52 protein-coding genes (1 of these 52 running past the window's edge) are annotated in these 56,746 nt (G+C 61.4%); 22 read left to right on the top strand and 30 right to left on the bottom strand.

Going from position 1 to position 56,746, the window contains the following annotated elements; translation table 11 throughout:
- The 3 genes from ACYU70_RS09070 to ACYU70_RS09080 form a co-directional block, all read right to left on the bottom strand.
- Nucleotides 1-77 carry the start of a T9SS type A sorting domain-containing protein gene (locus ACYU70_RS09070; RefSeq protein ID WP_342298652.1) on the bottom strand. The gene continues 3,415 nt to the left of window position 1, outside the view, so the window shows 77 of its 3,492 coding nt (coding positions 1-77); it begins with the start codon at nt 75-77; its stop codon lies beyond the left edge, outside the window.
- Nucleotides 78-631: 554 nt separating this feature from the next.
- Nucleotides 632-2,725, bottom strand: a complete 2,094-nt coding sequence (locus ACYU70_RS09075) for a helix-hairpin-helix domain-containing protein (protein ID WP_342298651.1) — start codon at nt 2,723-2,725, stop codon at nt 632-634.
- A 71-nt stretch (nt 2,726-2,796) separates the two neighbouring features.
- A complete protein-coding gene (locus ACYU70_RS09080) occupies nt 2,797-3,747 on the bottom strand; it encodes a PorV/PorQ family protein (protein ID WP_342298649.1) in 951 nt (316 codons plus the stop codon).
- Nucleotides 3,748-3,853: 106 nt separating this feature from the next.
- Here ACYU70_RS09080 and ACYU70_RS09085 point away from each other — a divergent pair, with 106 nt between their 5' ends.
- From ACYU70_RS09085 to ACYU70_RS09095, 3 genes are read left to right on the top strand one after another with little or no spacing between them, the layout of a single operon-like run.
- Nucleotides 3,854-4,588, top strand: coding sequence for a M48 family metallopeptidase (locus ACYU70_RS09085; RefSeq protein ID WP_342298648.1), 735 nt, complete (start codon nt 3,854-3,856; stop codon nt 4,586-4,588).
- A 20-nt stretch (nt 4,589-4,608) separates the two neighbouring features.
- Complete coding sequence (gene yidD / locus ACYU70_RS09090; protein WP_198066967.1) at nt 4,609-4,833, top strand: membrane protein insertion efficiency factor YidD; 225 nt, start codon at nt 4,609-4,611, stop codon at nt 4,831-4,833.
- Between the two features lie 44 nt (nt 4,834-4,877).
- The gene (locus ACYU70_RS09095) at nt 4,878-5,783 is read left to right on the top strand and encodes a hypothetical protein (RefSeq protein WP_342298645.1); all 906 of its coding nucleotides are present in this window, start codon (nt 4,878-4,880) and stop codon (nt 5,781-5,783) included.
- A gap of 101 nt (nt 5,784-5,884) precedes the next feature.
- On the opposite strand, the gene lgt is transcribed toward ACYU70_RS09095, so the two are convergent.
- The 7 genes from lgt to ACYU70_RS09130 form a co-directional block, all read right to left on the bottom strand.
- Nucleotides 5,885-6,895, bottom strand: a complete 1,011-nt coding sequence (gene lgt, locus ACYU70_RS09100) for a prolipoprotein diacylglyceryl transferase (protein WP_342298644.1) — start codon at nt 6,893-6,895, stop codon at nt 5,885-5,887.
- A 98-nt stretch (nt 6,896-6,993) separates the two neighbouring features.
- Nucleotides 6,994-7,275 carry a hypothetical protein gene (locus tag ACYU70_RS09105; RefSeq protein WP_342298641.1) on the bottom strand — a complete coding sequence of 94 codons (282 nt, stop codon included), beginning with the start codon at nt 7,273-7,275 and terminating at the stop codon, nt 6,994-6,996.
- Entirely contained in the window at nt 7,268-7,909 is a 642-nt protein-coding gene (locus ACYU70_RS09110) for an RNA polymerase sigma factor (RefSeq protein ID WP_342298639.1), read from the bottom strand. Before ACYU70_RS09110 ends, ACYU70_RS09105 begins: the two co-directional genes overlap by 8 nt.
- Before the next feature lie 212 nt (nt 7,910-8,121).
- Entirely contained in the window at nt 8,122-10,038 is a 1,917-nt protein-coding gene (gene nadE / locus ACYU70_RS09115; RefSeq protein ID WP_342298637.1) for an NAD(+) synthase, read from the bottom strand.
- 214 nt (nt 10,039-10,252) lie between these two features.
- Nucleotides 10,253-10,978: a ribonuclease III gene (gene rnc, locus ACYU70_RS09120; protein ID WP_342298634.1), complete on the bottom strand. Its 726-nt coding sequence runs from the start codon at nt 10,976-10,978 to the stop codon at nt 10,253-10,255.
- Nucleotides 10,979-11,155: 177 nt separating this feature from the next.
- Nucleotides 11,156-12,406 (bottom strand): beta-ketoacyl-ACP synthase II, encoded by a 1,251-nt coding sequence (gene fabF / locus ACYU70_RS09125; RefSeq protein ID WP_342298632.1) that lies wholly within the window; start codon nt 12,404-12,406, stop codon nt 11,156-11,158.
- A gap of 168 nt (nt 12,407-12,574) precedes the next feature.
- Complete coding sequence (locus ACYU70_RS09130; protein ID WP_019948606.1) at nt 12,575-12,811, bottom strand: acyl carrier protein; 237 nt, start codon at nt 12,809-12,811, stop codon at nt 12,575-12,577.
- Between the two features lie 162 nt (nt 12,812-12,973).
- Here ACYU70_RS09130 and ACYU70_RS09135 point away from each other — a divergent pair, with 162 nt between their 5' ends.
- Nucleotides 12,974-13,402: an IPExxxVDY family protein gene (locus tag ACYU70_RS09135; protein ID WP_342298616.1), complete on the top strand. Its 429-nt coding sequence runs from the start codon at nt 12,974-12,976 to the stop codon at nt 13,400-13,402.
- A gap of 268 nt (nt 13,403-13,670) precedes the next feature.
- Complete coding sequence (pyk, locus tag ACYU70_RS09140) at nt 13,671-15,110, top strand: pyruvate kinase (RefSeq protein ID WP_342298614.1); 1,440 nt, start codon at nt 13,671-13,673, stop codon at nt 15,108-15,110.
- A gap of 82 nt (nt 15,111-15,192) precedes the next feature.
- Here pyk and ACYU70_RS09145 read toward each other — a convergent pair whose 3' ends face one another.
- Both ACYU70_RS09145 and rpsT read right to left on the bottom strand, forming a co-directional pair.
- Complete coding sequence (locus tag ACYU70_RS09145; RefSeq protein ID WP_342298613.1) at nt 15,193-16,728, bottom strand: hypothetical protein; 1,536 nt, start codon at nt 16,726-16,728, stop codon at nt 15,193-15,195.
- Between the two features lie 201 nt (nt 16,729-16,929).
- Nucleotides 16,930-17,181 carry a 30S ribosomal protein S20 gene (rpsT, locus tag ACYU70_RS09150; protein WP_168674786.1) on the bottom strand — a complete coding sequence of 84 codons (252 nt, stop codon included), beginning with the start codon at nt 17,179-17,181 and terminating at the stop codon, nt 16,930-16,932.
- Between the two features lie 286 nt (nt 17,182-17,467).
- On the opposite strand from rpsT, the gene ACYU70_RS09155 reads away from it, so the two are divergent.
- Together ACYU70_RS09155 and ACYU70_RS09160 are read left to right on the top strand one after the other, a co-directional pair.
- Nucleotides 17,468-18,448 (top strand): YheT family hydrolase, encoded by a 981-nt coding sequence (locus tag ACYU70_RS09155; RefSeq protein ID WP_342298610.1) that lies wholly within the window; start codon nt 17,468-17,470, stop codon nt 18,446-18,448.
- A gap of 145 nt (nt 18,449-18,593) precedes the next feature.
- Nucleotides 18,594-20,351: a hypothetical protein gene (locus ACYU70_RS09160; RefSeq protein ID WP_342298607.1), complete on the top strand. Its 1,758-nt coding sequence runs from the start codon at nt 18,594-18,596 to the stop codon at nt 20,349-20,351.
- Nucleotides 20,352-20,363: 12 nt separating this feature from the next.
- Here ACYU70_RS09160 and rsmG read toward each other — a convergent pair whose 3' ends face one another.
- The 3 genes from rsmG to ACYU70_RS09175 all read right to left on the bottom strand — a co-directional run bounded on the left by rsmG (nt 20,364) and on the right by ACYU70_RS09175 (nt 22,967).
- The gene (rsmG, locus tag ACYU70_RS09165; protein WP_342298606.1) at nt 20,364-20,981 is read right to left on the bottom strand and encodes a 16S rRNA (guanine(527)-N(7))-methyltransferase RsmG; all 618 of its coding nucleotides are present in this window, start codon (nt 20,979-20,981) and stop codon (nt 20,364-20,366) included.
- A gap of 223 nt (nt 20,982-21,204) precedes the next feature.
- Entirely contained in the window at nt 21,205-21,828 is a 624-nt protein-coding gene (locus ACYU70_RS09170; RefSeq protein ID WP_070728736.1) for an RNA polymerase sigma factor, read from the bottom strand.
- A complete protein-coding gene (locus ACYU70_RS09175; protein WP_460615967.1) occupies nt 21,819-22,967 on the bottom strand; it encodes a glycosyltransferase in 1,149 nt (382 codons plus the stop codon). The genes ACYU70_RS09170 and ACYU70_RS09175 overlap by 10 nt, the downstream gene beginning before the upstream one ends.
- Nucleotides 22,968-23,219: 252 nt before the next feature.
- Here ACYU70_RS09175 and tgt point away from each other — a divergent pair, with 252 nt between their 5' ends.
- The 3 genes from tgt (at nt 23,220) to ACYU70_RS09190 (ending at nt 26,606) form a co-directional block, all read left to right on the top strand.
- Nucleotides 23,220-24,350, top strand: coding sequence for a tRNA guanosine(34) transglycosylase Tgt (gene tgt, locus ACYU70_RS09180; RefSeq protein ID WP_460615968.1), 1,131 nt, complete (start codon nt 23,220-23,222; stop codon nt 24,348-24,350).
- A gap of 95 nt (nt 24,351-24,445) precedes the next feature.
- Nucleotides 24,446-25,525 carry an LptF/LptG family permease gene (locus tag ACYU70_RS09185; protein ID WP_460615969.1) on the top strand — a complete coding sequence of 360 codons (1,080 nt, stop codon included), beginning with the start codon at nt 24,446-24,448 and terminating at the stop codon, nt 25,523-25,525.
- A 133-nt stretch (nt 25,526-25,658) separates the two neighbouring features.
- A complete protein-coding gene (locus tag ACYU70_RS09190; protein ID WP_460615970.1) occupies nt 25,659-26,606 on the top strand; it encodes a DMT family transporter in 948 nt (315 codons plus the stop codon).
- Nucleotides 26,607-26,710: 104 nt separating this feature from the next.
- On the opposite strand, the gene ispE is transcribed toward ACYU70_RS09190, so the two are convergent.
- A complete protein-coding gene (ispE, locus tag ACYU70_RS09195) occupies nt 26,711-27,532 on the bottom strand; it encodes a 4-(cytidine 5'-diphospho)-2-C-methyl-D-erythritol kinase (protein WP_342301063.1) in 822 nt (273 codons plus the stop codon).
- Nucleotides 27,533-27,589: 57 nt separating this feature from the next.
- Here ispE and ACYU70_RS09200 point away from each other — a divergent pair, with 57 nt between their 5' ends.
- From ACYU70_RS09200 to ACYU70_RS09210, 3 genes are all read left to right on the top strand, one after another.
- On the top strand, nt 27,590-28,231 hold the full coding sequence (locus tag ACYU70_RS09200; protein WP_342301065.1) for a sugar transferase: 642 nt from the start codon (nt 27,590-27,592) through the stop codon (nt 28,229-28,231).
- Nucleotides 28,232-28,240: 9 nt separating this feature from the next.
- Nucleotides 28,241-28,918: an acetyltransferase gene (locus ACYU70_RS09205; protein ID WP_342301067.1), complete on the top strand. Its 678-nt coding sequence runs from the start codon at nt 28,241-28,243 to the stop codon at nt 28,916-28,918.
- A 70-nt stretch (nt 28,919-28,988) separates the two neighbouring features.
- On the top strand, nt 28,989-30,149 hold the full coding sequence (locus tag ACYU70_RS09210) for a DegT/DnrJ/EryC1/StrS family aminotransferase (RefSeq protein ID WP_342301070.1): 1,161 nt from the start codon (nt 28,989-28,991) through the stop codon (nt 30,147-30,149).
- A gap of 173 nt (nt 30,150-30,322) precedes the next feature.
- Here the strand turns inward: ACYU70_RS09210 and ACYU70_RS09215 are convergent, their stop codons facing one another.
- The 3 genes from ACYU70_RS09215 to ACYU70_RS09225 form a co-directional block, all read right to left on the bottom strand.
- Entirely contained in the window at nt 30,323-32,284 is a 1,962-nt protein-coding gene (locus ACYU70_RS09215; protein WP_342301071.1) for a sensor histidine kinase, read from the bottom strand.
- Nucleotides 32,285-32,535: 251 nt separating this feature from the next.
- Nucleotides 32,536-32,940, bottom strand: coding sequence for a hypothetical protein (locus ACYU70_RS09220; protein ID WP_342301073.1), 405 nt, complete (start codon nt 32,938-32,940; stop codon nt 32,536-32,538).
- 121 nt (nt 32,941-33,061) lie between these two features.
- On the bottom strand, nt 33,062-33,496 hold the full coding sequence (locus tag ACYU70_RS09225) for a nuclear transport factor 2 family protein (protein WP_342301075.1): 435 nt from the start codon (nt 33,494-33,496) through the stop codon (nt 33,062-33,064).
- A 276-nt stretch (nt 33,497-33,772) separates the two neighbouring features.
- On the opposite strand from ACYU70_RS09225, the gene ACYU70_RS09230 reads away from it, so the two are divergent.
- Complete coding sequence (locus ACYU70_RS09230) at nt 33,773-34,192, top strand: hypothetical protein (protein ID WP_342301077.1); 420 nt, start codon at nt 33,773-33,775, stop codon at nt 34,190-34,192.
- A 78-nt stretch (nt 34,193-34,270) separates the two neighbouring features.
- Here ACYU70_RS09230 and ACYU70_RS09235 read toward each other — a convergent pair whose 3' ends face one another.
- Together ACYU70_RS09235 and ACYU70_RS09240 are read right to left on the bottom strand one after the other, a co-directional pair.
- A complete protein-coding gene (locus tag ACYU70_RS09235) occupies nt 34,271-35,020 on the bottom strand; it encodes a LytR/AlgR family response regulator transcription factor (protein ID WP_342301078.1) in 750 nt (249 codons plus the stop codon).
- Entirely contained in the window at nt 35,017-36,036 is a 1,020-nt protein-coding gene (locus ACYU70_RS09240) for a sensor histidine kinase (protein WP_342301079.1), read from the bottom strand. Before ACYU70_RS09240 ends, ACYU70_RS09235 begins: the two co-directional genes overlap by 4 nt.
- Before the next feature lie 225 nt (nt 36,037-36,261).
- On the opposite strand from ACYU70_RS09240, the gene ACYU70_RS09245 reads away from it, so the two are divergent.
- The 3 genes from ACYU70_RS09245 to ACYU70_RS09255 all read left to right on the top strand — a co-directional run bounded on the left by ACYU70_RS09245 (nt 36,262) and on the right by ACYU70_RS09255 (nt 38,354).
- Nucleotides 36,262-37,224, top strand: coding sequence for a radical SAM protein (locus ACYU70_RS09245; RefSeq protein WP_342301081.1), 963 nt, complete (start codon nt 36,262-36,264; stop codon nt 37,222-37,224).
- Between the two features lie 5 nt (nt 37,225-37,229).
- On the top strand, nt 37,230-37,961 hold the full coding sequence (locus ACYU70_RS09250; RefSeq protein WP_342301083.1) for a dolichyl-phosphate beta-glucosyltransferase: 732 nt from the start codon (nt 37,230-37,232) through the stop codon (nt 37,959-37,961).
- 69 nt (nt 37,962-38,030) lie between these two features.
- Nucleotides 38,031-38,354 (top strand): hypothetical protein, encoded by a 324-nt coding sequence (locus ACYU70_RS09255; protein ID WP_342301085.1) that lies wholly within the window; start codon nt 38,031-38,033, stop codon nt 38,352-38,354.
- A gap of 433 nt (nt 38,355-38,787) precedes the next feature.
- Here the strand turns inward: ACYU70_RS09255 and ACYU70_RS09260 are convergent, their stop codons facing one another.
- Nucleotides 38,788-39,120, bottom strand: coding sequence for a hypothetical protein (locus ACYU70_RS09260; RefSeq protein WP_342301087.1), 333 nt, complete (start codon nt 39,118-39,120; stop codon nt 38,788-38,790).
- Nucleotides 39,121-39,123: 3 nt separating this feature from the next.
- On the opposite strand from ACYU70_RS09260, the gene ACYU70_RS09265 reads away from it, so the two are divergent.
- The gene (locus ACYU70_RS09265) at nt 39,124-39,588 is read left to right on the top strand and encodes a hypothetical protein (protein ID WP_342301089.1); all 465 of its coding nucleotides are present in this window, start codon (nt 39,124-39,126) and stop codon (nt 39,586-39,588) included.
- 569 nt (nt 39,589-40,157) lie between these two features.
- Nucleotides 40,158-40,784, top strand: coding sequence for a hypothetical protein (locus tag ACYU70_RS09270; RefSeq protein ID WP_342301092.1), 627 nt, complete (start codon nt 40,158-40,160; stop codon nt 40,782-40,784).
- Between the two features lie 255 nt (nt 40,785-41,039).
- On the opposite strand, the gene ACYU70_RS09275 is transcribed toward ACYU70_RS09270, so the two are convergent.
- Complete coding sequence (locus ACYU70_RS09275; RefSeq protein WP_342301095.1) at nt 41,040-43,727, bottom strand: T9SS type A sorting domain-containing protein; 2,688 nt, start codon at nt 43,725-43,727, stop codon at nt 41,040-41,042.
- Between the two features lie 554 nt (nt 43,728-44,281).
- Here ACYU70_RS09275 and ACYU70_RS09280 point away from each other — a divergent pair.
- Nucleotides 44,282-44,764, top strand: a complete 483-nt coding sequence (locus tag ACYU70_RS09280; RefSeq protein WP_342301097.1) for a hypothetical protein — start codon at nt 44,282-44,284, stop codon at nt 44,762-44,764.
- Between the two features lie 286 nt (nt 44,765-45,050).
- Here ACYU70_RS09280 and ACYU70_RS09285 read toward each other — a convergent pair whose 3' ends face one another.
- Entirely contained in the window at nt 45,051-45,746 is a 696-nt protein-coding gene (locus ACYU70_RS09285) for a hypothetical protein (RefSeq protein WP_342300536.1), read from the bottom strand.
- Between the two features lie 168 nt (nt 45,747-45,914).
- Between ACYU70_RS09285 and ACYU70_RS09290 the strand changes: the two genes are divergently transcribed.
- Nucleotides 45,915-46,526, top strand: coding sequence for a hypothetical protein (locus ACYU70_RS09290; protein ID WP_342300534.1), 612 nt, complete (start codon nt 45,915-45,917; stop codon nt 46,524-46,526).
- A 192-nt stretch (nt 46,527-46,718) separates the two neighbouring features.
- A complete protein-coding gene (locus ACYU70_RS09295; protein WP_342300532.1) occupies nt 46,719-48,506 on the top strand; it encodes a glycoside hydrolase family 15 protein in 1,788 nt (595 codons plus the stop codon).
- Nucleotides 48,507-48,715: 209 nt separating this feature from the next.
- Here the strand turns inward: ACYU70_RS09295 and ACYU70_RS09300 are convergent, their stop codons facing one another.
- The 6 genes from ACYU70_RS09300 to atpD form a co-directional block, all read right to left on the bottom strand.
- Nucleotides 48,716-50,893 carry a bifunctional alpha,alpha-trehalose-phosphate synthase (UDP-forming)/trehalose-phosphatase gene (locus tag ACYU70_RS09300; RefSeq protein WP_342300530.1) on the bottom strand — a complete coding sequence of 726 codons (2,178 nt, stop codon included), beginning with the start codon at nt 50,891-50,893 and terminating at the stop codon, nt 48,716-48,718.
- Nucleotides 50,894-51,044: 151 nt separating this feature from the next.
- Nucleotides 51,045-52,226: an MFS transporter gene (locus ACYU70_RS09305; RefSeq protein WP_342300529.1), complete on the bottom strand. Its 1,182-nt coding sequence runs from the start codon at nt 52,224-52,226 to the stop codon at nt 51,045-51,047.
- A gap of 58 nt (nt 52,227-52,284) precedes the next feature.
- On the bottom strand, nt 52,285-53,415 hold the full coding sequence (locus ACYU70_RS09310; protein ID WP_342300527.1) for a trans-sulfuration enzyme family protein: 1,131 nt from the start codon (nt 53,413-53,415) through the stop codon (nt 52,285-52,287).
- Nucleotides 53,416-53,469: 54 nt separating this feature from the next.
- The gene (locus tag ACYU70_RS09315; protein WP_342300525.1) at nt 53,470-54,525 is read right to left on the bottom strand and encodes an AI-2E family transporter; all 1,056 of its coding nucleotides are present in this window, start codon (nt 54,523-54,525) and stop codon (nt 53,470-53,472) included.
- Nucleotides 54,526-54,664: 139 nt separating this feature from the next.
- Complete coding sequence (gene atpC, locus ACYU70_RS09320) at nt 54,665-54,913, bottom strand: ATP synthase F1 subunit epsilon (RefSeq protein ID WP_201979212.1); 249 nt, start codon at nt 54,911-54,913, stop codon at nt 54,665-54,667.
- Between the two features lie 139 nt (nt 54,914-55,052).
- Entirely contained in the window at nt 55,053-56,558 is a 1,506-nt protein-coding gene (gene atpD, locus ACYU70_RS09325) for a F0F1 ATP synthase subunit beta (RefSeq protein ID WP_342300523.1), read from the bottom strand.
- Nucleotides 56,559-56,746 lie beyond the last annotated feature (188 nt).

The raw sequence follows: 56,746 nt of genomic DNA on the forward strand, positions 1-56,746 counted from the left end.
AATAAGATTAGGGAGCTGATGCGCAGTATGTGTCCGAAATGTCTCCTGCCAGTTCCTCCCGACAGTACTTGGCACAATGGTAATCTTTTCTGCATATAAGTTTGCTGTTTGTAGAGCTCAATCAGTCGTTGGCGTTATTTTTTGGGCTTTCGTAAGCACAAGAAAAGTCGCTCTACAAATCGTGACTTTCCTCGTTTATCACCTTAATGATGGGGAGGAAAAGCCCTTGAATTTGCAAGCGACTTTCAGCAAAAAACATCAACTTACCTATGAATTAGTCAATACAAAACTAGCCTCACTGACTGCTGGGTCAGCTGCTTATTCGACCAAACCCTATTATCGGAGGTTGAAACGTCATTTTCGCGCCATGTAACTATTTACGACCATTAGCTGGACGCTATTCACCTATAATTACCTGATAATACGATACATAATGCAAAATAAATAGAATACATATTGCTTTTATCAGTTTTTTATTAAACCATGGCATGTATCATTGATTAATTCAAAGACAACAACTATTAATTGGAATAAATCAAATGACTATTTGCTACAACATGCCGTACTTGTGCCACCACCCGCCGGGCAATGCCAGACGGGCGATGACTAAGTACGGGCCGGAATTTTCGCGCTAAAATTTCACCCGCAGCTGCGCTTTCACCTCGCCACGCAGTGAGCCCTGGATGGATTCCAGGCCCGTGCCCACCACGTCCTGGTGGCGGTAGCGGGTTTCGGCGTAGCGCAGCCAGAGCGTCAGGGCGCGGTTGACGCGGATTTCGGCGATGCCGTACACCCGCGTGCCCTGGCCATAGAGGGCCGGCACCGACACGGCCAATAGCACATCCTGCTCATACACGTACTGGCGCGAGTCGTAGTCATCGGCATCGAAGATGGAGTAGCGGGCCGTGAGCTTGAGGGTGCGGTTGAAATGGTAGGCCACGTCCTGGGCCAGCACGTAGCCGCTGCGCCAGGCCAGGCCGTCGTCGTCGCGCAGGCGCAGGGCCTGCATGCGGGTGCGCAACTCCAGCTGCGGCGAGATGACGGTATTGTAGTACACCAGAATGCTCTGGCGCAACTGCTCGCCGGGCAGCGGCAGGGCGCGGTTGGGGTCGAGGTTGAGGAGGTCGGTGCTGGCTAGGTCGCGGGGCTTGAGGCGCTGGCGCAGCTGCACGTAGAGCAGGCTGGTTTTGGTCGGCGAGTAGGCCACGCGCACGAGGGCATCGTGGCCGTCGGTGGGGGCGCTGGCGCGGTAGCGCAGCCACGGGAAGCGGAACTGGTCGTAGTAGGCCGAGATTTCCCAGCGGGCCACGGGCCGCACTTTCAGGCCGATGTAAACACCGGTTTCGTTGATGTTGCGGGTGTTTTCGCTAAAGGCGTTGCCGTAGAGGGTGTGAAAATTGGAATCGTAGTGCCGCACCAGCAGGGCCGCGTCCACGCTGGAGCCGAGGCTGGCCAGCAAGCCGTTCACGGTGCCCAGGCCGCCGCCGGTGCTACGCGCCGTTTCGCCAAAGAGCAGGAAGTTGCGGTAGACGTAGCTGTAATTCAGGCTCAGGGCCAGGTTTTCGCGGCCGCTGAACTCGAAGTAATTATAAGGTTCGGGCCGTTTGAGAATGGGCGTGCCGTAGTGCGTGAACACGCCGGTAGCTCCGATGGCTAGGTTGCCGTCGCGGCTGGTGTAGGTGGCATTGCCGCCCCCGATGGTTTCGGCCAGCCGGTGCCGGTTGGCAATTTCCGAGGCCGTGCGGTGGAAGCCGGTGTAGAGCAGGCCCGAGGTAAACTCGTCGTACTGCGCCAACGAATCCTGGCTTTGCTGCAGGTTGGCATCCACGTTCTTGTGCGACACGAAGCCCGTGGCCTGCACCGTAGGCGCCACCTGATACGTAGCCGCGCCGCCCCGAAAAAACGAGTTTTCGAGCAGCGATGAATACGCCCGCACGCCCACCGACGAGCGCCGCAGGGTCGTAATCGTCTCCGCGCCCTTGCCCACGCCCAGGCCCGACGATAGCAGCAAGCCCTGCCCAAATTGCAGCTGATAATCACCCAGCGCCAGGGATTTCAGCTTGCCCCGCTCCTGAATGAGCAGGTGCGCCGACACATAATCGGCCCCAAACTGCCCATTCTTAGGGTTCCACACAATGGGCTCGCCGGCATCCTTTTCCATCGAAAAGCCCACGCTGAAATCCTTGGTGTGGCTCACCCGGTAGCGAATCAGCATCTTATCGGCCGAGCCGAGGTAGCGCGTGGTAGGCTGGCCCTGGTAGAGCGTGGGCGGCGTGTAGCCCTGGCGCTGCTGCAGCACCCGCTCGTAGCGCAGGTAAAGCGCATTATTATCCTCGCGAGCAATGCGCTGCCAGAGCGAGCCGCGGGCCGAGTTCCGGCCGCTGCTCTGCACCCCGATGAAGGGCAGAATGCGGTTTATCGTGCGCAGGTCGTAGCCCTCAATGCTTTGCAGCTCATACACGCTCAGCAGGTCGCCGTTGGCCTGGCGGTGGTTGAGCAGCGTGGTTATCTGGTTTTCATTGAGCAGCAGCAGCGAGCGCAGCTCTTCGCGGGTGGCGGTATTAAGGTTGATGGGTGTCTGATAATACTGGAGCAGCGTCTCGTAGAGGTCCTCATAAGGCACTTCGTCCGACTGAATTTCGGCAAACAATTCCTGCGTCAGGCGGTCCAAATCCGGGGCGCGGCGCACGTAGTCCTGGGCATTTGCGGTTTGCCCGATTAGCAAGGCCCCGCAAACTATGAGCCCGGCCAACCCATTCCGCAGGCTGAAACCAGGGCGTAAGCGTAGATTTTTCCTCATTGCTTCCCGCCCCACGATTTACTCACGCTCAAATGCTGGCTGAAACCCAGCGCCTGCTGAAACGCCGCCGCGTAGTCAATCTGAAACGCGCCGGCCAGCACGCCAATGCCCGCGCTGGCCTGCTCGGTGAGCGAGGCCAGACCCAGGCGGGCGGCCAGTACCGGCACCGGCCGGTATTCCAGGCCCACCTTGAAATTGGCGGCGCGCTCCACGTCCTTTTCGGTTTCCACCAACAGCAGCACCTGGCTGCCGGGACGGTAGGCGAGGCCGGCTTTGAGGATAGTGGGCACCCGCTCGTCCTGGTAGCTGGCCAGCTTGGTCTGGCCAAGGTTGTAGAGCGAAGCCCCGAAGCTGAGCCGGCGGGGCACTATTTCAATCTGGCCGCCCAGCGTGCCCAGCACCACGCGCCGGCTGCCCAGCCCCTCGATACTCACTTGCAGCATATCGGCCCGCGCCCCCAGACTGATTTGGCCGAAGCGGTAGGCGTAGCCCGCGCCCACGCGGGTTTCATTGTATAGCACCCCACCGAAGCGCTGGACTTCCAAGGCCACCACACCATTGCGCGCCCAGGTGGGCGCAACTGCGGGGCTCAGCGACGGCGCGGCGCCCTCGGCCCCTTGCATCACGCCGCCCGCGTCGGGAGCGGTGGTGCGGCCCAGGGGCAGGGCCACCGTGAGCGCGCCCACGTTCAGGGCCGAGCTGAAATAGCGGTTTTCAGCGTAGAAGCCCACGCTGGGCCGTTGGATTTCGCTGATGCCGGCCACGTTGTTGCCCATGCTCCATACCTCGCCGGAAAGGGCCACCGAGGCGTTGCTGAGCGCGGCGGCGCGGGCCCCGCGCACGCCTGGGCCGTTGCCCTGCGCCCGCACCGAAGCCACCGGCCACAGAGCCGAGACAACAACAAGAAAACAGAAAGTAGAAATATATTTAGGTAAACCGTGTTTCATAACGGTAAGGTAGCAACTTGGCTGCGATTGGCTCAATTCGACCCGAAATTATTTTGCCGGCCCAAGCGGTTAAGCATTCCGGCACCGCTGCCGAACTTGCCGTCCCATGCCCCGCTCCTTCTCTGCCGCGCCCCGCCGCGAAACCATTGCTTACCGAAATCAATCCCTCAGCTACACGCTTGTGTTCCGGTCGCGGCGCACCATCGGCTTCGCCGTGCGGCCCGATGGCAGCGTGCACATCAGCGCCCCGGCCGGCACTTCGCCCGAATGGGTGGCCCAGCAGGTGCTGAAAAAAGCCGACTGGATTATCAAGCACCAGGAAGCGTTTGCCAACCGGCCCGCGCCCGCTCCCACCCGGCATTTTGAGGCCGGCAGCCCGCATTATTACCAAGGCCAGCCCTATCAATTGCGCTTCGCCGAAGCCCGCCGGGCGACTGTGACGGTGGAAGGCGATGAGTTAATAATCGCCACGCCCGCGCCCCTAACGTCGGCCCAAACCGAAGCCCTGCTCCACACCTGGTACGCCCGCCAGGCCGGGCCGCTTTTCGCCGAAGCACTGGTGCGGGTGTGGCCGCGCTTCACCGAATTCAATCTCATGCGCCCTACCCTATCCGTGCGCCAGATGCAGACGCGCTGGGGCAGCTGCACGCCGCGCTCGGCCCGCATCCGCCTCTCGCCGGAGCTGGTGCGCGCCCGCCCCGAGTGCCTCGACTACGTGCTGCTACACGAGTGCTGCCACCTGCTAGTAGGCGACCACTCCAAGGCCTTTTATGACCTGCAAACCCGGCTGCTGCCCGACTGGGAACGGTGGAAGCAGGAGCTGAATGCGCTGCCGAAGTAGCTGCTGTTTTCATATTCGCTATGCTGTCCCGCTTCTTCCGCGCCCTTTTTCTCGGCCTCGTCTGGTTCTACCAGCGCTTCATTTCGCCGCTCACCGCGCCGAGCTGCCGCTATGCGCCCACATGCTCGGTATATGCGGTGCAGGCCATCAACAAGTATGGGCCGTGGCGGGGCGGGTGGCTGGCGTTGCGGCGCATTGCCAGCTGCCACCCCTGGGGCGGCCACGGCTACGACCCCGTACCCTAAACCGCGGCCTGCGTATAGGTAAGCTCACCAGTTGCTTTACGTTAATGCGCTTTATTCCCCTTGTGCCGGCCGCGTTGGTCCTGATGCTCACCGCAGCCTGCTCGCAGGCTCAACCCGATAAAACCACCGATTCGCCGACATCCGCGGGGGTTGATATGCCTAAAGGCGGCGACCGCCGCAAGGATAAAAACGCGGCGGCTGAAATCGCAGGCCTCAGCAAAGTCGGCTCACTCAAGGGCAAAGTGCCCGAAAGCTCGGGCCTGGCCCCCGCCCCGGAAAGCGGCAACTATTTCAGCTTCGGCGACGACGGCAACTCGCCCACGCTCTACGAAATCAGCGGCTCGGGCCAGCTCATCCGCACCATCGACGTGCCGGCCACCAATACCGACTGGGAAAGCCTGAGCCGCGACGGCAGCGGCAACTACTACATCGGCGACTGCGGCAACAACGAAAGCACGCGCCGCAACCTCAAAATCTTCAAGTTCCGGCCCGACAGCCCCAAATCCGTCGGCACCATCGCCTTCACATATTCCGACCAGCGCGAGTTTCCGCCCAAGAAAAAGCAGCGCAACTTCGACTGCGAAGCCAGCCTCTGGCACGATGGCCAGGTATACCTCTTCACCAAAGACCGGGGCCAGGACCGCGCCAGCAACGTGTACACCGTGCCCGACCAACCCGGCACCTACACCGCCAAGAAGGTAACATCGCTAGCCATTCCGGGTCAAGTGACCGATGCCGCCCTCCGTGCCGACGGCCACCGCCTGGTGTTGCTGGGCCGCGGCGAGCTGTTCATTCTCGATGGAAATTCCTGGGCTGAAATCCTGAAAGCCACGCCCCGCCAGATTTCTCTCGCCGGGGCCGGCCAGACGGAAGGCGCGGTTTTCAAGGACGACAGTACGTTGCTAATCAGCACTGAGAAAGGCGATTTATACGAGTACAAGCTGCCGTAAGCACACACGGAGCTTCACGAAATAAAGAGAGGTTTCGCAAGGACGGGCAATGTGCTAGTCCCTGCGAAACCTCTCTTTACTTTGTCAGAATCTAACCCGAGCTACGCGCGCGGCTGGTCCAGGCCGGACGTGGGCTGCGAGTCGCCCTCCTTGCCCAGGTCACGCGGAGCGTAGCCGTAGGGGTTTTCCGGGTCCTTGCCGGCACGCCACAGCACCCAGATACCGATAAAAATCAGCGGAATGCTCAGCAGCTGGCCTTGGTTGAACAGGTGACCGTTTTCAAACGCCACTTGGTTTTCCTTCAGATATTCGCCCAGAAAGCGCTGCGTAAACAGCAGCACCACGAATAGCCCAAATAGCTGCCCGCGCGGCGTGCGCTCCTTCGTGCGGTTCCACATCGAGTAGAGCAGGGCCAGCAGGAAAATGCAGAACAGTGCCTCGTAAATCTGGGTGGGGTGGCGCGGCACGGCCATAGGCGCCTCGGGAGCGACGGCCGTGCCTTCGGGCAGCAGGCGGTAGCTGGTAGTGCCGTCCTGGAAGCGCACGGGCTCGGCGGCTACCTGCACGGCCCCGGCGGGCAGCGGGCGCGTCACGGGCAGCAGATGGTCCACGTCGCGCGGGAAGGTGAAGGCCCACGGCGCGCTGCTGGGCTTGCCCACGATTTCGGAGTTCATCAGATTGCCGGTGCGGATGCACGCCCCGCCCAGCGCCACCACAATCACAATCCGGTCGAGCACCCACAGGTAATCGAACTTGTTGTTGCGGGCAAACAGCCAGCAGGCGAACAGGATGCCAATGGTCGCACCGTGGCTGGCCAAGCCGCCCTGCCAGATTTTAAACACGACCATCGGGTCGGCTTTCAGAGCATCGAAATCATAAAAAAGCATGTGCCCTAGCCGCGCCCCCACGATGGTGCCGATGAGCATGTAAATCGTAATCACATCGACCCACTGCGGCGACACCCGCTCCGAGCGGTAGATGTGCGTGAGAATGAACGTGCCCACCACGAAGGGCAGCATGAAAAACAACCCGTACCAGCGCAGCGTGACCGGCCCGAGGTGAGCAATAATGGGGTTGACGTTCCAAAGAATGGCGTCGAGAGAAGGAAACATGCGGGCGAAAATGAAATAGAAGGTCAAAGGTACTCAGCCCCCGGCTTGGCACCGGGCAGCAAAAAACGGAAGTCGATGCAATGGCCGCGGCAGCGTAATCAGCGCGGGGCGGGTGCGCTGGCCGCCACCGTCGCGCCCCCCGCCGACGCGATAGCCGCGTCGTCGCCGCCCAGAAGCAGCACCAGGGCCCCGAGCAGCAGGGCATAGGCGGGCCGGCGTATCCAGCCCGGCCGCCAGGCTGGGGGGGGTGCGGTAGCCAGCCGGGCCTGCACGCGGGTGTAGAAAAAGGGCCGGTGCTGCGCCAGTGGCTGGGTGCGCAGCTGCGCCATCAGGTCTTCCCATTCTTGGTCAGTACCGGGGCGGGCATCGGAATTAGACATGGCGAAAAGACGGTTGAATGTGTTTGCGAAGGGTTTGCCGGGCGCGGAACAACAGCGATTCGACGGCGGCCACGGTGGTACCGAGCACGGCCGCAATCTCCTCGTAGCTCAGCTCCTGCTCGTGGCGTAGTGTGAAGGCCACCTGTTGCTGGTCGGGCAGCCGGGCGATGTGGGCCATCAGCAACTGGAGCTGTTGCCGGCCTTCGAGCAGCGTGAGCGGGTGGGCGTGGTCGGGTGGCTCGTGTAGCACCTCATTGCCGAAGCCCAGCAGGCTGGTGAAAAAGGCGAAGCGCTTTTTGGCCTGCGCCCGGCGGCGGTTTTTCAGGGCCCGGGACGTAGCCAGGCGATAGAGCCAAGTGCTCAGCGCCGCCTCGCCCCGAAACCGTCCGATGGTTTGATACACCTCCACAAAAACCTCCTGGGCCACGTCCTCCGCTTCTTCCGCGTTGCGCAGCAGCGAAAGCGCGGTGCGGTAAACGCGGTTCTGATAACGGTCGACTAGGGTCCGAAAGGCAACTTCGCTTCCACTTTGCAACTGCTCGATAAGTTCGGCATCCGCATCAATTACCGGCGCAACCACTTCGGCGCAAGCCGATGATTCAGGAGTCGAAAACAGTGGAATAGCACAAGTCACAGGCTCCGGCACTAAATGTTGGCAAGATGTCTTCGCAGCTTCCGCAGCGGCTAAGTGCCGCGCTTGAAGAAGTTACACAGCGTTAGGACCACTCAACGCGGAAAACTTGCGCCATTCACGACACATTTCAGCCAATTTACTGACCATCAATATATAATACACAGTCATTTACATTCTGCGGCTTTCTCCGCTGGCCAACATATGAGCACGCGCTACAGCGCCGCCAGCTCCTCACTGAACCCGCCACTGAGAATCGGAAACCGCAGCCAGGAGCGTGGGTCCACGTTATAATCATCGAGGTGAAACGAGGGCGCGTACCGCTCCCGCTTCCACTGGTTGCGACTCCAGAGGCTGTAGAAGCGGCGCACGAAGGCTTTCAACTGCTCGTGGTCGAAGCCGGTGGCCTCGCCATCCAGCGCGGCCAACACCTGGCGCGGGCTGAGGCGGTCGTAGAAGGCCAGCCGTTCGATGCGGTTTAGCAGGACGTAGGGCATGAGGTCGCGCTCGTCGGTCTGCTTATCGGCTAGGGGGCGCAGCTCGGCGGTGGGCTGCAGGGCGTTGACGTGGCGCAGGGCCGGGTAGCCCAACTCAGTTTCGGCCCAGCGCAGCCACTTTTTTACAAAGTCCTTGTCTACGCCCGCGATAGGCGAGATGCTGCCGGCCGTATCGCCGTCCATAGTACAGTATCCCACGCTGGCCTCCGAGCGGTTGGAAGTGGTGATGAGCAGACAGTTTTGCACGTTGGCCAGCAGCCAGATGCCGGGAGCCCGCACCCGCGCCTGAATGTTTTGTAAGGCTAAATCATCGGTTTGCCAGGTTAAATCGCGGCCAAGCGCCCCTTGAATTTTGCCCACGTAGCCAGCTACTTCCTCATCAATTTCCCAGTTAAAAAACCGCGCCCCGATGCTATCGGCCAAATCCTTAGCCGAGTTGAAGGTGTCATCAGAAGAATTTACGGTGCCTTGGTAAGCGCACGTCAGCAGTTGCCGCACCAGCTGCTGATTGGTGCTTAAGTTACTTTGAGCTTCCGGCGTTTCCACAACCTGAGCCGCGCTGCCGCCCGCTCCGGCCTGTTGCACCACCGTTTCGCTCGCCGCCGGGAAGCAGCCGCTGCGCCGCTTGAACTCATCCAGACCCAACTCTTCCACACCCAGGCGCACCATTTCGGCCACGCCCACGGCGCAAAAGCACGAGTCCGCCCCGCCGCTCAAGCTCAGCACGAAGCCCCGGCTGCGCGCCTTGCGCAGGTAGTCGAACAGTGCCAGGCTCATGGCCTGGTTCAGCTCCTTATACTCATCAGGCGCAGGCAGCGGCACGATTTCGGCCGCCGGCTCCGGCTTGGTCGTGAAGTCCACGTCCACCCATTCCAAATCCACTTCTTTGAAGCTCAGCAGCTGGTTGCGCTTCAATAAATGCCCATTGCGGGCCACCAGAATTTCACCGTCGAAGATGATGCGGCCGGCCTCATTCCCCAGCAAATTGGCGTACAGATACGTGCAATCAAACGTGCGCGAGGCCTTCATCACCAGCTGGTAGCGCACATCGGTCTTGCTCATCGCAAAGTGGCTGGCCGACGGATTCACAATCAAATCCACCTTGCCCATCAGCCGGCACGCTGGCCGCACATTATCCGCCCGCCAGGCATCTTCGCAAATCTCGAAGCCAAAGCGCACGCCCTGGTGCTCAAAAACGAGGTCGCCCAACGGCCACGTCTCCCCTTCCCAGCTCACGGTGCCGGTTTCGCCCGCCACCCACGGCGCAAAAAACCGCGTTTCGTAATGCACGCCATCATTGGCCAGAAACTGCTTGGCCGCGAAGCCCAGAATATGGCCGTCGCGCAGCACCGCCGCCGTGTTGTAGGTGCGGCCCGGCAGGCGCACCGGTAGGCCTACCACCACGCAAATTCCGTGCGTCCATTCGCGCACCTTTTGTAGGTGGGCCAGCGCCGCCTCGGGCATCCAGTCGCTCAGAAACAGGTCCTCGCAGCCGTAGCCAGTCAGGCACAGCTCGGGCAGGCACAGCAGCTCCACGCCCGCGCTTTTGGCCTGCTCAATGGCTGTTTGGATATTCCGCAGGTTGTTATTCCAGTCAATAGGAATCTGGTTGAGGGCAGCTCCGGCGATACGCATGGGGTTCCGATTTAAGTGCGTGGATACAATGTAAAAGCCGCAGAGCGGCGACATGTTGGTAGAAATCGACGAATATCAAACGGAAAAAGCCCCAGCGGGGCGACACTCGTTGTGCGAGTGTCGCCCCGCTGGGGCTTTTTTGATTTCAGGAGAGCAATTAACTACCAATATGCCGCCCCGCTGGGGCTAGTCAACGAGTGAAACGATTGAAGCGTTAAGCCACGCCCAACTCCGTCAGCGCCCGCTCAGCCGCCAGCTGCTCCGCCTGCTTCTTGCTCAGGCCCATGCCGGTGGCGATGATTTCCTCATCCAGCAGCACGTTAGCCGTGAACTCCATCATACCGCCCGGCCGGGCCTCGCCCGTGATGTCGTACCGCAGGACCTTGCCCTGGCGCTGCGCCCATTCCACCAGCTTGCTCTTGAAGTTGGCAGTGGTGGTAGTGAGCGTGTGCACGTCCACAAAGCCCTTCACGAGGCGCGTGAGGATGAATTTCCGGGCCGCTTTATAGCCCAAATCCAGGTACACCGCCCCCACCAGCGCCTCCAGCGCGTTGCCGTTCACGGAGCGCGAGCGGGCGGCGCGGCCCTGCGCGGCATCCAGCTGCACCAGTCCGTCGAGGCCCAGTTTGAGGGCGATGCCGTTCAGGCTTTCGCGGTTCACGATGCGCGAGCGCACCTCCGTCAGGAAGCCCTCCTGCTCGTAGGGGTACTTTTTGAACAGGTATTCGGCCACCACCGTGCCCAGCACGGCATCGCCGAGAAACTCTAGCCGCTCATTGGTCTGGTGCTTGCCAATAGCGGGCTGCTGCCGCACCGCCGATGAGTGCGTGAACGCCAGTCGGTAGAGCCGGGCATTCTTGGGCGTCTGGCCCGTCACGGTGGCTACCGCCTGCCGAAACGCTTTATCAGAAGCAAAAAAACGGGAAACGAAACCGAGCAAAGGGAAGGATTTTAAAGATTCGGCAGAAAAGAAAGCCCAAAAAAGAACGTCATGCTGAGCGTAGCCGAAGCATCTCTACCGCAATACTAAATCAAACAGCATGATTAGTTGCAAGGTAAAGATGCTTCGACTGCGCTCAGCATGACGTTCGGAAAACTGTTCGCTGACAACGTCAACCTACAGCTTGCGGAAAATCACCGACGTATTGTGACCGCCGAAGCCAAACGTGTTGCTCATAGCCACGCGCACCTCGCGGGGCTGCGCCACGTTCGGTGTGAAGTTCAGCGCCTGGTTAATTTCCGGGTCGGGCGTGTGCAGGTTGATGGTGGGGGGCACCAGGCTGTTTTGCATGGCTAGCAGGCAGGCCACGGCCTCGATGCCGCCGGCACCGCCCAGCAGGTGGCCGGTCATGCTTTTGGTCGAGGAAATGTTCAGCTTCTCGGCGTGCTCGCCAAAAACCTGCTCAATGGCCTTGATTTCAGCGCCATCGCCCAAGGGCGTGCTGGTGCCGTGGGTGTTGATGTAGTCCACGTCGGTGGTGGTGATGCCGGCATCGCGCAGGGCATTTTTCATCACCAGCACCACGCCACTGCCGCTGGGGTCGGGCGCGGTGATGTGGTAGGCGTCCGACGACATACCGCCACCAATCAGCTCGGCGTACATTTTGGCACCGCGCGCTTTGGCGTGCTCGTACTCTTCGAGCACCAGCGCGCCGGCCCCTTCGCCTAGCACAAAGCCGTCGCGGTCCTTATCGTAAGGCCGCGAGGCCGAAGCCGGGTCGTCGTTACGCTCGCTCATGGCCTTGAGGGCGTTGAAGCCGCCCACGCCCGATTCGGTGATGGCCGCTTCGGAACCGCCAGTAATCACGGCATCGGCGAGGCCGAGGCGGATGTTGTTGAAGGCCGCAATGATGGCGTCGTTCGACGAGGCGCAGGCCGACGTGGTCACGAAATTCGGCCCACGGAAGCCGTTTTTGATGCTGATGTTGCCCGACGAGGAGTCGGCAATCATGCGCGGGATGAAGAAGGGCGAGTAACGGGGCGTCCCGTCGCCGCGCTCAAACTGGAAGCATTCTTCCTGCAATGATTTCAGGCCGCCGATGCCGGAGCCCCAAATCACGCCCACGCGGTCCTTGTCAACGCCGCTTTCCAGCAGGCCCGAGTCAGCGATGGCCTCATCGGCCGCCACCACGGCGAACTGCGTGAACAGGTCCATTTTGCGGTGCTCCTTGCGGTCGAAGAAATTGTCGGCTTCGTAGCCTTTCACTTCGCAGGCGAAGCGGGTTTTGAACTTGGTGGGGTCGAAGCGCGTGATGGTGGCCGCGCCGCTGGCGCCCGTGCGCAGGCCTTCCCAGTAAGCCGGGGCAGTATTGCCCAGCGGTGTGATGGCTCCAAGGCCGGTAACGACAACCCGTCGGATGGACGACATAAGTCAGGCGCCAGAGGCGCGAAAGGTGAAGCGGGATTAAACAGCAAAACCGGCCGGCGGCTAGCCGGCCGGTATGCGCAGAACTTAGGTATTCATTCCAGGCAAAACGCGGAAATCGGGTAAAGATTATTTACGCAAATTGCTCGTATTGCTCAGAATGAGGGAAAACTACTTAGCGTGCTCTTCGAGGTAGCTGATGGCCTGGCCCACGGTACCGATGTTCTCGGCCTGGTCGTCGGGGATGCTCACGTTGAATTCCTTTTCGAACTCCATAATCAGCTCGACGGTATCCAGCGAGTCGGCACCCAGGTCGTTGGTGAAGCTTGCCTCGGGGGTAACCTCGGAGGCTTCAACGCCCAGTTTATCAATAATAATGGCCTTTACTTTTTCTGCGATTTCAGACATTTCCGTGGGGGTTTAGGGAAAACTACGGCACAAAGTAACGAGAGATTTTCCAACTAACCCACGGCCGCGCTTCTGAAATGCGGGTACAACATTATGGCGACGGCCCGTTGTGGGCCGTAGCTTTGCCGCTTCCCGCCCGCGGGTGCCCCTTTTGTGGCCGCTATGAAAACTTTCACCCTGGATGTTGACTACGAGTGCGACTTCGCCCTGTTCGGGCTGGTGAGCAGCACCCGCGACTATACCCTGGCCTGGACGCTGAACCGCGCCCTGCGCCTGCGCCTCGTCAAACAGCCCGAATTGCTGCTGAATCTCTTCAGCCAAGGCCGGCTGTTATTTACGAACTATTTATACACCACCGAGAGCCTCACGCTGCGGCTGCTGCGCAACCGCTCCATCGCCCCGTCCAGCCTCAAAAAGCCCTACCTGGCCCCCGATATCAAGGAATACGACTACCTGCTGGCCGTGACCAACGGCAGCGGCCACCTCGCCGACGATGAGCTGCTCCAGCGCCTCACCGCGCTCGATGCCGTGCAGTACGCCTGCCAGTTCGACCCGAATTCGCTCAAGTATAAGGAGAACTTGATAATGTGATTGCCGGGCTGGCGCAGCGCGGCGCTTTGCATTACCGGAATAAACCAAAGCGCCAGCACGCTCAACAAGGCGACAAACAAACGTTTGCCCCGAAAAACTCCTGCTAAGTACGGCGGCGAACGGTAGGGTTTTCGGTTAAATTAAACGACTTTTGCGGTGACGGGTGCCGTCGCCAGCCCCGCCAAAGGCCCAAGCTTGCGCGCCGCGCCAGCGTCCCCTTCTGCTTTAAGGAGGGGAGTTTTTTTGTTCCGACATTTCATCCCAACGCATGGAAACCCCCAATTCATTTAACAAAACCAAAATCGTGGCCACCGTCGGCCCCGCTTCCAATACGTATGAGCGCCTCGGCATTCTCATGCGCGAAGGCGTGGACGTGTTCCGGCTCAACTTCTCGCACGGCGCTTACGAGGAGCACCTGTCGGTTATCAACACGGTGCGGCGGCTGAACAAGGACATGCGGACGTCGGTGGGCTTGTTGCAGGATTTGCAGGGACCGAAAATTCGCTTGGGTGAGGTAGAAGGCGGCGGCGTGGAAATCAAGGCCGGGGATAAAATCAAGCTGGTGTGCGGCGAGAAGGAAATCAGCACCGCCACACGCCTGAGCACTATTTACCTGGGCCTGGCCCGCGACGTGAAAGCGGGCGACCAGATTCTGATTGACGACGGCAAAATCGAACTGAAAGTGCTGGCCACCGACCGCGACAAGGAAGTGGACGTGGAAGTGGTTTACGGCGGCTTGGTGAAGCCCCGCAAAGGCATCAACCTGCCCGACTCGGAAGTTTCGGCCCCGTCGATGACGGAAAAGGACATCGAAGACCTGAAATTCGGCCTGGAGCACGACGTGGACTGGGTGGCGCTGAGCTTTGCCCGCAAAGCCGACGACATTCGCTTCATCAAAAAGCTGATTGCCGACGCCGGCAAAACCACGCGCGTGGTAGCCAAGATTGAAACGCCCGACGGCCTGCGCAACATCGACGAAATCATCGCCATCACCGATGCCGTGATGGTGGCCCGCGGCGACCTCGGCGTGGAAGTGAAGATGGAAGAGGTGCCGATGGCCCAGAAGATGATTATTGCCAAGTGCAATGCGGCCGGCAAGCCCGTCATCGTAGCTACTCAGATGATGGAGTCGATGATTACGGCTCCCCGCCCCACCCGCGCCGAAACCAGCGACGTGGCCAACGCCGTGCTCGACGGGGCCGATGCCGTGATGCTCTCGGCCGAAACCGCCGTGGGCGCCTACCCCGCCGAGGTCATTCGCTCGATGGTGGGCACCATCCTGAGCGTGGAAAGCCGCAGCCCGCAGCTGTTCCACAAGTGGTGGCCCGTCGACCCCAAAGGCACCAACTTCATGGCCGATAGTATCCTGTCGGCCTCGTGCCACTTGGCCAAAAACACCGGGGCCAAAGCCATTACCGGCATGACGCACCGCGGCTACACGGCCTTCCAACTGGCCAAGTACCGCCCCAAAGCCAACATCTTCATCTTCACCGACAACCGCCCCCTGCTCACGGCCCTGAGCCTGGTGTGGGGCGTGCGCGGCTTCTACTACGACCGCCTCGTGAGCACCGACAGCACCGTGGCCGACATCCGCTACGTCCTCACCACCACCGGCCACCTGGAGGCCGGCGACGTGTACATCACCACCGGCTCGATGCCCATCCAGGACAAAGGCAAAGCCAATATGGTGAAGGTGAGCATCGCCTAAATCATACCGCCGGCCAGTTGGCCGGATACGAAAAGAGCCCGCTGCGAAAGTAGCGGGCTCTTTTTTTGTGGTGATAATCGGGCTATTCGTGGGTCAGCTTCCAGGTGGCACTAGCGCCATCGGGGCCGGTGAGGTGCAGCAGGTAGAGGCCGGCGGGCTGCCCGGCCAGCGGCACGGCCACGGCCGTTTGGCCAACGGGTACGGGCGCGCGCCATACGGCGCGGCCCAGCGCGTCGGTGAGGCGCAACGTGGTGCCGGGGCGGGCCGGCATGGCCAGCGTGAGCGTGGCGGCTTCGGTAGCAGGGTTGGGGTGCAGCGTGGCGATGGCGGCGGCCTGGGCGGCGCGGGTGGGCAGCAGGTTTACGAAGCTGGAAGGGCTGCCGCAGGTGGTGGTAGTGCCGTTCCGGGTGCGGCGATAGTAGGTGATTGCAGTACTTCTGCTTCTTATAGCCCCCAAACCAAGGTCTGGTGAAAAACATACCAAGGGGTCAATGTCGGGAAGCCGCCCAAAGGTATTGTCATTAGCTCCATACGTAAAAAGCTGGTCGTACACTATCTGTTGGCTTCCGGTGCACCCGCTTCCCCCGGGCTGTATCTGAACAATTCCACGGCTCAGGAAAACACCACCACTGCTCATGCGGTACTCTCCTGTCAGCATGGGAGTGTCTGTAAACTGCCTTGATTTACCCGTACTCAGCGAAAAGGCCCAGCGGTAGGTTGCGATGCCACTGTAATAAGTACCTGGAGTGGCAGAGCAACCGGGAGCTCCAACACTAAGATTTTCCGTTCGGGTTTGCTCCTGAAACGTGTAAATGAGCGAATCACCCACTTGGCTGCGTGCCGAAAACCGGCGCAGGCTACGTACTTGTGAGCATTCGAAGGGTGTGATGATAATAGGAAAAGCCTGATAGCCTATTTCGTCGCCCGGCTGCAAATCAAACAAGCGCAGAGGGCTGTAGGGCGATTGCGCCACCGTAGCGGGCAGCTGCGTCGCCACCCATTGTCGCGGGCTGCCGTTGAGAGTCAACCATTGCGGTCCTTCTATCAGCCCGTAATTCTGGCTTAGCCGTATCACCGGCCCCGTACTCAGGGTTATGGTGGCCACCATATCAGATTGGCCATTGACCGTTTGCAAGCCCCGGCTGGTCAGCGTAGCAGTAATATTTGATGCCGCATTGGCCACCCAAGTGCTGGCCACGGCAGCCTGCGGGCGCAATAGCAGCGACGTAGCCGATTGCGCAGTTCCTTCCGTCACGGTTTCCAGGGTGTATTCCGTGGAGCCCGGCTGCCAGCGCAGGCGCTGACCAAACAAGTTGTTGCGACTCTTGCGGAATCGGCCGTAAAGTCCTTCTGCGGGTACCTGGCCCGTCGTTTCGCGCAGCACCCGGTTGAATGCCCAAGCCGAGTCGCCCGTAGCTGTTACATAAGCAGAGTCGAGCCGCAAGGTGTAAATACCAACCGTAGTATAGGGGCCGGTGCTGGTACTGCCCGGCACTTCATACGTGTAAATCAGTCCCGGCCGAAACGGCCGCCATGCCTGCTGCGCACTGGTACCTAAGGCAATAAACGAGAACAGCGCGGCCAGTAAAGGCCGCGCCCAGGGGTAGGCGTGTTTCATGGTGCGGGGGGGGTAGTTGATGTGGAATACTGCCCGTAAGGTAAGCATTCGGTACTTACTCCCGAATAAAACTATGTTACTCCACCAAAAAACCTGTTTACACGCAAAAAGCCCTGCTCAAGATTGAGCAGGGCTTTTTGTAAGGAGCGCGAGACCAGACCTTGGGGCGGCGCAGTCTGGCCTCGCTAGGCTCGTCTCGCACTAAAGCGCGTTGACGAGCTTTGTCAGCTTGCTTTTGTTGTTAGCAGCTTTGTTCTTGTGGATGATGTTCTTCTTGGCCAGACGGTCCAGCATAGAAGTCACCTTCTTCAGCAGCTCCTGAGCGGCCGTTTTGTCGGTCGTCGTACGGAGCTTTTTGATAGCCGTGCGGGTGGATTTGTGCTGGTAACGGTTCAACACGCGCTTGGCTTCGTTGCTGCGGATGCGTTTGAGGGCCGACTTATGGTTTGCCATGAGCAGGAAATATATAAGAGCGTTATGCTTGAGTTCTGTGTTTGGGAGGGCAAAGGTACGAATCCGCCCGACAAATTCAAACCCTGCCGCCAAAAATCTTGAGGCAAAGCTTATTCTATTCCATTTCTATTCCATAGCACTGCGCAAAATCACCACTAAATCCGTCTATGCTCATTCCAAATTCACTTTAGAGCATCTAAATTAGTATGCATGCCGATTAGGTGAGAACTTTACCAGCCCCTTCTCCCACTCAGCGCGCCCTGCCACTTCCTAGCCCCTACGTGCCATGCCGCTCGTCGCAGAATCCCACTATCAGGCGCCGTTTTACCTGTTCAACGGCCATTTGCAGACCATTGTGCCCAGCCTCTGGCGCACCGTGCCCGACGTGGCCTACCAGCGCGAGCGCCTGGAGCTGCCCGACGGCGACTTCCTGAACCTGGACTGGAGCCGCCTGCCCGAAAACCGGCCTACCAACGGCCTCGCCATCGTATCGCACGGCCTCGAAGGCGATGCTTCACGGCCCTACGTGCGGGGCATGGTGCGCGCCCTCAACCGCGCCGGCCTCGACGCGCTGGCGTGGAACTACCGCAGCTGCGGCGGCGAGATGAACCGCCTGCTCCGCTCCTACCACCTCGGCGACACGGAGGACTTGGACCTGGTGCTGCGTCATGCGCTGGCTTCCGGCCGCTACCAGCGGGCCTACCTGCTGGGCTTCTCGGCGGGTGGAAACGTGACGTTGAAGTACCTGGGCGAGGACGCGGACCGCGTACCGGCCGAAGTGCAGCGGGCGGCGGTGTTCTCGGTGCCAACGGATTTAAAAGCCAGCTCGGTACACATCGGCCGGCTGCAGAACCAGGTTTATATGCGCCGCTTTTTGAAGACGCTGCGCCAGAAAATTCGTGACAAAGCCGCTCTCATGCCTGGCCAGGTCGATTTGGAAGGCCTGGAGGAACTGAGCAACTTCCCGCAGTTTGATGACAAATACACCGCGCCCATGCACGGGTTTGATTCGGCTGAAGCCTACTACCAATATGCCAGCTCCGGCCGCTACCTCAGCGGCATTCGGGTGCCCACGCTGCTGGTGAATGCCCAGAACGACCCGTTTCTACCGGCTTCCTGCTACCCGTGGGAGACGGCGGCTGATTCGCCCTTTGTGTTCCTCGAAACACCGCCGGAGGGTGGGCACGTCGGCTTTGCGGAGAGTAGCGGGGACTATTATTCGGAACGCCGGGCGGTGGAATTTCTGACAGCGGAAGTGCCCGGCTAGCGAAACATTAAGAGCATAAGTGAGGTGAGAAATACCTGAAAGCAGGTATTGCAAGCGCTGACAGGCAAATCTAGTTTTGTTGGTCATGGCTTGATGCAGCTGCTAAGAAGCAAGCTGCATTCGCCGCCGCATTATTCATCCGCTTATGCCTAAACTATTCCGCCTCCTTGTATTACTGCTGCCCGCTTTTTTCCTGACAATTTCGGGCTGCAAAAAGGAAGAAGAAAAACCGGGTGCCGACCAAACCCAGACCATTACGCTTAATAAAAGCTCGGTGACTCCCGGCGAGGCGGTGATTCTTGAAGCTGCTGCTGATTTAGACGGCAGCGACTGGCAGATAAAAGTGGGCGGCGAAACGGTGCGGCTGACGAAGATTGACGCCCGACAGGCTGTTTTCCTGGTGCCCGTGCTGCCCTCCGGGCCACTCCCGCTCGACCTTTCGGCGCTACATGCGAAATCGTCGCCGACGCTGACGATGGGCAATTACATGCCCATCAAGGATGCCGACCAGGCCTTGACCGATTTCAATACCCAACTAACCAACGCCATCAACCACCTAGCCGAGCTAAGCCGTGACAGCATAGCCCCGGTAGAGGCGCAGGATGTGGCTTCTATGCGCAGCCTGCAACAAACGTTTGGCACCATGCGAAGCAGCCTTTCGGCCAGCGACAAACTGGCGGCGGCTTATGTGCTGCGCAACCTGCCCATGGATTTGGTAAATTTCCGGACCGTGCCGCGCCGGCCGGCTGGCGGCACCGCTACTACCGCCACCGCCGACCCCGGCGCAGATTTTGAGGCCATCGGCTTAGCCTTCGTCAGTAGTGCCATCAAGACGACGGCCTGTGTTGGCACATTTGCGCTATTGGTTGGTACGCCCGACCCCACATTCGTAACCAAGATTTTGGCGGTGGGCGCGGCGACGGCGGGCATTCTGCAGCTCACGCAGTCGCTGAAGCTGCTCAAGCAGCTGGGCGAAAATTACTCGTTGGTGCACAGCTTTGAATTGAACAATGCCCAAGGCTTTTCGTGGACGGCGGGCAATACTTTTACCTGTGATGCCGTGACCGTGGGCCGGGCCCTGATGACGAGCGACGCCTCGGGCTCGGCGTTTATGCAGGGCGTTTTCTCGGCGCAGTCGAAGCTACAAAATGTTCAGAATCGGTTTATTAATGGCTTTAACCTAGTGCGGGCGTGGTTTGGGAACGCGCAGCCGGTGAGTGCGTTCGTGAGCCCCATCAAGCAGGCGCTGGACCGGAAATACAAGTCGATGTCGACCCGAATTTTGAAGATTCGCAACATTTCAAACTCGGCGATAAACCTGGCCGTGTCGGCAGTGGGCGAGAAGCTGGCGCTCGTAGCCAGCAGTACCACTCTCACCGGGCCCACATCCTTCAATTTCGACGCAGTGTATGAAAATGCAACGCTGGGAATCACCACGAAGCAGAACGTAACCGTGCGCTGCGACTTTACGCCGGTCGATTCGATGAGCATTTACAAAACCGCACTGCTGGGCTCCTGGACAGCACGTAGCGTGGTGCCGTACATCCGCAGCGGCACCACGGTGCTGGATAGTACTATCATCAATTACATCATCACGATAAACCCGCCCCGTGCCACCGACGGCCCCGAGGTGGCAGCGACCTACTACATGACCAACGACAACGGCCAGCCGCCCACGCTGGGCTTCGTTCCGTGCTACATCCGCAAGTTTCCCTCGGGCTACAAGCTGTCGCTACCGGCGGGTATTTCTTTTGCCAACATCTCCGGTGGTCTCATCGGTCGCATCGAAGCCACCGCCGATAATGCAACTCACCAGCGCCTGAAACTGCCTTTGCGTAGCTACACCGTGCGGGTACCTACCACCGACGGCCGCACGGCCCGGTTTGTCATGACAAAGCAATAAGCAGTGAACCAACTATTTCGCGGGCACGAAAACCACCTTCTTCGTCTCGTAGAATTCTTCGTTGTAGAAGTCGCTCAAATCCGTGACTTTGGTTTTGAGACCGGACTCGGCAATTTCCTCAGTTAAGTCGCCGCCTTTGAGGTAGTAAAGGCCGGAGCCGGGTGCCCCCTGGGGCTTGAAACGGTGGGCAATCCAGGGGTGGAAGGTGGCGAGGCGGGCCACGGCGCGGCTCACCACGAAGTCATATTTGGCGCGTACCTGCTCGGCGCGGGTTTGCTCGGCGGTCACGTTGTTCAGGCCCAGCGCGGCGGCCATGAACTGCACGGCCCGGATTTTCTTGCCAATGCTATCCACGAGGTGGAAGTGCACTTCGGGGAACATGATGGCGAGGGGCAGGCCGGGCAGGCCGCCGCCGGTGCCCACGTCGAGCACGGCGCTGCCTTTGGGGAACTGGATGACTTTGGCGATGCCCAGCGAGTGCAGCACGTGGCGCTCCGTGAAATTCTCCATGTCGGGGCGCGACACGAGGTTGATGGCTTCGTTGGTGGCGCGGAACTCGGTTTCGAGCTGCTGGAAAAGCTGGAGCTGCTGCGGAGTAAGTTCGGGGAAGTAGTGCTGCAAGAGGTTCATGGGTGCAAAGGTGCACGGTTTGGGCCGTTTCGCTCATTTCGAAGAACAAAACCAGAACGTCATGCTGAGCGCAGTCGAAGCATCTCTACCGCTTCGTTGTGGCGGAATTGATTACTACTGCGGTAGAGATGCTTCGACTGCGCTCAGCATGACCGTTCTTTTTTTATTACTCAAGCCCAAATGCACAAAAAAAGCCCCGACTTGCGCCGGGGCTTTTTTGCGATTAAATAATCTGCTTGGTGTGCTTCACCATGTCATAGAGCAACTCGCGGGCGCGGTGCAGCTGGGCTTTCACGGTGCCGAGGGGAGCTTTGAGCTCAGTGGCAATTTCTTCGTAGCTGAGCTCGTCGAAATAGCGCAGCGACACGAGGCGCTGATACTTATCGGGCAGGCGCGACACGACGTGGCGCATGATTTCGATTTTCTGGTTGCGCACGGCGTGCTCGGCCGGGTTCAGGTCGTTGTCGCGGAAATCGATGGTGATTTCGTCGCCGTTATCGACCTTGATGGCCGAGTCAATCGACATGGTTTTGATTTTATTCTTGCGGATAAAATCGATGCAGTTGTTGGTGGCAATGCGGAACAGCCAGGTGCTGAACGCATACTCGGGGTTGAACTTGTGCAGGTTGCGGAAAGCCTTGGCAAAAGCCTCGATGGTGAGGTCTTCGGCGTCGTCCTGGTTGCGCACCATCTTGAGCACCACGTGATAGACGGGCTTTTTGTAGATGTGCATCAGCTCGGCGTAGGCCTTCTCGTCGCCGTGGTCCACAGCGGCGCGAATCAGCTTAAAGTCGTGCTTGGCTTTGGCTGAAAACTGCTTTTGAATGTCTTGGTTGTTTACTTCCATCGAAGGGTGCGGTTAAGGAACAGCGAGATTCCCAGAGCCAGGTATTGAATAAAATAAACCACGTCGAGCACCGGCAGGAGCCCGACGATTACGGGCTGGGCGAGCCGCTGGCTCAGACGTGCATACACGGCGCTCACGAACAACGTTCGGAGAACCCATACCACTGCCAAAGGTACCCAATTGTTTGGCGAAAAAACTAACACAACGGTAGCCAGATAGAACAACATATTAGCCATCACGAAGGTGCCCACCCGCAAACGGTCGGCCAGGCGGTAGGCGCGACCGGCGGAGAGGTGCCGGCGCTTCTGCCGCCACCAAGCGGACCAGGTTTCGGCGGGCTCGCTCAGGGTGTGGGCCGAGGGGTCGGCCACCACGGCCACGCGCTGGTGCTGGCGAACGGCATCCTGCACCAGCAGGTCGTCATCGCCGGAAAGCTGGCGGATGTGCGAGGCAAAGCCCTTGGTGGCCGTGAAACAGGCACGGGTGTAAGCCAGGTTGCGGCCCACGCCCATGTAAGGCCAGCCGCGCCAGGCGAAACTGAGGTACTGCGCGGCAGTGAGCAGCGTTTCGTAGCGGATGAGTTTGTTAAGAAAGCCGGGGGCCTCAGTGTAGCCGGAAAAGCCGAGGACAAGGTCGGCCCCGTCTTTTTGGGCAAAACCGCGCTGCATGAGGCGCAGCCACTGATTGGTAGCCGGAATGCAGTCAGCATCGATGAAGAGCAGGCGGGCGTAGCGGGTGGCTTTGATGCCGAGGGTCAGGGCGTATTTTTTGGGTGCGAAGCCGTCGGGGGTGCGGTCGATGGTGACGAGGCGCACGGTGGTGGGGTAATATTGGGCCAGTTGCTGGGCGTATAAATAGGTGTCGTCGTGGCTGCGGTCGTCGATGAGGACGATTTCGAAGGCGGCGGGGTAGTCCTGCTTGAGCAGCAGCGGCAGCAGGCGGCGCAGGTTGTCGAGCTCGTTGCGGGCGCAGACGACGATGGACACGGGCTCCGTGTCGGGGCCGGGCGCATCGGCCGGGGCCTCGGGGGCGCGGCGGGCGAAGGGCCAGAAGAAATACGCGGCGTAGAAGAGCTGCACCAGCACGCACGCCAACAAAAGCCAGAAAAACGGGGACGCGGGTACGGGTGGAACCAACAAAGCAGCGGAATACGAATGAGCCTGCAAAAGTACGGGGCGCGAAACGGGCGGGTTACCTTTGTGGGAAGCAAGGGCCATAGCCCGTCATGCTCATCTGGCGTCCGCGCAGCCGAAGCATCTCGCTCGGGTTAGTAACTCAATCGTGAAGACAGTTATAATTACTGCTCACACGCGAGATGTTTCGGCTGCGCGGACGCCAGATGAGCATGACGTTCATTTTGTGCTCTGCTGCGACATTGCCTCCCCTCCCGCATGACCTTCGACCTTCTCGCTCAAGACCCCGCCACCAAGGCCCGCGCCGGCCGCCTCGAAACGGCCCACGGCACCATCGAAACGCCCATTTTTATGCCCGTGGGCACGGCTGGCACTGTGAAAGCCGTGAGCCAGGCCACGCTGAAAGACGACGTGCAGGCCCAGATTATCCTCGGCAATACTTACCACCTCTACCTGCGGCCGGGCCTGGATGTGCTCAAGGCCGCCGGCGGCCTGCACAAGTTCAACGGCTGGGACCGACCGATTCTGACTGACTCGGGCGGGTACCAGGTGTACTCGCTCAGCAACACGCGGAAGATTAAGGAAGAGGGCGTGAAGTTCCGCTCGCATATTGATGGTAGCCAGCATTTATTCTCGCCGGAGGGTGTGATGGATATTCAGCGCGTGATTGGGGCCGATATTATCATGGCTTTTGATGAGTGCACGCCCTGGCCCTGCGAGTATGACTACGCCGCCCGCTCGCTCGATATGACGCACCGCTGGCTGAAGCGCTGCATCCAGCGTTTCGATAGCACCGAAGGGCTTTACGGCTATCAGCAGGCACTTTTTCCGATTGTGCAGGGCAGCACGTTTAAGGATTTGCGCGTGCGTTCGGCGGAGTTTATTGCTGAGCAGGGCCGCGAGGGCAACGCCATTGGCGGGCTGAGCGTGGGCGAGCCGGCCGAGCTGATGTACGAGATGACCGAGCTGGTGTGCGACATCCTGCCCAAGGACAAGCCGCGCTACCTGATGGGCGTGGGCACGCCGGCCAACATCCTCGAAAACATTGCCTTGGGCGTAGATATGTTCGACTGCGTGATGCCGACCCGCAATGCCCGTAACGGTATGCTGTTCACCACGCAGGGCATTATGAACGTGACGAATTTGAAGTTTGCCACCGATTTCACGCCCATCGACCCGGTGCTGGAGGGCGCGGCCAGCAACTTCTACACCCGCGCTTATGTGCGCCACCTCTTCCAGTGCCAAGAGATGCTGGGGCCGCAGATTGCCTCGGCCCACAACCTGACGTTTTACCTGTGGCTGGTGAAAGAGGCCCGCAAGGAAATCATCGCCGGCACGTTTGGCCCCTGGAAAGAGCGCATGGTGAAGCAGCTGATGACCAGATTGTAATTATGAATTATGAGTTATGAATTATGAGTTGATGTTTCGATAACAGCGCCGCTCACCCATTCATAATTCATAATTTATAACTCATAATTCCAACTATGAATATCCTCGACAAATACATCATTAAGAAATTTCTCGCCGCGTTTTTCTTCTCGGTGGTAATTCTCGTGACGGTGATTTGCGTGATTGATTTCACGGAGAAAAACGACGACTTTATTCAGCATAATTTGTCGATGTCGAAAATTATTTTCGGCTATTACATTTATCTGTTTCCGTATTTCGCCAATCTGCTTTCGCCAATTACCATTTTTATCGCCGTGGTATTTGTGACGGCGCAATTGGCGGCTCGCACTGAAATCGTGGCTATTCTGGCCAGTGGGGTGAGTTTTCGGCGGCTGATGCTGCCGTATGCCATCGGGGGCAGCGTAGTGGGGCTGATGATATTCGGGCTGATTGGCTGGGTGCTGCCGATTGGAAATAAGTCGCGGGTGGCGTTTGAGCGGGCGTATATCAAATTGCCCTACCGGTTTCAGGGGCGCAACGTGCACATCAAAATCGGACCGCGCAGCTACGTGTACATGGAGAGCTATGATAACACGAGCAATATCGGCTTCCATTTCGCCCTCGAAACCGTGGACAGCACCGTACTGCGCCGCCGCCTCACGGCCGATGCTATCAACTGGGATTCGACCAAGCACGTCTGGCATTTGTCGCCGCAATTGATTCGCACCTTCAAAGGTCCACAGGACGAGACGCTGAAATCTGTGCCCGCCCGTGATACCACGCTGAACCTGTTTCCCAAGGACTTCGCCAGCACTTACAAGCTGGCCGAAACCCTCACTCTGCCGGAGCTGAATGCCTATATCCGCACCAAAATTGAGCGCGGGGCCGACGACACCCAGCTTTACCTGAGCGAGAAATACGAGCGGTACGCCTACCCATTTTCCATCGTCATTCTCACGCTGATTGGCGTTATTCTCAGCGCCCGAAAGTCGCGGGCCGGCGTGGGCGGGCAGATTGCGCTGGGCTTCGTGCTGGCGTTCGTGTTCATCATTTTCGTGATGCTGAGCCGCAATTTGGCGCAGGTAGGCAGCCTGTCGCCCCTGGTGGCCGCGTGGATACCCAGCACCATTTTTTCGGTGATTGGGCTAGCGCTGTACCGGTTTGTGCCGAAGTAGGCAGCGCAAACTCTGTATCTAAAAACGTCATGCTGAGTGCAGTTGAAGCATCTATACCGCGCAAGTATTCATTTACTATTGCGGTAGAGATGCTTCGGCTGCGCTCAGCATGACGGCTATTCTGTTTTCCCATATGCTCCGCGACTACCTCAAGCTCCATTTCATTGTGCTCCTGTGGGGCTTCACGGCCATATTGGGCAAGGTGCTGACGGTGCCGCCGGTGGAGCTGGTGTTCTGGCGCACGCTGCTGGCGGCCACGGGGCTGGCGGTGCTGCTGGCGGGGCGGCGGATGCCCTGGCGCGTGTCGGCGGGGCAGGCGGCGCGGCTGCTGGCGGTGGGTGCGCTGGTAGCGGCGCATTGGATTACCTTCTTTCTGGCGGCGCGGCTGTCGTCGGTGAGCGTGTGTTTGGCGGGGCTGGCCACGCTGGCGCTGTGGACCTCGCTGCTGGAGCCGCTGCTGCTGTGGCGGCGGGTGCGCGGCTACGAGGTGGGCCTGGGTTTGATTACGATGGTGGGCCTCTACCTGGTGAGCCAGGCCGAGCTGGACCAGCTGCTGGGGCTGGGCGTGGCGGTGCTCTCGGCCGGGCTGTCGGCGCTGTTCAGCGTGCTGAATTCGAAGTTAATTAAGACGCACCCACCGCTGCGGCTCACGTTTTACGAGATGCTGGGCGCATGTCTTAGCATCGTGTTGTTCTTCCCGATTTATAGCCATTATTTTACGCAGGGGCAGGGTTTGCAGCTGGCGTGGCACGGCTACGACTGGCTCTGGCTGCTGCTGCTGGCGGGCGTGTGCACGGTGTACGCCTTCTCCACGTCGGTGGAGTTGATGAAGCGGATTTCGCCCTTTGCCGTGAACCTGACCATTAATCTGGAGCCGGTGTATGGCATTTCGATGGCGGCGGCCATCTACTGGCTGCACACCAAAGGGCTGCTGCACGCGCCCCAATTCAACGGCGAGCGCATGAGCACGGGCTTCTACATTGGGACGCTGCTCATCGTGCTCAGCGTGCTCATTCACCCGCTGGTGGCGCGGCTGATGAAGGATAAGGAGCCGGATTTGGAGCCGGCGATGCCGGTTTAGCACCCGGGCCTTGTCATTCCGACGAAGGAGGAATCTGGGTGAACTCGTTCATCGTTTTATCTCAGATTCCTCCTTCGTCGGAATGACAAGCCGACCATGCCTACTCAAAGCATTCCCTGCCACACCGTGTATTCCGTCGGCCACGTCATTGCCACCGGCTCCCCGTTTTCCCACAGGCCGTACACGGCCGAGCCAGAACCCGACAAGCTTGCATAAGTAGCGCCAGCATCATAAAGCTTCTGCTTGATTTCGGCCAGCACCGGGTGGCTGGGCGTGAGGGCCGTTTCGAAATCGTTGCTCAAGGTGTCGCGCCAGGTGCTCATGGGCTGGGCCAGGGCTTCGCGCAGCGGGTGTTTCGGCGGCTGCGGGGTGATGCGGGCGTAGGCCTCGGCGGTGCTGATGTGCAGGTTGGGGTACACGACCATGCAGGACACGCTTTTCAGATTCAGGTTGATTTCCTCGAATACGTCACCTTTTTCCACAGCTAGCACGGGCTTGTTCTGGATGAAGAAGGCGCAGTCGGAGCCGAGGCGGCGGGCGTATCTTTCCAGCTTTTCAATGGGGAGATTTAAGCTGAACAGGTCGTTGGCGGCTTTGAGGGCGAAGGCGGCATCGGCGGAGCCGCCGCCCAAGCCGGCCCCGATAGGTACTATTTTGTGCAGGTAAATCTGTACGGGCGGCAGCTCGGGGAAGTCGGCTTGCAGCAGCTCGTAGGCTTTCAGGCAGAGGTTGGTGGCGGGGTCGCCGGGGATGGGACGGCCGGTGAGCGTGAGGCTGGTGGCGGCCCCGGCGGGCGCGGGCAGCATCTCCAACGCATCGGTCCAGGGCAGGGGCACAAACACTGATTCGAGGGTGTGGAAGCCATCGGGGCGGCGCTGGGTGACGTAGAGGCCGAGGTTGAGCTTGGCGTTGGGGAAGGTGAGCATGGGGCGGGCACAGACAGGGCCGCAGCGAAGCGGCAGCCGCAAAGGTACTTTTGCGTCGTGTCCGCTCCCGCTTCCTTTTACACCCGCCACGGTAAGCGCCTGCTCGACCTCGCGCTGGCCGGGCCGCTGCTGCTGCTCACGCTGCCGCTGCTGGCGGGCGCGGCGGCATTGGCAGCCGTCCAGAACCGGGGGCGCTGGCTGTTTCGGCAGGCGCGGCCGGGGTGGCACGGGCGGCTGTTCACGCTGTACAAGCTGCAAACCATGACCGATGCCCGCGACGCCACCGGCCAGCCCCTGCCCGATGCCCAGCGCCTGCCGCCGCTGGGCCGCTGGCTGCGCGCCACCTCGCTCGATGAATTGCCCCAGCTCTGGAACATCGTGCGCGGCGATTTGAGCCTGGTGGGGCCGCGCCCGTTGCTGCCCGCCTATCTGCCGCTGTATTCGCCCGCGCAGGCCCGCCGCCACGACGTGCGCCCCGGCCTCACGGGCTGGGCGCAGGTGAATGGCCGCAACGCCATCAGTTGGGAGGAAAAATTCGCATTTGACGTGTGGTACGTCGACCACCTTTCGCTGGGGCTCGACCTGCTGATATTGTGGCGCACCGCCGGGCGGGTGCTGGGCGCGCGCGGCATCAATATGCCCGGTGAGGCCACCACGGCAGCATTTAGAGGCAGTCCACCGCTGCCGCCTTCTTCGTAATGTATTTCTATGACGCAACTCTTCTTTTCTGATTACGACGTGACCGAAGCCCTGCCGGCACTCGTCATCTTCGGGGCGGGCGGCCTGGGGCGCGAGGTGCTGGTGTTGCTCCAGCAGCTCAACGAGGCCCAGCCGACGTGGCTGCTGCGCGGCTTCTACGACGACCACGCGCCGGCCACGCCCACCGTGGGCGGCCTCCCCTACCTCGGCACTGCTGCCGACCTTAATGCCACCACCGAACCGCTGGCCGTGGCCGTGGCCGTGGGCAGCTCGGCAAGCCGGGCGGCCGTGGTGGCACGGCTCACCTCGGCGCAGCTTAGCTTTCCCAGCATCGTGCATCCGGCGGTGGCGCTGGGGCCGGGGCAGCGCGTGGCGCTGGGCATGGGCTGCATCATTCAGCGGGGCTGCATTCTTACCTGTGATATTTCGCTGGGCCGCTTTGTGCTGCTCAATCTGGGCTGCACCGTGGGCCACGATGCCGTGCTGGGCGATTTCTGCTCCCTGATGCCGCACGCCAACGTGAGCGGCGCGGCCCGGCTGGATAGCGGCGTGTACCTTGGGACGAATGCTACCGTTATCCAGGGCGTGCACATCGGGGAGAACACCATTCTCGGGGCCGGCGCGGTGGCCGTGCGCGATTTGCCCGCGAATGTGACGGCGGTAGGCGTACCGGCTAGAGCTATTTAATAATGAGAATTTCTTTGAACGTCATGCAGAGCGCCGCGAAGCATGACGTTCTTCTACTATAACACAACCCATGCGCAGCCAGGATTACGACCGTCTCTACCTCTCCCCTCCCCACCTCGGCCGGCACGAGCTGAACTATGTGCACAAGGCCATTGAGGACAACTGGGTGGCTCCGGCCGGCCCCAACATCACGGGCTTCGAGGCCGACATCTGTGCGGCGGTGGGGGTGCCGTATGCGGTGGCGCTCACGTCGGGCACGGCTGCTATTCATCTGGGGTTGATTTTGCTGGGCGTGGGGCCGGGCGATGAGGTGCTGTGCCCCTCGTTCACGTTCGTGGCTACGGCTAACCCGATTGTGTACCTCGGGGCTACGCCGGTGTTTGTGGATAGCGAGCCCGAAACCTGGAACATCTGCCCCGAGCGCCTGCGGGAGGCCATCGTGGACCGCATTGCGAAGGGCCGCAAGCCCAAAGCCCTCATCTTGGTGCACCTCTACGGGATGCCAGCCAAGCTACCCGAAATCCTGGCTTTGGCGAAGGAGTTCGACATTCCGATTCTGGAAGATGCGGCCGAGGCGCTGGGCTCGGAGTGGCAGCAGCAGCCGCTGGGCGGCTTCGGGCGGGTGGGCGTGTTTTCCTTCAATGGCAACAAGATTCTGACCACCAGCGGCGGCGGTGCACTCGTGACTTATGACAAAGCATTAGCCGAGAAAGCCCGCTTCCTGGCCACCCAAGCTAAGGACGATGCCCCCTACTACCAGCACTCCGAAACCGGCTACAACTACCGCCTGAGCAATATCCTGGCCGGCATCGGGCGTGGCCAGATGGAGCTGCTGCCCGAGCGCGTGAAGCGCCGCCGCCAGATTTTTGACTGGTACCGCGAGCACCTCGCCGCCGTGCCCGGCCTCACGGTAGCCCTAGCCCCGGAGCCGGCCGGCAGCCGCTCCAACCGCTGGCTCACCACCGTCCTCCTGTCCTCGCCCGACCCTGAGAATGGCGCGCCCGCCCCCACGCCCGAAGCTCTGCGCCTGCACCTCGAAACCCGCAACATCGAGAGCCGGCCGCTGTGGAAGCCGCTGCACCTGCAGCCGCTGTTTGCCGCCGCGCCTATGTACGGCGGCGCGGTGTGCGAAGACCTGTTTGCCCGGGGCCTGTGCCTGCCCAGCGGCTCGGCCATGGGCGATACGGAGCTGCGCCGCGTGAAAGAGGCCGTGCGCGAGGCGCTGGGCTAAGCCGCCCGGCACATTATGGCCGGGTGATGATTGGGTTACGGTTGCCCATCGCGCATTGGCGCGGCTGAATGTTATGTTTTTCGGCGCGGCCAGTGGGGGCCGGGCCGAATGGTGGCCGTAAGCCGGCGTCAGGGTCATACATAGGGCCGGGCCGGGCGTGGCCTTACCGCAGCTCAGGCCCGGCCCAGCCGGATGCGGAAGGTGGCCCCGGCTCCCGGCTGGCTGTCTACCGCAATGCTGCCGCCGTGGGCCTGCACAATGCGGTTGACGAGGTAGAGGCCCACGCCTGAGCCGGGCGTGTGGGTGTGCAGCCGTCGGAAGAGCTGAAATAGCTCCGTGCCGTGCTTTTCCGCGTCGAAGCCGAGGCCGTTGTCTTCGACCACCAGCACGGGCTGCCCTTCCTCGACCCACACCGACACGTGGATGCGGGCGGGCCGCGCCGGGTCGGCGTATTTGAGGGAATTACTGAGCAGATTGAGCAGAACGGTGCGTAGGTTGGCCCGGGCGAAGGCCACGGCGGGGCGGGCCGCGAAGTCCACCGTGATGCGGGCGCGGGCGGCCCGGGCCTGGGGTTCGAGCGTGTTCACCACTTCTTCCAGCAGGTCGGCCAGCGGGACTTCTTCCGATAGCGCGGCTTCGCTGGTTTGCTGCGCCTGGCCGAGCGCGGCCAGGTCGTCGATGGTGTGGCCCAGCTGCTGTAGCGCGTCCTGAATGAGGGGCATGAGCAGCTGCTCTTCGGTCAGGTCGGCGAAGGAAATGCTGCGGCGCAGCTCCTCAAACAAGCCCCCCAGGTTGTTGACGGGCTGCTTGAGGTCGTGACTGGCGGCGTACACGAAGTTGTCCAGGTCCTGATTGGTGCGGGTGAGGCGCTCGTTGGTTTGCTTGAGCTCGGTGATGTCGATGGCCGAGCCCACGTAGCCGTATAGGTCGCCGTTGGGGTAGAAGCTGGGCGCGCCCTGGGCCAGCAGCCAGCGGTACTGCCCGTCGTGGCGGCGCATGCGGTGCTCCAGCGTGTACAGGTTGCGGGTTTCAATGGCCTCGGCCAGCGTGTTTCGGGCCAGGTCCAGCTCCTCGGGGTGCAGGTAGGCGGCCCAGCCCGTGGCCACGTACTGCTCCAGGCTCACCCCGACAAAGTTGAGGAAGGCCTGGTTGGCGTAGCGAATGGTGCCGTCCGGGTTCACGGCCCACACTTGGTTGGGCGCGGCATCGGCCATGATGCGGAAGCGGGCTTCGGTTTCCTGCAGCGCGGCGGTGCGCTCCTGCACGCGGGTTTCCAACTCCTGGTTGAGCTGCTGCAACTCCTGGCTGACGCGCACGTCATGGGTGACGTCGAAAGCGTAGACCAGCACCCCGCGGGGCCGGCTCTCGGCATCGAAGTCGGCCTGAAAGATGTAGTTAAAGTAATAGTCCTCCAGCGGGCCGCCAGGGGTGCGGGCCAGCGGGATATGCACGCCCTGGTCGACGTGGGTTTCGCCGCTGTGGTACACGCGCTGCAGCGTGGCCCACACGGCATGCCCCCGCAGCTCGGGCAGGGCCGTGAGCAGGGGCAAGCCGAGCAGCGGCCGGCCGGGAAACAGCTGCTGGTAGACGGGGTTGACCAGGGCATACACCAGGTCGGGGCCATCGAGGCGGCACAGGGCCGCCGGGGCTTGCATGAACAGGCCTTCGAGCTGCGCCCGTTGCTGCTCGGTGCGGGCCTGGGCCTCGCGCAGGGCCACTTCCACGGGCGTGCGGGGCTGGTCGGAGGTGTCGGTGAAGCTCACGAGCAGGCCATCGCCGGTGCGGCGGGCGGCCAGGCGGTAGTAATTGTCGTAGCCGTCGGCCTGGTAGTTGATGTTGTACTCGCGGGGCTCCCCGGTTTCGAAGGCCTCGACGTGAAAGGCGAACGTGCCGTGGGCCTTGCTATGGGGCCACTGCTGGTTGTGGGTCACGGCGGGCACTTCCGGCATGTGCATCATGCGCTGGGCGGCCGGGTTGAGGTATTCGAAGGTGAAATCCACGATGGTGCCCGTGCCGGCCGCGTCGTAGATGGGCGTGTAGTAGATGACCCCGGTGATGGACACGGCCAGCAGGTCGCTCAGCACCGATTCGGCGGCAAGGGCCCGGAGCGGAAGCGGGAGCGGCGGGGAAGGCATACGGGGAAGCAGGCGGGAGAAATCAGGAGGTGCGCCGGGCCTTGCTTTTGGGGCAGCGGGCAATGGGGCGGTGGTTTATTGCTCTGCTCAAAAGTAACCCGTGGAGAAAAATATCCGGCCCCTGCCTCAGCAGGAAGCGCAGCGGAGGAAAGGAGCTGTTTAGATAAAAGAGGGTAAGTCGTTTAATTGATTCGGCCGGGTGTAGATGCCGCACAGCAGCTTATAAATTTCAGATGATTAGTGCAAACGGCTTACCGGGTATAGTGGTCTTCCACCTCCTGATAAGGGGTGTTTGGCTTTTTGTAAGGGTCAACAAAGCGGAGCGTGAGCGCATGTTCCGTTAATTCGGTGATGGTTCCATGTGCAGTGCCATATCGAATTTCGTTGCCCTGGCGGGTGTATTTGGCTTTGCCCCAATCGCTGCCATTCAGGAGCTCACGGTACGAAAGCGAATCCTGGGTAATGACCATGTAGTAGTCTTTCGTTACCTGCATCACCTGACTTTCAAGCTTTCCCGAGGCAGAATAGTTAAAGCCCTCCGTGCTTTCGGCGTTCCAGCGACCTAACAAGTCGGGCTCTGGCTTTGGCGTATCCTTGCCACAAGCGACCATCAGTAGACTGGTACAAAGCAATAGGGCTGGTCGAAGCTGTTTCATTGGTTAGAGGGCAGTTGTAGGGGTACGAAACTAGGCATTACTAATATTAAGGGATAGAGAATGGCCAGTTCAGCTAAACGGCGGGTTTTATTCTCATCTTCCCCACCTAGCGCCCCCTCGCTCACTGCTTATGCAAATGAATGGACTGCCCCACCAGCTTCCACTGGCCATCGATTTTCTCCAGCAGCCGGAGTTCCGTCGAGTAGCTCTTTTGCCCGTTGCGGGCCGTCGATTCTTCGTCGTGGCTCACCCAGGCGGTGGGGCCGGTGATGCTGATGTGGTAGTTGGTATTGACGGCGGTGCCGCCCTGGCCCATCGAGGGCGAGGGGGCCAGCATGCGGGCGGGCGGCACGTCCAAAAACTGGCCGTCGGCCGTGGAAACCAGGATGCGGCTGTAGGGCGTGACGTGCCAGCAGGCGGCATGGCCCGCCACGTCGCCTGCCCGCCAGGTGGCCGATTCCTGCTCTAGCAGGTGCTTGATGGCGGCGGTATCGTCTACGGGCCGGCTACAGCTGCCCACGGTGAGGCTGCCAAGAAGAAGGAGCGGTAATTTCATGCGGAGCGTGCCCATGGAAGTAGCGGAAAGGGTGCAGATTGCCAATAGAATGGCAAGATAGCAGCAGAGATTTCCCGGTTGGCGGGGCGGCGGCGATACGGGCCAACTGGCTTTTCGAGTTTACGAAACGCATCCCTTCGAGGCATTTCGCAAACCCGAACCCTCCCGCAGCAGGCACGTAGCCGTCTGGTGTCGGTTCCCGGAAAGGAGGGTTTGATTACTCCCTGCGGCCCCGGGCCGTTTATTCCATACTTACCTCCCACGCAAAGCCTGTTCATGACGTTTCGCCTGCTGCTTCCCGTAGTTGCCCTTCTCGGGGCTTGCTCCTCGGAGCCCCCTCCTTCCGCGCAGGCCAGCCGCGACACGTTGCGGCCACCAACCCCAACGGCCGACACAAGCACTTACGCGCGGTTGCAGGGCACGTGGCAGAGCACGGAAGACCCGAAAAGCGTCATCGAGCTGCGCGGCCACCGCTACATCAGCTATTATGAGGGCGTGCCGCTCGACACGGCGGCCTTTATTCTGGACCAGGCGTGCCCCGCCGAACCGGGAGCCGGGCAACCCAGCAACAGCGGGCGCTACCTGGTAGAGCCCAGTGAGGATATGTGCTGGGAAGTGGTCGGCGTCGATGCCCAGGGGCTCGAACTCAGCTATACCGCCCGGGGCAACACGCTGAACTACCGCAAAATGAAATAAGACCCCGCGCAGCGCAATGCGCCTGGCACCGGGAGGCGTTCGGCGAAAGGGTCCGAATCGCAAGAAGCTACCAGGAGCTTAGTGGTCCAGCCAGTGCTTGAAGGCTGGCGCGCGGCCGGCGCTGACGACCAGGTCCTCCCCCACTACCGGGGGCGCTACCTGCAGCACCAGGCGGCCCTTGAAATACGGCCGGATTTCCTGTACCGCGCCGATGCTCAGGATGAACTGGCGGTTGATGCGAAAGAAATTCTGGGCATCTAACTGGCCTTCTAATTGGTCGAGCGTGTCGGGGATGATGAACCGCTTGCCGGCGTGGGTGACGAGGAACACCACGCCCTCTTCGGCCAGAAAATACGCCACATCATCTATCGGCACGGCTTTCAGAGCCGTGCCGGACTTCACCAGGAAGCGCGAGCGGGGCGTGCCATGCACCAGGCGCTGCACGTTCTCGGCGGCGGCGGGCAGTGTGGCGGGGTGCAGGGTTTCATACTTCAGCAGGGCGCGTTCCACTTCCGGGGCTTGCAGGGGCTTGAGCAGGTAGTCCACGCTGTTCACCTGGAATGCCTGGATGGCGTAGGCGTCGTAGGCGGTGGTGAAGATGACGGGCGCGCCCACCGCCACCTGCCGGAAGATGTCGAAGCTGTTGCCATCTGATAGGTGGATGTCGCAGAAGAGCAGGTCGGGGGCCGGGTGCTCGCGCAGCCATTCCACCGCTTCTTCCACCGAGCCCAGCGCCGCCAGAATGCGGGCGGCGGGCCGGTGGCGGGTGAGCACGGCGGCCAGCGCCTGGGCGGCCAGGGGCTCGTCTTCGATAATCAGGACGTTCATGCGGCGGGGGCGGTGAGGAGCGGGAGGCGGACGACGAAGGACGCGGCCGTGGGCACGATTTCCACGGGGCGGTCGGTGAGGTGCTGGTAGCGGCGCTGGATGTTGGGCAGGCCCGTGTGGGTCGAGGCCACCGCGTCGGTGCGGGGCTGCCGGTTGTTTTCGACCACCAGCAGGCCGTCGGCGGCCGATACCTTTATGAGCAGCGGCTTGCGGGTGGTGGAGCCGTTGTGCTTGATGGCATTTTCGAGCAGCATCTGCACGGCGGTGGGGGGCACCAAGGCCTGCTCCCAGGCCGGGGCCACGTCCCATTCCACGCGCAGCGCCGCGCCGAAGCGGGTTTCCATCAGGCTGGCGTAGGCGCGCACCAGCGCCATTTCGCGGTGCAGCGGCACCAGCGGTTGCGCCCCGGTATCGAGCAGGGCGCGGTATACTTCCGCCAGCTGGCCGAGGAACTGCACGGCCCGGTCGGCATCGAGGTGAATGAGCGAGCCGAGCACGTTGAGGCTATTGAACAGGAAGTGCGGGTCAACCTGCTTTTGCAGGGCTTCGAGCTGCGCCTGAAAAGTTTCCTTTTGCAGCTGCGCCGCCCGAATGACTTCCTGCTCCAGGTTTTTGCGCATGTGCTCGCGCTCCACGAAGTAGTAGAAGAACAGGGACAGCACCGCGCTCACGGCCAGCGACAGCCGCAGGGCTTTGGGCGTCACTTCGGCGGTGGGCACCAGGTAGTGCTGCGGAATGGTGAAGAACATCACCCAGAACACCAGGCTGACCAGCACCACGCTCAGCCCTTCCAGCAGGGCTTTGACCGGGGCGGGCGGTTTGGTCAGGCGGTCGGCCCCGAAGAGGCGGGCAATGGGCGCATGCACCAGGAACGTGGCCAGCAGAAAGGCAAACACCAGCAGCAGCTCCTGGTAGCTGGCCAGCGCGCCCACCCACAGGGTGCCATACTCGATGAACACCGCCACGTGGAACACCGCCGTGGCAGCCAGGGCCGCCAACGCAATTTTACGAATCATGGGACTGGGGTGAAGCGACGCCTTGCGCCAAACCAAAATTACCAGCCCGCCGGCCGAAAAGCGGCATGTGGCCCGCCAATTCACCCATCTCATCTCCCGATTCAGGGCATCGAAATCCGCCTTCGCCGGAAAACGCTTCCGAGCGGGCGAATAGTACCGCAGGTTTGTGCTGTCCGGTGAGCAGCCGGGTGCCGCAGTCTCCTCATCCTTATTCCCCCGTTCCGCATGAAACTCCCCTCTTTCGACAAACCGATGCGCATTTCCCGGGCCCGGGTGATGTGGAAAATGGCGAAGGCCGCCCTCGATAAGGACCGGCCGGTGCTGGTCCAAATCGTGGTGACGCGCCGCTGCAACCTGGCCTGCGGCTATTGCTACGAGTACGACAAAGTATCCAAGCCCGTGCCGCTGCAAGAACTGAAGGCGCGGGTGGACAAGCTGCGCAAGCTGAAGGCCGTGTTTGTGACCCTCAACGGCGGCGAGCCGCTGCTGCATCCGCACATCGCCGAGCTGGTCCGCTACATCGCCGAAGCCGGCATGGTGCCGATGATAAACACCAACGGCCACGTGCTCAAGGCTCCGCTCATCAAGAGCCTGAACGAGGCCGGCCTGTTTGGGATGCAGCTCAGCTGCGATAGTCTGGAAGACAACGAGGTGACCGAAAAGAGCATGCGCCGGCTGCGGCCCAAGCTGGAGCTGCTGCGCCAGCACGCCCAGTTCATGGTGCGCGTGAATGGGGTGCTGGGGTCCGGCAACCCGGCCGAGATGGAGGAAGTGGCCAAAGCGGTGGTCGGCTTCGGCTTCGGGTTTCAGTGCTCGCTGATGCGCGACAGCAGCGGGCAGGCCCTGCCGCTGAGCGATGAAGCCCTGCAAGCCTACCTGCGCATTCGGGCCATGAAGGGCCGCTTGCCGCAGGTGCTCAACGACAACTTCCAGCTGCCCCTGGCCCGGGGCGAAAGCAAGCCCTGGAAATGCCGGGCGGGGGCCCGCCACTTCGAGGTGGACGGGGCGGGCTTGGTGCACCTGTGCCAGCCCAAAACCGGCACGCCGGCCAAGCCCCTGGCCGAGTATTCGGTGGAAGACATTCGGCAGCAGTTCGACTGCGGCAAGTCGTGCTCGGCCCGCTGCCCCATTGCCTATGCCCACCTGGGCAGCCGGCTCGACGGCTTCCGCAGCCAGCAAAACGCCTAAGCCCGATGGAACTCAGCCTGATTATCCCGGCCTTCAACGAAGCGCAGCGCATCGAGCCCACCCTGCGGCGCTTCCATCGGTTTCTGGCCGCGCGCCCGGCCCGCTTTGAGATTATCGTGGTCGACGATGGCTCGACGGACGGTACGGTGGCGCTGGTTTCGGCCCTGGCCGGCGAGCTGCCGGGCCTGCGCGTGCTGTGCTCGCCGGCCAACCGGGGCAAAGGCCACGCGGTGCGCCTGGGCATGCTGGCGGCCACGGGCCAGGTCCGCCTGTTTTCCGATGCCGACGGCTCTACGCCCATCACCGAGCTGGACCCGCTGCTGCGGGCGCTGGCGGCGGGGGCCGACATTGCCATCGGCTCCCGGTACCTGGCCGGCTCCCGCGTCACGCGGCCCCAGCCCTGGTTTCGCCGGGTCTGGAGCCGGCTCGTGAACCGGGTGGTGCAGCGCGTGCTGCTGCCCGGCGTGATGGACACGCACTGCGGCTTCAAGGCCTTCACGGCCGCAGCGGCGGCGCACACCTTCGCCGCCTGCACCGTCGATGGCTGGTCGTTCGACCTGGAAGTGCTGGCCCGCGCCCGCGCCCACGGCTTCCGCATCCGGGAAGTGCCCGTGCGCTGGGAAAACGATGAGCGCAGCAAAGCCCGCATCGGGCAGCTCCCCCGGGAGTTTCGGCAGGTGTACCGCCTGCGGCAGCAGCTGCGGCAGGTAGCCAGGCCGGCCGGCGGCCGGGCTTAGCGCGGAGGGCTGGCTCCGTGCCTCTGCCAGCGAAAGCAAATTCTATTCACCAAAAAAACCGTTTATCACATGGAACAAAAGCAGTCTTCGGCCGACTACGTGTCGCCGCTGGTCCTCAATGGCCTGTTTATCGCCAACATTGTTTTGGCCCTGGCCCTGGCAAGTGCCCACCAACAGGACGGCTACCTAGGCGGCTTGGGCTATGTCCTCTACGCGGCGCTCTCCGTCATCGTGAGTGCGGGCGTCAACATCCTCGCCCTAGTCACGGCCCCTCCCACGCGCAGCACCAACGCCAACGTCATTTACGTAATGGCCGCGCTGGCTTTTTCGGCGATAAGTCTTTGGGTCTTCTATGGCTTCGCGCACATGGGGAGCCTGAAGCCGGGCGGATGAGGGGCATGTTGCAGTGGCTTACGGGCACTTGGTAGCGGGCCGCTGCCAGTGATTCCCCGGCCCCCTGTTTTATCCCTACGAAAATCACTTTTACAACGCCCAATACAGGGTTACTTTCAAGCTATGTTGTTGACCTTACTGCTCTCGCCTATTTTAACTGGTGACTTATTTGGGACTCCCCTGCTGCTTGTCATGCTGCTGGCCTTCGTGGTAGGGGTCTGTCTGTTGCGGTGGGCACGCCGCCTATGCCGGGAGGGCCAACGGGCGAATGGTATCTTGATGCTGCTATTGAGCTTAATGGGGTTGACGTTCCCCTTCGTGGTCTTTATCCTGATAGGACGCTCACTCTAAGAGGGGACAGAAATGGAGTGACGGGAACAGTGGCTTTCGATACCACGAACAACGAATACGAGCCTAAGAATGACTTCATGCTCTATACCACGAACCATCCCCCTTCGAGGTCAGTGTAATAGACGTTGTCTTTGCCTTCATGTATCGGCAGGCTGATGCGTTCGCTACAGTCTCGAAAAGCAAGCAGGATGCGGCCTGGCTCACTGACCACTTGTTCCACCAGGCGAGCAATGAAGCGGCACAGCCCATTCTTGTACTGCTCGTGCTCGTAGGCCATCCACTCATTGGGCAGGGTTTCGACCAGGGGCGTGGTATACGTGGTGAGCTTGTAGCCATCAAATTCCAATTGCAGGTAGTCCTGCACAAAGCACACGGCACTCAACTGCTCGCCGACTAAGCATTGTAATTCCTTCATGGGGTGAAAACGGATGTCGTCGAAGGTAGCGCCAAGACGCAACCCACGTTCAGCGAAACGGTGGGTTTTATTTCCATCACCAACATCCGCCCCCGCTGGCGCGCGTCGGCGACGCGCGCCAGCGGGAGAGAAGCATATCCTGGCAGCCAATCAATTTCCCGCAGCCATCAAAAACTTCCTCATATGATGGATTCAACTGATTCAGCGGCTGTACGGCCGGCTATGACCGTCCGCACGCTGGTGGTGCTCAACGGCTGGCTCGTGGCACTCACCGGCCTGCTGATGGTGTGCCTAGGGGGCCTTGCCGGGTTGGTCCTGACGGCTCAGCTGTTCGTTTACGCCAATGGCTTTTTAGGCTTCAAGGCCCTCTGGCGTCGGGCGTATTCACTGGCACTCCTCTATTTTCTCGTGGCGGGCATTGTGGCGGCGTTGTATTATGCGCTGGGTCGGCAAATTGGCCATCGATGACCCGTGTGGCACCAAAGGGGACGAAGGACTGGGCCTCGCCTTCCACTGCTTGCGCGCCAGCAGATAGCGGGCCGCTGCTACTGGCTCACTAAAAGGAGCGTTACTTTACAGACGGTGAATCGCGTTCTATTTAAGCCCAAAATATGCTCGTCTGGGGCCTTCTCTTTCTACTGGTTTGGTTAGGGCTCCTAGCAGTAGCGCTGTATACGATTCGACGGTTTACGACTGATGCGCCGGTGTGGCGGGCTGGCCTCACGGTCTGGCTGCTGGCCGGTGCCGCCGCTTGGTTGGGGATGCAGTTTGAGCATTCCTCGCTGCCGAACTGGTTAACATGGTTGCCCCACCGGGGCGATTCCGGCTTGGCGGCGGTGTTGGCAGCCCCGCTGGGCTTGCTCGCCGCATTGCTGGCGAGGTTTCGCTACCACTACCCTGAATAAGCCGAGCCGCCTTTTCCGCCACGCTATGCAATATTGCGCCCCTCCGGTTGGCGCGCGTCTGCGACGCGGGCCGACTGGGGGCCAAGCCTATCTTTGGCAGCGCCCTTGCGCCGCCCGGCTCCCGTGATAAAAATGCTGCTCGTTTCCGTGCTTTTGCTGGCCAGTGGCCGGGCATCGGCACAATATCTTTCGCTGCGAAAGTTGCTGCGGGTGGCCGAAGCAGCTCAGGGCAATTTTATGGGGGAAAGCCCGCAACCCTCCGAGGTGGAAAAAATACTGCGGGAAGGAGGTTTCGCGCATGTGCGGTGGCGGGAAGACGACCCCGACCTTGAATACAACCCCGCGTCCTATAAGGTCTATTCGAGAATCACGGATGCTTTCCTCATCTTCCAGGCCGATGCCCACGGCCGGTTGCTGGAAAATCTGGTGTACCGCTTCCGCAGCCCCGCGTGCGTGGCTTCCCTGCAAAAGCAGCTGGTGGCGGCCGGTTTTACCCGGCTCGCCGCAAGCCCGCCGCCCGCCTCCGACGACCCGAACGTCCCCGCCCCCCTGTTCTCTGCCTACGACGGCTACTTCTACAACGCCCAATACAGCGTTGATATAGACGGCGAAGTGGATGCCGAGGGCAAAGACCTGCACCGCTACACGGTATCCATCGGATGCGATGCCGCCATGAAGCAGATGCAGGAAGCAATGGAGGAAGTGAGCCGGCAAGCGCAGCAGGAATACGAAGCCACGCACCGGAAAAAGAAGCGCTAGCGGCTAGCGGATGCAGCAGGCCGGGCGGGCCAGTCCTTTTCCCAACACCCGAAACCTGCCCCACCGGGGTGTCCGGTCATGCTAAAGTCCCTCCCACCGAGGGGGGACCGGATTGCCGATAGTCACAACCCGCTGGCGCGCGGCGGCAACGCGGACCGACCGGTTTTCCGGGTTCACGAAACGTTCTGCTACCTGCCTGAACTCGTCAACCTAAGAGGACTGCCCCTGTACCTGAAACATGAAGCCGAATCTAAGCTATTCCACTACCAGACGCTGAGAATAATTGCCGCAGCGCACCACGTATACCCCGGCAGGCAGCCCGCGCAGGTCCAGCACAGCGTCGGGGCCGGTAAAGGTTGGGGCACGTTGCACGGACCGGCCTTGCGCGTCGGTCAGCGTCAGGGGCAGGTGGGGGGCGCCGGGAGGCAGGCGCAGCGTGGCCGTGCCGTGGGCCGGGTTGGGGAAGAGGGCCACCGGGGAAACCCGGCTTGCAGTAGCGGTAGCCAGCAGCGCATTGGGGTCATAAACACCAAAATGTATCATCGGCTTTGCGCCGTCGCCGGTCGTTATAAATCCTCCCCCGACATATAGCTTCCCGGCAGGCCCTATTGCCAACGCACTAACAGGAAAATAAAGAGCCGGGTCAATCCTCACCCCGGTGCCCAGTGGGCTCCAGGCCGTGCCGTCCCACTTGGCGATGTTGTTGGCCGAAATCCCGCCGGCTGTGGTGAAGCGTCCCCCGACGTAGACATCCCCATTGGCCGCCACCGCCACGGACGCGGCGGAACTCGCGCTTACCCCACCGCCCATGTTGCTCCAGGCCGTGCCGTTCCACTTGGCCACGTTGCTGGCCGGCATCCCGCCGGCCGCGTTAAACTGCCCCCCTACATACACGTCCCCGCCAGCAACGACCACGAGGGAACTGATGGTGCCAGGAGTGGAGCCCAGTGCGGTTACACCCGTGCCCAGCGGGCTCCAGGCCGTGCCGTTCCATTTGGCAATGCAGTTGCTCGGCACTCCCCCGGCATGGGTAAAGCTGCCGCCAGCGTATACCTCTCCATTGGCGGCCATGGCCAGCGTACTGACGGATGCATTCACGGGGATATTGGGTATATCCATGCCCGTGCCCATCGCGCTCCAGCTGCTGCCGTTCCACCTGGCTACGTTGTTGGCCGCAACCCCGCCGGCCTGCGTGAAGGCACCACCCGCGTACACGTCGCCATTAGCGGCCACTGCCAACGCCGCGACGGTTGTCCCCGTGAAGGCGGGCCCGGTGATGCCGGTGCCCAAACCACTCCAAGCGGTGCCGTTCCACTTGGCCACGTTACTGACGGGCACCCCGCCGGCGGTGGTGAAGCCGCCCCCAACGTAGACATCGCCGTTGGGAGCCACCGCCAGCGCACCAACATACCCTATATTTACGCCATTGCGGCTGAGGTTTACGCCGTTGGTCGCCCCGCTCCCCAGCAGGCTCCAGGCCGAGCCGTTCCATTTGGCCACGTTGTTGGCCGGCACTCCACCGGCATGGGTGAAGGAGCCCCCAACGTAGACATCCCCGTTAGGAGCCACCGCCAGCGCGTAAACGAGCCCGTCTATGCCATTGCCCGTGCCCAGCGTGCTCCAGGTTGCACCACGCCACCTGGCCACGTTGTTGGCTAGCACCCCATCGACCTGCGTGAAGTAGCCGCCCACATTTAAATCGCCATTGGGGGCCACCGCGAAGGCCCTAACGCTATTAAAGGCGGCGGTCATGCCGCTTCCCAGCGGGCTCCAGGCCGCGCCGTTCCACTTGGCCACGTTGTTGGCCGCAGCCCCGCCGGCCTGCGTGAAGACGCCGCCCGCGTACACGTCGCCATTCGTGCCGATAGCCAGCGCATAAACGGTGACGTCAGTGGCGGCGGTCATGCCGCTTCCCAGCGGGTTCCAGGCCGCGCCGTTCCACTTGGCCACGTTGTTGGCCGCAGCCCCGCCGGCCTGCGTGAAGCTGCCGCCCGCGTACACGTCGCCATTCGTGCCGATAGCCAGTGCAAAAACAGCATTGCTTGGACCCGGCGAAAGCGTGATGCCGTTGCCGGAACCCGTACCCAGGCTGCTCCAGGCCGTGCCGTTCCACCTGGCCACGTTGTTGGCCGAGGCCCCGCCGGCCTGCGTGAAGCTGCCGCCCGCGTATACGTCGCCATTGGCCGCTACCGCCAGCGCTCTAACCGGACCGTTTGTCCCATTGGCCGCACCCGTGCTCAGGCTGCTCCAGGCTGAGCCGTTCCACCTGGCCACGCCGTTGGCGGGCACTCCGTCCACTTCCGTGAAGCCGCCGCCGAGGTATAAGTCCCCGTTAGGGGCCAGCGCTAGTGCGCTCACGGGAACACCAAGGATATTTTGTCCATTCACGCCGCTTCCCAGCGGGCTCCAGGCCGTGCCGTTCCACTTGGCCACATAATTGGCCGGCGCCCCCCCGGCCCGGAAGAAACTGCCGCCGGCGTACACGTCCCCGTTAGCGGCAACGGCCAGGGCCCGGACGGTGCTGTTCACCCCCGTGCCCAGGGCCGTCCAGGCCGAGCCGTTCCACTTCGCCACGTTGTTGGCCGCTACCTGAGTGACCGTTGTGAAGCCCCCCCCAATGTATACGTCGTTGCCCACGCTTACCACCACCAGCACCGACCCATCGGTGCCATTCATTCCGAACCCGTCCTGCCACCGCTCATCGCCCGCCCCGGCCGTCCCCGCCGGGCGAAACACGGGCCGCCCGTCCGGGGCCGTGCGCAGGCGGAAGGCGCGCGCGTCGAACGAACCGCTGGTGCCGGCCCGGAGCGTGCCATCGGGGTTGAGGGCTTCGGCCAGGGGCTGGCCCTCGGCCGTGGCCGGTGGCGCCGCCGCCGATGCCTGGCCGCACAGGCCGAGCAGGAACAGGAGGGGCAGCAGAAACTGAGTCAGGATTGTTTTCATGGGGCAGAAGCCGTAAAGTGTTAATCGGAAGCAAAGTACTCCACAAACCCCAGCGCACTGCGCCGTGGCTTCGCCGCCTGCCGGGCGGGTGCGTTCACCAAGCCTTGCAGCAGTTACTTTGCGCTCATGGCATGGCCAACCCAGCAAAGGCGGCTTGTTCTGTGGATGCCCCTTGCCAGCGGGTACTTTATGAGCAGCATACCAGTCGGGGCACGATAACCTGTGCAAGAAAACGGTGGGTTTCATTTCCCCTGTTGGCGCGCCAGCAGAAGGGCAAGTTATACGAAGAACCAAGAGGCCGTTCAGGCAGCAAACGAGTACTCGCTATCCGCTTCCGGAGTGGCAAAAGCCGCCGACGGGTACTCGCCGGTCATTGCCGAGTTCACGAAACGCATCCCTTCGGGGCATTTCGTAAACGTTGATTCGTAGCCGGGTTTCTTAAACTCGCCACGTGCGGCAGTGGCTTGCGTGCCCCTGGTAGCGGGCCGCTGCTAATGATTTGCCGAAAGGAGCGTTACTTTATCATAACGCTTGCTTCTGCCTTCCACTTGCCCATGCCTTTATTCCGCCCCGTGCGCATTGCCCTGTTCTTGGCCACTGGGGCATTCGGAACCGTTGGGTGCGAACGCCCATCGGCCGCCTCCACCCAACTGGCCTTGCTGACCGCGCCCAAGTGGCGCTTGAGCGACTACGTCTTCTGTACAGAGGCGCGCGCGGTGCCCGGTGCGTATAACCCTGGCATGGCGGGCCAAGAGCCGTGCTTCCGCGACGACATCACGGTATTTGGAGTGGATGGCACCTACGTGGAGGATGAGGGACCCCTCAAGTGCCGCCCGGACGTGCCGCAAGCCCGGCGCTTCAAGTGGCGCTTCCTGTCGGAAGGGCGCGAACTTGCCCAGTGGTACGCCCCTCCAGGCGTCCGACAGGAAATCGAGTATCGCTATAAAATCCTCACGCTGGCCCCCACAACCCTGGTGCTCGAAGGCTGGGCCCCTGCGTACTCTTGCAAGGTCATTTTAACCTATACAGCCGTGTAGCTTGCGTTCACATTAACGGTGGGTTTATTTTCATTGCTAGCCAACGACACACGCTAGGCCAGACCTCGCTCCCCTCGCCTTCCACATCTCCCGAAGCCCACCGGACCTCGCTCCCCTCCGCTTCCAGACTACCGGAAGCCGACCGGACTTCGCTCCCCTCCCCTTCCGGCACGGCGGAAGGGCATCGGACCTTGCTCCCCTCCACTTTCGGAATGCCAAAAGCCCACCGGAGCGAGGTCCGATGGGCTTTTGGCATTCCGAAAGTGGAAGGGAGGCAGGTCCGCTCCTATTTTGTTTCGGCTTGCGCGGTGGCTTTCTTCTTTGCCTGCCGGCCCTCTTTTGTGGCCGCGAAATCAAAGAAGCTGTACACCTTCTTCTCGTCCTCAAACTTCAGTTCCAGCTGGGCCTTGAGGCGGCGCTGGGCGTGGGCGATGGCGCGGCGGTCATCGGCCAGGGCCAGGGTGGCGTCGGTGATGGTGGCTTCCTGGGTGTCGCGGGTTTCGTCGGTGGCGGCCAGGGCGTCGTATTTCTTCTGGGCATCATCGCCCAGCGAGGGGTAGAGGAAGCTCTGCTGGTCGTGGTATATTTTGAGCAGCGCCTTCGATTCGGTGAGCAGCTTGGGCTGCTTGAGGGCGCTGAGCTTGCTCTTGCCGAATTTCTTGAAGTCGGCGTAGACGGGCTGCTTGCGCAGCTTGGGGGTCACGTAGTCCTTCATGGTGTCGTCCACGAATTCCAGCCATTCGGTGCGGGCCAGGTGGTAGGCATCGGTGCCGCCGGCCGTGGACTGGCTGCGGTCGGTCAGGCTCTCGTCGAAGCCGTCGATGGCCTTTTGCAAATCGGCCAGCAGCGGCGCGAACAGGGTGCCGAGCTTGGCTTCCGTCACGGCGCGGTAGCTGTATTCGGCCTGGGCCTTGTAGGCGGGCCGGTCCATGCGCAGGCTCTCGAAGGGGTTGGTGAAATAGGTGAAGTATGCGGCAGCCATAGGGGTAACGATGGGGGAAATGGGAAAGGAAAAACGCACCGGCAAGCCGGCGGCGGGCTGGGCCTCAGCCGCGCCGTAATAGTAGGGGAATATTCCCGAAATAGGGGCGGCGGCGTACCGTGGCCCGGACTTTGCCGTTAAAGGCAAACCTCAATACTTAATTCTCCCATGAAAACCTCCCGTCTCCTCGCGCTGCTGATGCTGGCCTCGCCCCTCGCCGCCCTGGCCCAGACCAAGCCCACCACCCCGACCACGGCCCCCAAACCCACCACCACGACCACCACCAAGCCGACCACGACGACGACCACCACCCCGGCCGGCACCCAGCAGCAAACCGAAGTAACCGAAGACCTGGACCCCGAAACCGGCAAGGTCATCCGCCGCACCACGCGCACCATCAACGTGCCGGCGGGCACCGCCACCAGCCCGGCCCCGGCCCCCAGCAGCAGCACCGTGATGGACGCCCCGGTAGGCCCCGCCACCGATGCCCAGGTCACGGCCTTCCTGCGCAAGAAAACCGTTGTGAGCACCCTCACCACCACCGGCCTGCTCTCGGCCTACGACCTGTTTATGCAGCGCGTGCGCTCGGACCGCGCCAACTGGACCCCCACCAACTGGGCCAACGCCGCCGCCATCATGAGCAGCCTGAACGACCGGTACCAGCAATTACGCAGCAGCTTCTCGCTCGATGACAAGCTGACCATCCGCTCGCAGCAGGGCGAGTTTCAGGCCCTGCGCACGGCGAAGCAGATTTCCACGCAGGTTTCGGATAAGCTGTAGCAGGCTTTGGCCCATTTTACCGCGCCATCTGTCATCCTGAGCGGAGCGAAGGACCTTATCACGTCAGGACATGCCGTTCGAACGTGATAAGGTCCTTCGCTCCGCTCAGGATGACAGATGGCGTTTTGCGCTTGCCCATAACAACCCCGGCCCGCGCAATAGGGTATTAACCCCACCCATCCCCCCTCCCCTATGACCAAACACACCTATGACCTCGGCCTCATCGGCAACTGCGCCTTCCTGGGCCTCATCGGCACCGATACGGCCGTGCGCTGGCTCTGCTGGCCGCGTTTTGATAGCAGCTTCGTGTTCGGCAGCCTGCTGGATGATAACAAGGGCGGCGAGTTCAGCATCCGGCCCACGGCGGCGGGCGGCTTCACCTCCAGCCAAACCTACGTGCCCAACACCAACGTGCTGCGCACCGAAATCACGGCCGCCGATGGCAGCTACCGCGTCACGGATTTCGCGCCCCGCTTCGCGCAGTACGACCGGTACTACAAGCCGCTGATGTTCATCCGGAAGCTGGAGCCGCTGGCCGGCACGCCCCGCGTGCGGGTGGCCTGCCGCCCCATGGGCCAGTACGGCGAGCTGGAGCTCACCCGCCGCCGCAGCTCCAACCACATTGCCTTTCTGGGTTTGGAAGAGGAAATCCGCCTCACCACCAACATCCCCCTCACCTACATTCTGGACGAGGAAGATTTCGTGCTGAACGAAACCAAATACCTCGTCCTCACTTACGGCGCGCCCCTCGAAGCCCCGCTGGAAAGCACCGTGGAGCAGTTTCTGCGCAACACCACCGACTATTGGCACAAGTGGGTGAAGAGCACCAGCATCGGCACCTTCCATCAGGATGCCGTGATTCGGTCGGCGCTGGCCCTCAAGATTCATCAGTACGAAGACACCGGGGCCATCATCGCGGCCAGCACCACCAGCCTGCCCGAGGCCCCTGGCAGCACCCGCAACTGGGACTACCGCTACTGCTGGATGCGCGACACATACTACATCCTCACGGCCTTCAACAACATCGGCCACTTCGAGGAAATGGAGCGCTACTTCCACTTCATCGCCAACATCAGCACCAAGGTGCAGGACAAGTACCAGCCGCTCTACGGCATCAGCGGCAAGGCCGATTTGGTGGAAACCGAGCTGCCCCTGGCCGGCTACCTCGGCAACCAGCCCGTGCGCATCGGTAACGACGCCTACACGCACATTCAGAACGACGTGTACGGCCAAGTGCTGGTGGCCCTGCTGCCGCTCTACGTGGACTGCCGCTTTGCCCACCCCGACCAGCTCCCGCCCGAGAAGCTGGCCACCGAAGCCCTGCGCCTCATGGAAACCACCCTCGACCAGCCCGACGCCGGCCTCTGGGAGTTCCGCCACATCGCGCAGCAGCACTGCTATACCTTCCTGTTCCACTGGGCCGGCGGCCACGCCGCGCAGCAGGTAGCCCGCTCCCTTGGCAACAAGGACATGGAGGCCCGCGCCACCCGCCTCATCGAAGCCGCCACCGACCGCATCGAGCAGTGCTACGACGCCGAGCGCGGCGTGTACACCAACGCCATCGGCTCCGCCAACCTGGATGCCAGCACCCTCCAGCTCATCCTCATGGGCTACCTCGATGGCAACTCCGACAAAGCCAAAAAGCACCTGATAGAGCTTGAAAAGGAGCTAAAAACCCCCGAAGGCCTCTTCTACCGCTACCGCCACCCCGACGATTTCGGCACGCCCGAAACCACGTTCCTCATCTGCTCCTTCTGGTACGTGGAGGCCCTGGCCTGCGTCGGCCGCCTCGAAGAAGCCGCCGCTGAGTTTGAGAAATTGATTAAGTACGCCAATCATCTGGGGCTTCTGTCCGAGGATGTGGACGCAAAAACCGGCTCGCAGTGGGGCAATTTCCCACAGGCCTACAGCCACGTTGGGCTGGTGAACGCGGCTTACCGCATTGCGCACCGGCAGGACAAGCCGCGGTTTGTTGGGTAAATGTGAGAACGACAAACTCCCCTCCTTTTTTAAGGAGGGGATGTTCGAGCCAACGGCTCGGACGGGGGTGGTTGCATTCGTTGAACGACACCCGAACAATACGGGCGCAAGTCGTCCAGCCATCGTTCAACGAGTGCAACCACCCCCGTTTCAGCTTCGCTGAAACATCCCCTCCTTAAAAAAGGAGGGGAGTTTTCGTTCTACGCCCCCTACCCAATCAACTTCCGCAGCAGCTGCCGCACTTCCGTAGGCGACTCCACATGGAACCGCGCCGACGAATGCGGAGCCGACCCCACCCGCACCGTAAACGCATCCGCAGGCAGCGCCCGGAAAGTGTCCTCATCCGTGCGGTCGTCGCCCAGCGCCAGGATGAAATCGGGGCTATAGTAGCTCAGCCAGCGCGTAGCCGCCGTGCCTTTGTTGATGCCGGCATTTTTGATTTCGAGCACCTTGTTGCCCTCCATCACTTGGAGGTCGGTGTTGGAAGTCATGAAGGTGAGGTGGTTGAGCAGCTCGCGGGCGCGCACGGCCCCCAGTTCCTCATCCACACGGCGGTAGTGCCACACCAGCGAGTAGTCCTTCTCCTCGATGAATGAGCCGGCGGTGCGGGCCACGTACAGCTCCAGCACCGGCAGCAGCTCGCGCTTCCAGTCGTTGCGCATGGCCTGGAAGAGGCTCCACTCGTCGCCCGCCGCCCGCAGCCACACGCCGTGCTCGGCAATGAAGTCGACATGCAGGTCGCCCAGCCACCGTTCCAGCGTATCCCGGTCACGTCCGCTGATGATGACCACGCGGTTCTGCGGGTTGTCGCTCAGCGCCTTTAGTAGCAGGCGCAGCTCCTGGTCGGGCTGTGCGCGCTGCGGGTTGGGGTGGAAGTTGACCAGCGTGCCATCATAATCGAGCAGCAACAGCCGCTGCTTGCTGGCCCGGTAGGCTTCGAGCAGTTGGCCGGTGGGCGCGGGCGTGAGGGTTTCGGTGGCCAGGGTTTGTTGCTTCATTTTGGTATATGCAAGCTGATTGAGGAAGAGTTTGGTCCAGGAAAACACGTTGTAGCGCTGCACCAGGGCCTGCATGGCTGTCATGCGCTGAATCTGGTCTTCCTCGGGCATCACCAAGGCCTCGTGCATGGCCTCAGCCAGCTGGTTGATGTCGGTGGGGTTGATGATGAGAGCATCGGACAGCTCCCGCGCCGCCCCGGCCCGCTCGCTGAGGATAAGCACGCCCTTGTGGTCGGCCTTGCTGGCCACAAATTCTTTGGCCACGAGGTTCATGCCATCACGCATGGGCGTCACCAGCGCCACCTCCGCCAGGCGGTAGAGCGAGGCCAGCTCCTCCAGCGGCAGCGAGCGGTAGAAGTAGTGAATCGGCGTCCAGGCAATGGTGCGGTACGAGGCGTTGATGCGCCCCACCAGCTCGTCGATTTCCACTTTCAGGTCGGCATATTGCGCCACCTGGTCGCGTGAGGGCACCACCAGCATAATCAGGCTCACCTGCTCGCGCCACTCGGGGTAGTTCTGGAGCAGCAGCTCGAACGCCCGCAGGCGCTGGGCAATGCCCTTGGTGTAGTCGAGCCGGTCGATGGACAGGATGACGCGCACGTTGTGCAAGGCCTGGCGGTACGTGGCCTCGTGCTGAATAGCCGCTTCCGAGGCGGCAGCATCGGCGTAGCGCTGGTAGTCGATGCCCATCGGGAAAGCATCGACGCGCACGGCGCGGTGCGCTACCTCAATCTGACCATTCACGGCCGACAGCCCCAACACCTGCGACACGGAACTGAGGAAATGCCGCATATAGCCGAAGGTGTGGAAACCGATGAGGTCGGCCCCCAGCATGCCGCGCAGCAATTCGGCCCGCCACGGCAGCACCCGAATCAGCTCGTAGCTCGGAAACGGGATGTGCAGGAAGAAGCCGATGGTGGCCTCGGGACGGGCTTTGCGCAGCATCTCGGGCAGCAGCAGCAGCTGGTAGTCGTGCACCCAAATGGTGTCCTCCGGACCGGCCTGGGCCAGTACAGCTTCGCAAAATTTCTGATTCACGGCCACGTAGGCATCCCAGTGGGTTTGCTCGTAGGTGGCAAACTGCGTGAAATAGTGGAAAGTGGGCCAGAGCGTGGAATTGCTGAAACCCTCGTAAAAGTCCCTGATTTCGGCCTCCGTCAGAAACACCGGCGACATGCTGTCAGCCTGGAGCTCTTCGGTGACGTATTTTTCTTCCTCCTCGTCGGTCACGAACAGTCCCGGCCAGCCCACCCACACGTTGCCCTCCGCCCGATAAATGGAGCCCAGACCCGTGGCCAACCCGCCTTCGCTGGGCTGAAACGTGAGGCTTTCTTCGGAACGAATGACTTTAGTAGGGAGGCGGTTAGAGACGATTATCGTGCGGGACATAGGCAATGGGATAGGTTGAACAACCTTATGGTTTACGTTAGTTAACCGATTTCAGTCCATATCCTCCCGCTGGCAGCGGCACAACGGCCGCTGATTATCGCCTCAACTGCCCTCCTATTCCGGCCCAATGCCGGGCTTACCGGCCGCCGCCCTACGCGGGCTGCGGCGGGGTGCGCGCCACCGCCAGGTAACCAGCCACGCCCAGCGCTGCCACGGCCGCCAGCCCAAACGTGGGCACCGGCCCCCACCATTGCCACAGCAGGCCCGCGCCGGTGCTGGCACCCAGCGCGGCTAGGCTGCTCAGCCCCGCGAAGGTGCCGAGGGCCGCGCCCGTATCGGGCTTGGCGCACAAGGTGCTGACCCACGCTTTGGCCACGCCCTCGGTAGCCGCCGCGTACACCCCATAAAGCGCAAACAATGCCCCGAAGGCCCGGATATCGTGCACCAGCGCCACGCCGCCGTACACGCCGGCAAATGCCACCAGACCGCCCACCAGCAGGCGGCGCGGCCCCAGGCGGTCGGCCAGGTGCCCCAGGGGCCACGCACTGAGCACGTAGGTCACATTATAGAGAATGTAGAGCCCAATGACAGCCGTGGATGACAACCCGCGCTGCCGGGCCAGCAGCAGCAAAAAGGCATCAGAGCTGTTGAACAGGGCAAATACCAGCAGCGCCCCCACCACCCGCCGGTACCCGGCCGGGGCCAGCCGCCAATACCGAAAAGACGCCCAGAATGGCACCACCGGCCGCCCCGATGGCACGGCCCGCCGCTCGCGCAATGCCAGCGTGATGCCCACCGCCACCAATCCCGGCACAAACGCCCACAAAAACAACGGCCGGAACTGTCCCGGATGCGCCGCCAGCCACAGCAGGGCCGCCAGCGGCCCCAGCACCGCCCCCAGCGTATCCATCGAGCGGTGAAACCCGAACACCTTGCCCCGGTCGGCGGGCGTGGTTTCGTCGGCGAGCAGCGCGTCGCGGGCTCCCGTGCGCAGGCCCTTGCCCAGCCGGTCGAGCGTGCGGGCCAGCAACACCCAGGCCGGGGTGGCCAGCACGGCCATGAGCGGCTTCGAAAGCGCACTCAATCCATAGCCGGCCCGCACAAACGGCACCCGCTGTCCCAGCCGGTCCGACCATTGCCCGAAGTAGCCCTTGCTCAGCCCCGCCACCGCCTCGGCCACGCCCTCCAGCAGCCCAATAAAAAACACTGAAAAGCCGATAGACTGCAGGTACAGCGGCATCACCGGATACAGCATTTCGCTGGCCACATCGGTGCACAGGCTCACGAGCGACAGCAGCCATACGGCCCGGGTGAGGTAGCGAAAGCGGCGCATGGGGCAAGTTAAATAAATTGTCTAGGCCGCCGCACTAGGGGTACGTGTACGGAGTGCCTTATTCCAGCGCGTACGCCAAATCGGCCAGCAGTTCTTCAATTGGTTCGATGCCCACGCTCAGCCGCACCAGCCCGACAGTGATGCCTAGCTCCGCCCGCTGCGCATCCGTCAAAGCTCGGTGCGAGGTGTAGAGCGGGTGCGAACACGACGAATCCACCCCCGCCAGCGACGGCGCGAATGGAAACCGCTCACTCCGCTGCATGAAGCGGTTCACCGCCGCCGCATCATCCGGCAGCCTGAACGAGAGCATCCCACCGAAGCGCCCGCCCCCCTGCACTGTGGCCAGCGCGTGCTGCGGGTGGGTGGGTAGGCCGGGGTAATAAACGGCCTGGACGGCCAGGTGGTCGTTCAGGAAATCAGCTACCTGCCAGGCGTTTTCGCTGTGCGCGGCCACGCGCAGGCGCATGGTTTTCATGCCGCGCACGGCCAGCCAGCTTTCCATCGGGCTCAGCGTAAGGCCGAACACAATGCCGATTTGGCGCAGGCGGGCCACATCCTCGGCGGTGCGGGCCACCACGGCCCCGGCCGTCACGTCGGAGTGGCCGGCCAGGTATTTAGTCACGCTGTGCAGCACGAGGTCGGCCCCGTAGGATAGCGGGCGGGTGAGAACGGGGGTTGAAAATGTGTTATCGACCACCAGTTTCAGGCCGTGGCGGTGGCATTCATCGGCGGCGGCGCGCAGGTCCACCACGCGCAACAGCGGGTTGCTCATCGTCTCGCACAGCAGCAGTTTGGTAGTGGGCTGCACGTAAGCCGCGAGGTCATACAGGCTTTCAAACGGCACATACGTCACCGAAACACCCAGCCGTGACAGCTCCAGATTCAGCAGCGCCGCCGAGCCGCCGTAGATGTCAGCTGCGCACAGCACATGGTCGCCGGCCTGGCAATAGGTTAGCAACGCTGCGAAAATGGCCGCCATGCCCGAGCCCGTGGCTACCGCGCCCGCGCCGCCTTCCCACCGGGCCACGGCGGTGGCTAATTCATCGGAATTTGGATTGCCGTTGCGCGAGTACAGGTAGCGGCTGCCCGGCTCGTCGAAGTATTGCTGCACCGCATCGAGGTCCTCGAATTTGAAAACCGACGTTTGGTAGATGGGGGTGATTTTGGGCTGAATGTTCGGATGGTCCATGAGCGCGGAAGCGGAGCGTGAGGCGCAAAGGTCGGCACGCGCCCGGCTTCGGCGCTATTTCACAGGAGTCTGCATGTGCTGGCGGTTTTCGCGCCGGAACACTTCCATCAACACCATGAAATACGATACCAGCAGCGGCCCCACTACCAGCCCGATGATGCCGAATATCTCCACACCCAGCACGATGCCCACCAGCGTTATCAGCGGGTGAATGTTGCCCATGCGCTTGGCCAGCACGATGCGCAGCACGTTATCAATGTTCATAATCAGGATGAAACCCACCAGCAAAATCCCGATGGCCTGCCCCTTATTCCCCTGCGAAAACTGATACAACGCGGCCGGACCCCATACCAACGGCGTGCCCAGCACCGGCAGAAAAGCCGCAAAAAAGGCTACCACACCCCAGAAAACCGCATCGGGCACCCCAAAAATCAACAGCGTAACGCCCGTCAGCACGCCCTGCACCACCGACACCAGCACCTGCCCCAGCACGTTGGCATTCACGTTGTTTTTCAGCGACTCGCCCAGCTCCTGCAGCGTCTCGTTGCGGAACGGCAGGTAGCGATGCAGCCCCAGCATAAAAAACGTCTCCTGCATAAACATGTAGTACATCGTAAACAGCATCAGGCCCACAATCACCAGGAAGTTGAGTGCGCTGCTGGCCAGCGAGGGCAGCCAACTCGTCACCTTAGCGCCGCCCTGCAACAGCAGCTGGCGTATGTTCACCTGCTCGGTCAGCTTGAAGCCGGTGGCTCTTTCCAGCTTATGAATCACCTCCAACAACCGGTCAGGGTTCTGCGCAAAGGCAATGAGGCGGTCAAGCAGCAGTGAAGTCAGTGCGTAGAACGGAATCACGAGCACCACCACCGTTACCAGCAGAATGCCTCCCGCCACCAGCTGCCGGTTCCAGCGCCGCTCGTGCACCAGCGCTATCCACCACGGCCGAAACACCACGAACAGGATGCCCGCCGCCAGAAAAGCCGTGAGGTACTGCGCCAGCCCAAATATCATCAGCGCCGCGATGCCCACCAGCGAGGCCACCAGCAGCACATACCGCTGCCGCGGGGTGTAAATATTTTCAACGGCAACAAACGGGTCCGAAGATTTCATAAGGAACAAAGGCAAATGGTTTTGCGCGCAATACCGCTATACGGCATTCTTCCGGCTTGGCCGGCTAATATCACAAAAAAAGCCGCTCCTGCCAGGCAGGAGCGGCTTTCAGCCAGCTACTAAAGGTGCTGCGGCGGCGTTAGGCCACTGCGCCTTCGGCCAGCACAATCACGTTGTTGCGCAACACTTCCACCACGCCGCCTTCGATGCGGATAACCTCGCGGCCACCTGCGCCGCCGGTCAGCGTCACGTCGCCGGCTTTGAGGGCAGCAATGAGCGGGGCGTGGTTGTTCAGCACTTCAAACGAGCCATCGGCCCCCGGAAACTGGGCCGACGTCACTTCGCCTTCGAATACCTTGCGGTCGGGGGTGATGATTTCTAGGTGCATATTTTTAAATGAATTGTCAGACTAAAAAAGAACGTCATGCTGAGCTTGTCGAAGCATCTCTACCGCAGCAGTAACTAATTACTTGCGCGGTAGAGATGCTTCGACAAGCTCAGCATGACGTTCCGCCGGACGTTCTTAATTACTTGGCTTCCGCAATCAGGCGCTCGCCTTTGGCCACGGCATCCTCGATGTTACCAACAAGGTTGAAAGCAGCCTCGGGGAGGTGGTCATACTTGCCGTCGATGATTTCGTTGAAGCCTTTGATGGTGTCCTTGATGTCAACGAGTACGCCTTTGAGGCCGGTGAACTGCTCGGCCACGAAGAAGGGCTGCGACAGGAAGCGCTGCACGCGACGGGCGCGGTTTACCACCTGCTTATCCTCTTCCGACAGCTCGTCCATACCAAGGATGGCGATGATATCCTGGAGTTCTTTGTAGCGCTGGAGCAGCTCTTTCACGCGCTGGGCGGTATTGTAGTGCTCGTCGCCGAGGATGTCGGCCGACAGGATGCGCGAGGTCGAGTCCAGCGGGTCAACGGCTGGGTAGATGCCCAGCTCGGCGATTTTGCGGCTCAGTACCGTCGTGGCATCCAAGTGAGCAAAGGTGTTGGCCGGGGCCGGGTCAGTCAAGTCATCAGCAGGCACGTAAACGGCCTGTACCGAGGTAATTGAACCGCGCTTGGTCGAGGTGATACGCTCCTGCATGGCACCCATTTCGGTAGCCAGCGTGGGCTGGTAACCTACGGCCGAAGGCATACGACCCAAGAGAGCCGATACTTCCGAACCCGCCTGCGTGAAGCGGAAAATGTTGTCGATGAAGAACAGGATATCGCGGCCGGCACCGGTGCCGTCGCCATCGCGGAAGCTCTCGGCAATGGTCAGACCCGACAGGGCCACACGGGCACGGGCTCCGGGGGGCTCGTTCATCTGGCCGAACACGAGGGTAGCCTGCGATTTTTCCATCGCCGCCATGTCCACCTTGGTCAGGTCCCAGCCACCTTCTTCCATCGAATGCTTGAAGGCATCGCCGTACAGAATGATGTTGGATTCGATGAATTCGCGCAGCAAATCGTTGCCCTCACGAGTACGCTCGCCCACGCCGGCAAACACCGACAGACCTTCGTAGGCCTTGGCCACGTTGTTGATAAGCTCCTGAATCAGTACGGTTTTACCCACGCCGGCACCACCGAACAAACCAATCTTACCACCCTTTACATAAGGAGCCAGCAAGTCGATAACCTTGATGCCGGTGAAGAATACTTCCGACGAAGTAGCCAGTTCCTCAAACGCCGGGGCGTTGCGGTGAATCGACAAACGCTGGCCGCTCTTGGGCTGCGGAATGCCGTCAATGGCCTGACCAATAACGTTGAACAGGCGGCCTTTCACGCCGTCGCCGGTGGGCATCGAGATGGGCGTACCCAGGTCGCGTACCTCGGCACCGCGGGCCAGGCCCTCGGTCGAGTCCATGGCAATGGTCCGAACCCGGTCCTCGCCCAAGTGCTGCTGGCACTCCAGTACCACTACCTGGCCGTTCTCTTTGGTTACTTCGAGGGCGTCGAGGATGTTAGGCAGCTTCGTGTTTTCACCCGCGAAGCTTACGTCCACGACGGGTCCGATAACCTGGGTGATTTTGCCGGTATTGGCCATTTGGTTGTATTTATGATGAAGTTGATGCTCTTTTCAGGCCGCAAAATTACGCTAGGGCCGCCGGTTTTCCAACCACAACGTTTGCGGCAGCCGGCACAATCAGAAACAAACGCAAACCACCCTATCCTATGAAAATCAGGCACCAATGAACGGAAACCCGCTTTCCGGGCCGATGCCGCAGATTTTTT

The organism is Hymenobacter segetis (genome assembly GCF_054776495.1).

Bases quoted from the DNA above. Each gene is read 5' to 3' on its own strand.
- ACYU70_RS09225 (WP_342301075.1), bottom strand. From the start codon at position 33,496: ATGAAATTACCGCTCCTTCTTCTTGGCAGCCTCACCGTGGGCAGCTGT.
- ACYU70_RS09205 (WP_342301067.1), top strand. From the start codon at position 28,241: ATGACGCAACTCTTCTTTTCTGATTACGACGTGACCGAAGCCCTGCCG.
- ACYU70_RS09275 (WP_342301095.1), bottom strand. From the start codon at position 43,727: ATGAAAACAATCCTGACTCAGTTTCTGCTGCCCCTCCTGTTCCTGCTC.
- ACYU70_RS09155 (WP_342298610.1), top strand. From the start codon at position 17,468: ATGCCGCTCGTCGCAGAATCCCACTATCAGGCGCCGTTTTACCTGTTC.
- tgt (WP_460615968.1), top strand. From the start codon at position 23,220: ATGACCTTCGACCTTCTCGCTCAAGACCCCGCCACCAAGGCCCGCGCC.
- ACYU70_RS09285 (WP_342300536.1), bottom strand. From the start codon at position 45,746: ATGGCTGCCGCATACTTCACCTATTTCACCAACCCCTTCGAGAGCCTG.
- ACYU70_RS09290 (WP_342300534.1), top strand. From the start codon at position 45,915: ATGAAAACCTCCCGTCTCCTCGCGCTGCTGATGCTGGCCTCGCCCCTC.
- ACYU70_RS09250 (WP_342301083.1), top strand. From the start codon at position 37,230: ATGGAACTCAGCCTGATTATCCCGGCCTTCAACGAAGCGCAGCGCATC.
- rpsT (WP_168674786.1), bottom strand. From the start codon at position 17,181: ATGGCAAACCATAAGTCGGCCCTCAAACGCATCCGCAGCAACGAAGCC.
- atpC (WP_201979212.1), bottom strand. From the start codon at position 54,913: ATGCACCTAGAAATCATCACCCCCGACCGCAAGGTATTCGAAGGCGAA.
- ACYU70_RS09235 (WP_342301078.1), bottom strand. From the start codon at position 35,020: ATGAACGTCCTGATTATCGAAGACGAGCCCCTGGCCGCCCAGGCGCTG.
- ACYU70_RS09145 (WP_342298613.1), bottom strand. From the start codon at position 16,728: ATGAAACACGCCTACCCCTGGGCGCGGCCTTTACTGGCCGCGCTGTTC.
- ACYU70_RS09095 (WP_342298645.1), top strand. From the start codon at position 4,878: ATGCGCTTTATTCCCCTTGTGCCGGCCGCGTTGGTCCTGATGCTCACC.
- ACYU70_RS09270 (WP_342301092.1), top strand. From the start codon at position 40,158: ATGCTGCTCGTTTCCGTGCTTTTGCTGGCCAGTGGCCGGGCATCGGCA.
- ACYU70_RS09135 (WP_342298616.1), top strand. From the start codon at position 12,974: ATGAAAACTTTCACCCTGGATGTTGACTACGAGTGCGACTTCGCCCTG.
- ACYU70_RS09300 (WP_342300530.1), bottom strand. From the start codon at position 50,893: ATGTCCCGCACGATAATCGTCTCTAACCGCCTCCCTACTAAAGTCATT.
- ACYU70_RS09185 (WP_460615969.1), top strand. From the start codon at position 24,446: ATGAATATCCTCGACAAATACATCATTAAGAAATTTCTCGCCGCGTTT.
- ACYU70_RS09315 (WP_342300525.1), bottom strand. From the start codon at position 54,525: ATGAAATCTTCGGACCCGTTTGTTGCCGTTGAAAATATTTACACCCCG.
- ACYU70_RS09130 (WP_019948606.1), bottom strand. From the start codon at position 12,811: ATGTCTGAAATCGCAGAAAAAGTAAAGGCCATTATTATTGATAAACTG.
- ACYU70_RS09260 (WP_342301087.1), bottom strand. From the start codon at position 39,120: ATGAAGGAATTACAATGCTTAGTCGGCGAGCAGTTGAGTGCCGTGTGC.
- ACYU70_RS09310 (WP_342300527.1), bottom strand. From the start codon at position 53,415: ATGGACCATCCGAACATTCAGCCCAAAATCACCCCCATCTACCAAACG.
- atpD (WP_342300523.1), bottom strand. From the start codon at position 56,558: ATGGCCAATACCGGCAAAATCACCCAGGTTATCGGACCCGTCGTGGAC.
- ACYU70_RS09170 (WP_070728736.1), bottom strand. From the start codon at position 21,828: ATGGAAGTAAACAACCAAGACATTCAAAAGCAGTTTTCAGCCAAAGCC.
- ACYU70_RS09080 (WP_342298649.1), bottom strand. From the start codon at position 3,747: ATGAAACACGGTTTACCTAAATATATTTCTACTTTCTGTTTTCTTGTT.
- fabF (WP_342298632.1), bottom strand. From the start codon at position 12,406: ATGTCGTCCATCCGACGGGTTGTCGTTACCGGCCTTGGAGCCATCACA.
- ACYU70_RS09305 (WP_342300529.1), bottom strand. From the start codon at position 52,226: ATGCGCCGCTTTCGCTACCTCACCCGGGCCGTATGGCTGCTGTCGCTC.
- ACYU70_RS09210 (WP_342301070.1), top strand. From the start codon at position 28,989: ATGCGCAGCCAGGATTACGACCGTCTCTACCTCTCCCCTCCCCACCTC.
- lgt (WP_342298644.1), bottom strand. From the start codon at position 6,895: ATGTTTCCTTCTCTCGACGCCATTCTTTGGAACGTCAACCCCATTATT.
- ACYU70_RS09085 (WP_342298648.1), top strand. From the start codon at position 3,854: ATGCCCCGCTCCTTCTCTGCCGCGCCCCGCCGCGAAACCATTGCTTAC.
- ACYU70_RS09215 (WP_342301071.1), bottom strand. From the start codon at position 32,284: ATGCCTTCCCCGCCGCTCCCGCTTCCGCTCCGGGCCCTTGCCGCCGAA.
- pyk (WP_342298614.1), top strand. From the start codon at position 13,671: ATGGAAACCCCCAATTCATTTAACAAAACCAAAATCGTGGCCACCGTC.
- ACYU70_RS09245 (WP_342301081.1), top strand. From the start codon at position 36,262: ATGAAACTCCCCTCTTTCGACAAACCGATGCGCATTTCCCGGGCCCGG.
- ACYU70_RS09160 (WP_342298607.1), top strand. From the start codon at position 18,594: ATGCCTAAACTATTCCGCCTCCTTGTATTACTGCTGCCCGCTTTTTTC.
- ACYU70_RS09295 (WP_342300532.1), top strand. From the start codon at position 46,719: ATGACCAAACACACCTATGACCTCGGCCTCATCGGCAACTGCGCCTTC.
- yidD (WP_198066967.1), top strand. From the start codon at position 4,609: ATGCTGTCCCGCTTCTTCCGCGCCCTTTTTCTCGGCCTCGTCTGGTTC.
- ACYU70_RS09105 (WP_342298641.1), bottom strand. From the start codon at position 7,275: ATGTCTAATTCCGATGCCCGCCCCGGTACTGACCAAGAATGGGAAGAC.
- ACYU70_RS09190 (WP_460615970.1), top strand. From the start codon at position 25,659: ATGCTCCGCGACTACCTCAAGCTCCATTTCATTGTGCTCCTGTGGGGC.
- ispE (WP_342301063.1), bottom strand. From the start codon at position 27,532: ATGCTCACCTTCCCCAACGCCAAGCTCAACCTCGGCCTCTACGTCACC.
- nadE (WP_342298637.1), bottom strand. From the start codon at position 10,038: ATGCGTATCGCCGGAGCTGCCCTCAACCAGATTCCTATTGACTGGAAT.
- ACYU70_RS09240 (WP_342301079.1), bottom strand. From the start codon at position 36,036: ATGATTCGTAAAATTGCGTTGGCGGCCCTGGCTGCCACGGCGGTGTTC.
- ACYU70_RS09220 (WP_342301073.1), bottom strand. From the start codon at position 32,940: ATGAAACAGCTTCGACCAGCCCTATTGCTTTGTACCAGTCTACTGATG.
- ACYU70_RS09280 (WP_342301097.1), top strand. From the start codon at position 44,282: ATGCCTTTATTCCGCCCCGTGCGCATTGCCCTGTTCTTGGCCACTGGG.
- ACYU70_RS09230 (WP_342301077.1), top strand. From the start codon at position 33,773: ATGACGTTTCGCCTGCTGCTTCCCGTAGTTGCCCTTCTCGGGGCTTGC.
- rsmG (WP_342298606.1), bottom strand. From the start codon at position 20,981: ATGAACCTCTTGCAGCACTACTTCCCCGAACTTACTCCGCAGCAGCTC.
- ACYU70_RS09255 (WP_342301085.1), top strand. From the start codon at position 38,031: ATGGAACAAAAGCAGTCTTCGGCCGACTACGTGTCGCCGCTGGTCCTC.